Source organism: Parabacteroides sp. PFB2-10, from assembly GCF_029893085.1.
Lineage (GTDB): Bacteria > Bacteroidota > Bacteroidia > Bacteroidales > Tannerellaceae > QVMG01.
In genome coordinates, this window is record NZ_JARXWI010000003.1 from 1 (window position 1) to 57671 (window position 57671).

Here is a 57671-nt window from a genome sequence, read left to right on the forward strand (position 1 = left end):
GAATTCTATCGTCGATGCGCTTGGACAGTACTGTCCATGCCCTTCGACAGTTCTGTCCATGCGCTTCGACAGTACTGTCCAAGCGCATCGACGATAGAATTCTCCGTGGTTCATAACTTTTTTTCATTATTCTTTCGCAAACATACAGTCGTTCGAGAAGATAAATCGTAACATCTGTTACAGTCGTACGGTTTATTATAGCTACCTTTGTAGCATTATATGCATATATACATGAACCGTTATCTATTTATCGCATTATTTATTGCTTCGGCATTTTTCTCTCCCGCTATCGCCTTATTCACAGGCATTGTCTTTGCTCTATTCCTAAAGAACCCTTATCAGGCACTTAGCAAAAAGGTATCAAAATACCTGCTTCAGGTAGCAGTTGTGGGATTGGGTTTTGGTATGAACCTGCACGAATCGCTTAAAGCAGGCGGCGAGGGTATGTTGTTCACGATCGTTTCGGTAACAGGCGTGATGATTATTGGTTACTTCATAGGGCGCTGGCTGAAAATACCGCTCAAATTATCCTACCTGATATCGTCGGGCACAGCGATATGCGGAGGGAGTGCAATCGCAGCTGTTGCGCCGGTTGTCAATGCCGACGAAAACGAAACATCGATGTCGCTGGCTATTATCTTCACCTTAAACGCAATAGCGCTATTTATTTTTCCACCTATCGGCCATTGGCTCGAGCTGACCCAGCAACAGTTTGGGTTATGGGCTGCCATTGCCATCCACGACACCAGTTCGGTGGTGGGGGCAGGAGCCGAATATGGAGCGGAAGCCCTGGCGGTTGCCACTACCGTAAAGCTTACACGTGCCCTGTGGATTATTCCGTTGTCGCTTGTGTCGCTATTCTTTTTCTCGAAAAGCAAAAGTCGCGGAGTGTCTATTCCCTGGTTTATCTTTTTGTTTATAGGCGCTATGGTTATGAATACCTATATAGATATCCCGGCTGGGATACTCCGTTTTATTTCCGGTGCATCCCACTGCTTTCTTTCTATGACTTTATTGTTGATAGGTGCTACCTTATCGCCGGCAGCCATCCGGAAAGTGGGAGCAAAGCCGGTATTGGAGGGAGTTATTCTTTGGGTTGTCATTGCACTTGCTACATTGGTTGTTATACTCTGATGACCTAACGATCGGTTCTATTGTAAAAAGAATATATGAATGCAGATTTACTCTTCTTTTGCACGATATGTCGTGATAAATTTCCTCAGGAGATTTGAACAAAAAGAATTATTGGGGTAAACCCATAAGCAGGCGACAAGAAACGGTTTATAAAAAAAAGACAGATGACCGGTCGGCTACTTTGCCAACGATCATCTATCTTTTATTGGGGGGATATAAATCAGATAAACAAATTCACATTTGCATTATCCGCTCGTTCCATATAGGAAGCTACTCCGCCGATTGTGACACCGTCCAGCAACTCTTCCCGCTTCACGCCCATAACATCCATCGACATCTGGCAAGCGATAAATTCAACACCCTGATCGAGTGCCTGCTGGCGTAAGGATTCTAAGGAATCAACCCCTTTTTGCTTCATGATATGGCGCATCATGCGGCTGCCCATACCAAACATATTCATTTTCGATAGCTTTAGCTTCAAGGAATGGGAGGGCAACATAAAGCCAAACATTCGGCCAAAAAGATCTTTTTTCACTCGCTCTTTCTTGACTTTCTTAATGACGTTAAGTCCCCAGAAGGTAAAGAAGATGGATACTTTCCCACCGGTTGCCGCGGCTCCGTTGGCCAACACAAAGGTGGCCAAGGCTTTGTCCAGGTCATCGCTGAACATAATCAGTGTTTTGTCTTTGCCGTCACACGATGTAACAATGCGACACTCCTTTGACTGCCCCTTTTCAATCACGACTGTATATTTCCCTTTGTTTTCCGTATTGGATACCAGGGAGTTGCCGGTTGAGTTGCACCAGGCCTGTGCATCGCGGGCAAATCCCGCATCGGTAGCTGTCATTTCAAGTTGTTCTCCGGCCTGCATCGAATCAATTGTTTGTTTTAATTTCAACACCGGTCCCGGGCATTGCAATCCACAGGCATCTACTTTGATTGTTTTCACTTCTCGTTTTGTCGTTTGTAGGTCTAAATGATCGAAATCAGTTATCGATCCGATGATCTGGGGCTCAATATGCGTAACCGGAGCAACCGCCATCGAATAGGTCTTATAGCCACCCGATAGGTTCTTGACCTGCGTGTATCCATTCGCCATCAGAATCTTTGTAGCCAGATAACCCCGGAGCCCAACGGCACAATAGATATAGATTGCTTTATCGGTCGGAAGCTCTGCCAACCGGGAACGAAGTTCCTCGAGAGGGATGTTTATCGATCCGGGGATTATACCCATCGAATACTCATCGGCCGTGCGCACATCAAGTATTGTTACCGCATCGGGTTCAGCATCGCGCATCTCACGCCAGGTCACAGCCGGCATTGCGCCGCTGATTATATTGCCTGCCACGTACCCCGCAATCGCTATCGGATCTTTAGCCGAAGAGAAAGGAGGCGCATAGGCATGTTCAACCTCAATCAGATCATAAACCGTACCGCCATTTTTGATTAATAAGGCTATCTGATCGATGCGCTTATCCACGCCATCATAACCGACGCATTGCGCACCATAGAGTTTGCCGCTTTGCGGATCGAATGTTATTTTCAGGCTCAAGGGCAAGGCGTCGGGATAGTAACCCGCGTGTGATCCGGAATGTGTCCAGGAGCTGCGGTAAGGAATATCGAATAGTTTCAGCCGTTTGGCTGCCAACCCCGTAGAGGCTACCGTCATATCGAATACTTTGGCAATAGATGTACCAATCGCCCCTTCGTATTTCGTGGTATTGCCCGACACCATATTGTCGGCGACGATACGTCCCTGACGATTGGCAGGATTGGCCAGGTAGTTCAACCACGGCTTACCGGTCAGTGGATGCGGAAACTCAATCGCATCGCCTACGGCATAAATATCCGCAACCGATGTCTGCAAGTAGTCGTCCACCCAGATACCACCTGCTTCGCCAATCTTCAAACCGGCGTCTTTTGCCAGAGCCGTTGCCGGGCGGACACCGATCGATAGGATTACGATATCGGCTTCAATCACCTGTCCACTTTTAAAATGCACATCGATCTGTCGCCCCCGTTTGGAGAATTTCTCCACACTTTGCTCCAGATGTAATGCCACCCCTTTTTGCAGAAGATGTTGATGCACTTGTGCTGCCATTGAAAAATCAATCGGAGCCATCACCTGATTTGCCATTTCAACAATTGCCACCTCGGCTCCCGCCTGATGCAGGTTCTCCGCCATTTCCAAACCGATAAAGCCGGCTCCTACAACCACCGCACGGCGAATAGCATGACTTGTGATATAGGTTTTGATCCGGTCTGTATCTGTTACGTCGCGCAATGTGAAAATCCCTTCGGAATCGATCCCCGCCAAGGGAGGGCGTACAGGCGTAGCTCCCGGCGACAACAGCAGTTTGTCGTAGTTCTCTACATATTCACTCCCGTCGATACGGCGCACCGTTACTGTTTTTTTCTGCCCATCGATCTGTGTAACCTCATTCTCCACACGGACATCTACATTAAACCGCTCACCAAAAGATTCAGGAGTCTGCAGAAAAAGGCTCTCCCGATCGGGTATCGTACCACCGATATAATAGGGTAATCCGCAATTAGCATAGGAGATATACTTTCCTTTTTCGAACAAAACGATCTCAGCCGATTCGTCATTCCGGCGAATACGAGCAGCCGCCGTAGCACCACCTGCGACTCCTCCTACAATGATATGTTTCATTTTCTGCTTGTTATATGTTCTTTATCTTGGAAATCAATTCAAGCATACTATCCGATTCGCATTTGATCGATTGGATACATTCCCTACCCTTCTCGGTAAGCTCAAAAAGCATTTGGCGTTTGTCCTCTTTTCCGATGATACGCTCAACCAATCCTTTCTTTTCCGCCGACAAGATGACTTTGGAGGAATTGGAGAGGGTCAGGCCTAACAACTCCGCGATCCTGCCGGACGAACATTGTCCCATGGTATATAAGGAACACAGTAGCATTCCTTCGTTGAGTTTCACCCCATGAGCATTAGCAAACTCGACTTCAAAATCGCCGATCACCCTGTAGATATCACGTATCCGGCACAAAGGTTCAGTTTTGGCATCCATACTCTTTTCCATTGTATTTAATTCTGGCTGCATGATTACTTTAATAAAACGTTATCGATTGCCTCTTTGAGCGAGCTTTTCGGCATCGCACCCTGCGCCATCTGAGGAGCGCCTTCCATCGGCACAAACAAGAGTGTCGGGATGGAGCGAATGCCAAATACAGATGCTAATTCCTGTTCTTTCTCCGTATCAATCTTGTAGATGTAGATGCTGTCGCCATATTCGGCAGCAAGTTCCTCCAAGATCGGTGCAATCATTTTACATGGGCCACACCAGGAGGCATAGAAGTCGATTATCGCCGGTTTGTCACCTAAATATTTCCACTCGGAAGGGTTCGCCTCATAATTGGCTACCTTACTTAAAAAATCTGCTTTTGTTAACTGAATTGTTTTCATTGTATCTACTTTTTTTTGATTTGTATTCTTTTTATTCTCACTCGCTTGTGCGTTGCACGCTGTAAACCCAAAGCTTACAAATAATAGTGCGATTACTACTTTTTTCATGCTTATATAGTTATTCTTCTTTTTTCTTTTTAAACGAGCCGATCAATAAGCCACCCATTATTGCACCCCACAATGTACTCATCAACGGGGATGATGTTATCGGGCAACTACCACCGCTGCATCCGATCAATCGCCAATACAAAAATCCTCCGATGGCGCCCACAATCAGGCCAATCAGCATCAACTTATTCTCCTTTATCAAACCTGTTACTTTCTCCATATATCTACTTCTTTTGACGTTTAACTTAACAATAACACTGCAAAGATAGGCGTTATTTTCCGAACGAACAAATTTCCAATGGAAATAAATTGATTTTTTTGCAAGAATCGCATACCAAGTCCCAATTTGTTTGAGATCTGCTCAGTAAAAACGCCTATAAACTTCACCCGTATTGGGGCAGAAAGTTGATTATTTTCAAAATCGAAGTGTAAGCTAAAGGGGGTAGTTTTTAGTTAAAACAAGAGGGGTATGCTTACACTTCAAATGTTAACAAATGCAAACTCCCGGGAGTTTGTTCGCAAAGTCCCGGGAGTTTGGCAAAATTCTCCTGCCAAAATATCATTTTGTCATTTTGAGATTAATAAGAAAAATGATCTTTAATGTCCGCCTCTGTATCCTTTTCCTGCATCTCCTTTATTCGGATTGTTACCGGAAGAATTTCCATTGGCACACCCTGTACATACACCTAACTTATTTACGGAACCTTTTCTGCTTTGCTGGCGATTTCCTTTTTTGCTGTTGGTGTTTTGTCCCTGTTTGCCTTGCTGCTGGTATTTGTTGCCTTGCTCCGGTTGGGAGGATATAATTTCCTGATACGTGATATCGTCTAATAATACCGGCGTGTAGACTTCTCCTGATGCATTTATCTGACGAACAATTGATCGCAGGTGGTTTCTGGAACCTCTTAATAGATTGGAAACAATAAGTTTAATATTGGAATTTGATATATCTCCTAAAACATGCGTATACGCAATGATATTCTCTTCCTCCAACGAGGCAATCACTTTATAGGCGTTTACCAGGGTGTTGCCTTCAGCTACCAATTCGTTATAGCGGTTTTGCCTGTCTTCATCGGCAAACACCCCCGGAGAAGTTAAGGCCGGATAGTCTATTTCATAATAATCGAAAAGCTTTTCAATCGTTATTATATGCGTTGCTTCGGCACGGCTGATTTTGACAAACTGCATGGCAGCAGGATAAAGAGAAGAAAAGGCAATGTTTAAATCGTGCGTCATCTTTTCATCTTCCCGTACCGCATACAAAAATTCAATTTCGTCGGCCGTCAATGGCGATGTCGTATCTAAAACCCGATAAATATGGTCCACCATAAAAGAAGAGGTTCCTTCTGCCGACACATTCAGGATACTAATAGGTTCTAAATTGGCATATTCACTGTTATCATCGAAATCAGTATCACTGTTGCATGAAACCAATAGGAACGAGAATACCAGATATGCCCAGATAAATAATTTGTTGTTCGTATTCATACTTTTACAATTTAAATCGTTCGTTGTTTGATGTTTTTATTAATAAACCGCATGGAATTGGAGATACCCCACCGGCTGACATAACAAAAAATGCCACTTTATATCAAAGTGGCATTTCAATTAAAGAACAGATGATCTGTTATTTTCGACCTTTCTTTTGACCGGTACCGTCTTTCTTGGGAATACCGGTGCCGTCGCAATTCCCCGTACAAAGGCCTAATGCCACATTATCACAGATCCCGTCATTGTCAGCGTCAACAAAGTTAACACACGGTTTATCCGTTTTGGGCTGAATGCATACCCCGAGAAGCTTTTCGATAGTCGTTTTTTGCTTCAGGTTTTTTTCTTTTTTGTCACCGCTTTGCGCAGATGCAACTCCCACTGACAGAACAATGGCCAACGCCGCCATAAACAGTCTTGTTTTCATTTTTTTCTCATTTAAGATTAATAAATAGAATTATGTCTCTACATGCTGCATGCTTTACTTATCAACCGCACGAGCTACATTTTACCCTACTTGTTTTCAGAATAAAATTTCGATAAAGAGCATAGGAGTGAAGGGAGTTGCTTTGGTATAGATGTTTGTGACCTCTTTCCGGTCGGAAAAGAGATAATTGTATTTCATGTTTTCATTATTCAATACATTCAATATGGAGGCACCCGCCTGCAACCGGAAGGAACGAAATTGATGATTGTATCTAAGCCCGACGTCGAGCCTGTGATAATCGGTATCTGACTCCTGAATCGTATTGTTCCCCTGCCTGATGCCTTGTCCGCCTTTAAGGGCAGGAGAGAAGCCGGTGCCCCAAACATAATTGGCCGATAGCGTGAATTTTCTGATAGCGAATATGCCTCCCAGTTTGACTTCATGGCCGGTTTCCTTTTTTTGATCCGATATATGACACAGGGAGTAAGAGCCAAACAGCGATACCCGATCGAATTCTTTTTTCAAAAACAGATCCATGCCTGCGATGTCCACATTAGTTTTATAGGGTTCGTTCGATAAACGCATGATGTTTTTATTCTTTTTGTAATAGCCTTCGAGATTTACTAAGAATCCATTTTGGCTAAAGGCTAAGCCGGCGAGCGTATGCATGGAAGACATGATACTGTCCGGGTGTATCTTCCATACAATATCGGTATACTTGTCGGTTTGTATCGGAGTGCGGGAAATATATTGGCGATACAACCCCCAGGAGGCTGTGGCCGTTATTGCTTCAGAAAAAGCGTATCTACCGGAAAAGCGGGGTTGGATATAAAATGTATTATTTGCCAGGTCGGCTCGTACACTTCCGTTCAGGGAGAATTTCCCCCAGGCAAAGTTGTCTGACAGATATAGAGTCGGCACCGTTAAATTGTTTTTATTCTCGTCCACCAGATCCTTATAGAAAAGAATTTCCCCGCCCAGTTTTATCTTCTGATGTGTCCCCCAATGAAAGGAATGATTCAGGTCTATCCGCATTTCTTCGATGCGGTTTTTTGTCGAAATAGTTATTTCCGGTTCGGATTGGTTTCCCTGACGTTTGGTGACATGGTCGTTTTGCGTATCCAACCGGGAATAGCTTGCCGTGAAGCGAGAGGAGGAGGCATTTCGCCATACTTTGTTATACATCGCACTTCCGGCATATTGATGACTGTTTTGCGAAGCATTTAGATCATAGGCGTCCTCTTTTGCAACCGAATAGTCAAAGTCATCATTTGAGGTGTAAAGCGATATCTGGTAACTATCGTTGCCGGAAGTGCTGCCTGCGTATTTTATGTTAATGTCATGGAATTGATAATCCGGAGATAGATAAATATCACTTATAGTTTGTTGAGGTTTGTTATTACCCTGTCCATTCCCGTTTCCATTTCCATCCCCTTTTCCTTTGCCATTACCTTCCTCATTACTGTTTTTGCCATATGGATTTAATTCTTCCACATCATACAGGTTATAGAACGTTTGTCGGTAAGATGCCATTAAGACAGAGCGTTTAGACACAGGGACAGAGGCAAATACATTCGCCGTGAGATTACTTACGGTCGCTTTGACAGTCGGTTTATTCCGATTGCCATCGATCCCTATGATGTCGGCGATTCCGCCGATTCGGTTTCCGGACGAAGCGTCATATCCTCCTTTCAACAAGCGGATCTCTTTCACCATGTATGGATTGATAAAGCTGATGTGGTCGCTAAAACTCTTTAAGCCGAAAAGAGTGAAACCGTCGAATGTTATTTTGCTTTCGCCGTTATTGCTTCCCCACACAATCAAATCGTCGGACGGCTCCCCCGATGCTCTTACGCCCGGCATCATGCGCAAAAGGTTGAACACGGAGTTGTCGCCGCTTCCCGGCATTTGTCCGGCAACCGCATAGTTCAGTCGCATCTCTCCCGATGTTTTGCCCGATTGCATCATCATGGCAGTTGAAGAGGGCGACACGGTTATCTCCGGTATCATCATCAGGCGGGGAGTGGTATGCAGTGCGTGATGTCCCGTCGAAAGGATGGTATCTATACTGTTATATCCCAGATAGTAGGTTCGTATCCTGGTAGAACTATCATGGCTTTTTAAGGAGAAAAAGCCCTTCTCATCTGTGATGATTGTCCCGTTACCGGTTTGGATATGGGCATACGCCAGTTTTTCGCCATTTGTATCATCAGCTATGACGCCCGAAAGAATATATTCTTTGGGAGGAGGAGAGGGTTGTTTCTGTGTTTCTTCCGGATAAATAACATATACATTCCCTGTTTTCTTGTACACCAAAGGTTTATCTTTCAATAGATAAATCATGGCGTCGTCCATGGTTTCGAACACTTTCGTTTCTGTAATCCGGTATATCGAAACAGCTTTACTGTCGAACGAAATCTCTACACCCAGGTTCTGAAGAACCTTATCTAAAGACTCATCCGCGGCATTGATTTTTATCTCCTGCGCATACATCACAGGATACACACACAACAATACAAAAACAATATACAAAGATCTATTCAAGTCATTTTCTTATTTTAAGTTCTATGCCAAAAGGTTCTTGTATGATTTGTAAAGCCTCTTCCGGATGATCCGGTTTTGTGAAGTTTCCGCTATAAATATAATCCATATTTTCCGGAACGATGATTTTTATATCGTACTGCCGTTCGATTTCCTGAACAACGTGTATCAAGGGCTCTTCGCGGAAGATAAACCGATTGTTTGTCCAGCCTATCTTTTGCATGATTTCTTCATTATTGACCGCCTGCAACACACCTTCTTTAAAAACTGTTTGCATGCCCTCAGTCAACACCACCGATTGATTGTCAGAATCAACTTTTACTTTTCCCGACAGGCAAGCCACCTCGTATCGTGCCGAACGGGTAAAGACATTGAAGCTGGTGCCTAACACTGTCACGATTCCGTGCGAAGCATATACCTTGAATTCTTTTCCTTTTTCCACCTGAAAATAGGCTTCTCCATCTAAACGCACCTCTCTCGATAGGCGCCACCAAAGAGGTTTGTAGGTCAGTTTGCTTTCGGCATTTATGGTCGCTTGCGAACCATCGGGAAACGTCAGGGCAAAATGTTCCCCTTTCGGCACCGTTACCTCTTTCGAATAAAGGAAAGCAACCGAAGGGAGTAGGATCAAAAGAATGGCTGCAATGCTTGCATAGCGAAACAGCGAGCGTTTATAGAAAGGAACTCTATTATCCTTTTCGTCTTCCAATCCCGCAAATTTCTCCGCCCAAATCTCTTCTTTCGACCGGCTCCAGGTAGGTTGTATTTTTATCTCTTCTATATTCATAATTATAAAAGTTTCGTTTTTAAAAATTGCAAGGCACCTGTGATTCGCTTTTCCACAGCCTTTACGCTAATGCCTAACCTGTCGGATATTTCGTGGTATTTCAACTCCTCATTCCGGCTCATTAGAAAGGCTTCGCGTTGCAATTCGCCCATTTCACTTAAGGCAGATGAATACACCGCTTTCAATTCCTCAAACTGCAACATCTCCTGAGGCGACAAAGGCTCAATACCTGTTCCAACCATATCTTTGGCATAGTCGAGCCGGATAGCGCTTTTCCTATAATCGCTTATCACCATATCATTGGCAATCTTATAGAGAAGAGCCTTGATGTTCTTCGTGTCAAACACATCTCTCTTCTCCCAGACACGCATAAATACATCCTGTGCGATGTCGGATGCGACATCTTCATCGGCACACCTGTAATAGATATAAGTACGAACAGGGTCGAAATACTGATCAAAGATCTCTTTAAACTCTGGCTTTGTCAACGTATTCTTTAATTGCAATTTATATATATACCGAATAAACAAAAAGATTCCCTACTACGGAAGGAGAATTAGTCAGCAATAAAATAGGCCAAGACCTCCTCTATATCGGAAAAAGCTTTGGCCATCACCTCTTCCACCTTCCCCCCTACCATGGAGGCCATCGCTTCAGAATTCATTCGTGCGATATATGTTTTCCCGTCATTCTTTTCATAAACCGACAAGCGACAAGGCATCATCGGAGAATAAATGCGCAACATATCGGTGTCAAGCAACTGGCCGGAATAAACAGGATTACAGAGTTCGAAAATCTGAATAGGCAGAATCTCTTTTCCGCTTTTCTTCAATGTGGCTTGCAAATCGTGTATGGCGGAAATCTTCCAATTTATGTCTAAAATATGCTCTGAAAGCAATCTCACTGTTTCTTCATATGAAAATTTACTTTCGTTTTCAAGAAACATCTGGTTGTTGGATAATAGGTTCTCTTTCATAGTTTTATAATTTAAAAATCCATTATTCACAAAGGTATGACATTATCTGGTTTAATGACACTTTAGATTCCCCTTTTTGAGGGGGAGCAAAAGCCGCTTTTCCAAAAACACAAGTGTAAGCAAACACCCCCGATTTTAACTAAAACTCGGCCTATTTCGTGACACTTCAATTGTTAACAAATACTAACTCCCGGGAGTTTGTTTGCAAACCCCTGCCTTTTTGCGCGCAAACTCCTGCCGAAATATCATTTTGTCATTTTGGGCTTTTCACAAATAATGACTGTAAATTTCATCGGAGGGCGGGAATCCCTCTGTTTTACCGGTTCATCCATTTTCCGGATATCAATCAAGCCACAGTCGCGAAATTCTCGCTTTATGGAATCTTCGTCATAAAAGAATAGTTTAGCGCCCTTTATGCGTTCAAACCTGTCTTTACTAAGCTGTTTCCCTTTTCCATACAAGGCGTCTTCTTTGGAAATGGTAGAAAAAATCATATACCCGCCGGGGGCTAACTGATGATAACAGTCCATGATGAGTTTCCGCCTCTCCCGCATATTCAACAAATGAATAAGGGCATAACAGAAAACAGCATCAAACAACTCATCATCGAACGGCATATCGGTGACAGAGCCGTGATACACCTTGGCCGTTTCACCAAAATGCGTTTCAGCCAGTTCGATTGCCGTTTCGGATATCTCTATGCCGGTCACTTCAAAGCCATTGTCAAGAAACGGCTTTGCATTCCTGCCATATCCAAATCCGGGGATCAGTATCTTCTTTAATCCCTTCTCACGGAATAGATCCAGAGCCATATAGGCAGAATCAGCCGCTTCCAATCCCCACATAGCTTGCTTGTCCCTAAAACTTGATTCCCAAAATTCAATCATATCTTTATTGCTACTATTTAGTTCGTAAATATCTGAAAGTTTTTTGATTTGAAGACAAAAGCCGTATAGCGTTGACCTGTATACTCTGAGCCGAAGAAACGCCTTCTGACCTTGTATTAATGTAAATCGTTTGATTTGTAATGCACATTACTTATCATATTCGTATTGTCACGGAACAGAATCTTATCACCCGAACTGACATCCAGTGTCACGTTATCCAGCTTGAAGCGCTCGGTAAAAATGACTTTCCCGGCATTTACGCACGATATATCCAGGTTCGACAGTTCGAAATTTTCTAATCGGAGCGCTTCGTCCCAACCGGCAGCAGAGACAAACTCCTTTACGCCTGTAGCCTTTATGTTACAAAGGAATACATCTTTAAAGCGAGGATAACCCAACTCTTCGGGTTCTACCCGGGTAAGCATCACCTTCCAATGCGGAGGCAGCTCCTGTCCTTCGTATTCCGCCGGTAGTTCCGAATAGCTATAGCTGGGGTTCCAGTTGAGATCGGCCGATAATACGTGGCGCGTTCCTTCGGCTTCGACATCCATCATATAGATGTGTTCGACCGTTCCCCCGCGGGTCATAGCCGATTTCAGGCGGATCACCGACGAGGTGCCGTAGGCTTTCAGGTTATGTCCCAGGATATGGCGGATGCCTCCCGAGGTCTCACTGCCGCAAGTAATCAGACCCGCTCCCTTGCGGGCGATACAATTGCGCACCACCACATATTCGGTCGGACGGTTCACCCGCAATCCATCGGCGTCTCTCCCGGCTTTCAGGCAGATATTATCATCGTTACAATCGACATCGCAGTTCTCGATCAGGATATAAGAGGAGGAGTCGATATCGATCCCGTCCGTGCTCGGTCCATGTCCGCCAATATTATTATTGATTGCCAGGCCGTCTATTGTGCAATGATTGGAGAATAAGACCTGCACGCCCCAGAATCCGGTACGCATCAGGGTAAAGTCGCGCAAGGTGACATCCTTGCTGTTCGAGATGAGGATGCCCCGTACACGCTTGCAGTCATAGTCGACAATCCAGCGCAATTTGCGTTGTTCATACTCCTTGCGCATGGTCCAATACTTATCCCAGAACACCTCTCCACGGCAGTCGATCGATCCGCTTCCGGAGATTGCCGCGTTTTCCGCGTCCAGGATATTCAGTACCGCCGACGGCCATACCATCTCTATGCCGGCAATACGTGTCATAGATTCCGGGTAATGATCGATATTGGTACTGGCCAAGAGGGTGACCCCCTCTCCTATCTGCAGGTTGACACCGCTACGGACAAAAAGCGCGCCGGTCAGGTAGGCGCCTGGCTCGAAGGCAACCGTTCCCCCACCCTTTTGGTGGCAGGCGTCGATGGCGGCCTGAATAGCGGCGGTACTCAATATCGTACTGTCGTTCACCGCGCCGTAATCGTTGGCTTTAAACAGTTCATCGCCCGGATAGGCGTGAGCACCAACCTGATCAACCCAGGGCAAACTGGTATAATCACATTTCTTTTCAGAAGAACATCCACTGAATATAACGGCAGAGAGAAAGGATAACACAACTGCCTTACATACATGTTTCATATAACTTTTATTTTTATCATTTAGTTTTCCAATCAGTTCCCGTCGGGCTTCTGCACATCAATGAAAGGACTCAGATCCCACTGGAACAGTTCCACGGCATCCGGATGTGCCGGATCGAAAGGGGTATAATCAGCTGCAATATACTCTACCAACGGCAGACGAAGCGCTTTTATGCCTTCCACCACGCATTTGGCCACCTGGTAAGCCCCGTATGGATTAAAATGGGTGTTATCAGCCAAGGCCTTGGTCTGCCCCGGATAGGTATTAGCGGGGTAATGCACGAGCGCTTTTTTAGATTCTTCCACGCCCAGTGCTTCATAGAGGGTGCGGGTCATGGCATGCAGATCGACCAACGGAATGTTTTCTTTGATAGCCAGCCATTTCATAGCCTCGGGATAATTCTCGTGAGTATCCACGATTTTTCCCTCCTCATTAAAGTTTCTTCGCTGGGTGGGCGTGACTAATACCGGATGAGCCCCCTTCAACTTCGCTTCGTCAATAAAGGTTTTCAGGCTGGTCATATAGGAATAATAGGCTCCTTTGCCGGGACCTTTCTGCTTCTGATCGTTATGACCGAATTCAATAAAGATATAGTCGCCCGCTTTCATCTGCGTAAGCGCCTTTTTTAGTCTGCCTGCCCCTATAAAGGTATTGGCGGACTCGCCCGACTCGGCATAGTTAGCAAAGGCCACCCGATCGTTGAAAAAGGCGGGGATCATCTGCCCCCAACTGGCCCAAGGCTCCTCGTCCTGATCGACTACCGTCGAGTTTCCGCATAGGAAAACGGTGATCGCCTCATCGATCTTCTCGATACGGAGCGAAGCCAATTGCGGAGCACTTCCATTAAACTCCAACGTCAATTTATCATCCCAGTTCAGTTTGTATTCTTCCCGGGCTTTGATTCGCACAGATTCATTATCAGTGATCTGTTTGTTTCGTTTGTTTACAATAAAGGTATATTCTGTGATCTCCCCTTTTTTTGTTTGCTGTCGATTGATAAACAGACGACGCGACTCGGCACGTACCGTCGTGACTCCCGCCCTCTTTTTAGATCCCAGGGCAACAGTCACTTTATAATTACCATCCGGCACGTCGACGGAGAAGAAAAACGGCGCCAGGTTCTTTCCGTCGGGAGCCGGCCGAAAATCATATCCGTAGCCCGCTTCGGCGGAATAAAGGGATTCTTTTGTTACTTTAATGACACCTTCCCGGGCTTTTCCGTCGGTGAAGTCAAACTGATAACTTATTTGTTGTGCGTGACAGGCGACAGAGATCACTGCCGCCATGGTAAACAGGACTTTCTTCATGATAAATAAAATTGGTGTGCTAATGTAGCGATTCCACCATGCAGCCTGAATAGAAAGCCGTACAAATACATAGAATATCGTGTATTCTGTCCGTTTTTTACAGGATAATGTACAATTGTACCCTGTCGGAATCAGGGATGAAGCATATCGAAGAGTGATCAGTTCGTATCCTTGTTTTTCAGGTATACGGAAGGAGCCATACCGAATTGCGCTTTAAAACATTTACTAAAATAGAAAGGATCTTCGATGCCAACCATATAGGAGATCTCCGATACGGTCAGTTTGCCGGTAGCCAATAGCTCGGCCGCCTTTTTCATACGCATGACCCGCAAGTATTCATTGGGTGAATAGCCGGTCAGCCCCTTCACTTTCTTATAGAATACTGTTCGTCCGACATTCATCTGCGAAGCAAACTCATCGACCGAGAAACGCGAATTGCCCAGGTTCTTTACCAGTATCTCATGCAATTCATCTACAAACTCTTTATCCCGAATCGAAGCATACACCGCTGAGCGCACAATACCCGGCTCTTCAGAGAATTTCTCTTTCAGCTTCTCACGCTGCTCCATCAGTTTCACGATACGTGCCAATAGCAAGCGAATACTGAACGGTTTCGACAGGTAGGCATCCGCTCCGCTTTCGATCCCTTCCAGATGATTCTCTGGCAGACTGAGCGCGGTCAACAGGATCACCGGGATATGGCTGGTTTGGAAGTCACCCTTTAGTTTGCGGGTCACCTCGTAGCCATTCATTTCCGGCATAAGCACATCGCAAACAATCAGAGCCGGGTCACATTCCTGTGCCAGCTGGAAGCCGGCGGCTCCATTGTCGGCCACCTCTATATGGAAATAGGGACTCAGCTCCTCTTTCAGGTATTGGCGTACGTCGACATCGTCTTCTATAATCAGGATCTTCTGCTTATTCAACGGATTGGGCTTGATATAGGATTCGGTGGAGGCCGATTCGGATATACTGTCTGACACAAACGATTCCTTGCCCTGCTGTTGCATCAGGGCATTATCGGTATTCAGGAAATCCTTCTCTTCATAGACAGTAGGTTCCATAGGCAGTCTGACCGTAAACACAGATCCGCCGCCAGGGTTCTCATCGTAGGTGATTTCTCCTTTATGCACCTGCACCAGTTCGAGCGTAAGATGCAAGCCCACACCGACACTATCACCCGAGAAATTGCTTTGCATAAACCGCTTAAACAACTCGCTCCGCTTCTCTTTTGGGATACCCACCCCGGTGTCGGTCACCTGCAGCTCGAGTCGATTCTCCTTCACATCTTCATTCACCAGCAAACAGATCTTTCCACCCGGTGGTGTGTACTTGAAGGCATTGGAGAGTAGGTTATAAGCAATCTTGTCTAACTTACCTTTATCGACAAACATCTTAAGCGAGGTGGAAGAAGGCAAGAACTGGAAATCCATATTCTTCGACTCAGCCATATCGCCAAAACTGAGGAATATCTCGTAAAGCATCGCGATCACATCGGTCTTTTCCAACGACAAGGCCAGTTTATTGTTTTGCATCTTGCGGAATTCCAGTAGCTGATCAATCAAGCGGATCATCCGACGGGTGCTCTTTTCCATGATCTGCATCGGGTAAGAGATCTCTTTCAGCGGTATATGGGAGCGGTTAATACGATCGAGCGCCCCCTGTATCAGGGTCAGGGGCGTACGAAACTCATGAGAGATATTGGTAAAGAACACCAGTTTATACTCCGTCAGCTGCTTTTCAATTTCAATTTTATTATTCAACCGGTTGAAGTTACGGCTGATCCGGATCGCAAAAAAGAGAGCCAACCCGGCAAACAGCGCATACAACAGAAAGGCCCAAACCGTCAGATAGAAAGGGGGTGTGATGGTGATATACAACTGTGAGAGCGTTTCGTTCCATATTCCCAGGCTGTTTTCCGATTTCACCTGCAGCTCATACTTCCCGGGAGGCAGCATTTTATAGGCCGCAAAATTCAAAGCAGAGGGTACACTCCAGTCTTTATCATAATTGAGAAGCCGATAAGAATACTTGGTCATCTTGTCGTCCACATAGTTAAACGAGGAGAAATCGACCTGAATAGAGTTCTGGTTATGCTTCAGTCGGATGGCATCGGTAAAGGCCATGGAATGGGAAAGCGGAGAGTCTTTATCTCCGGGCAACACATTCATCCCGTTTATGTTCAGGTTGGTGAACACCACCGGGGAGGTAAACGACTGCTTGTTGATATCAGCCGGATGGAACGAGATAAAGCCATGGCTCGTTCCAAACAGGATACTACCATCATCCCTGCGAAAAACAGCGCTTTCGGTATACACATTGCCCTGCAGATAGGAAGAGAAATAGTAGTTCTCAAACACCATGGCAGGCAGAATCAGCTTCGATATGCCATATTCGGTAGCCAGCCATAAATTGCCTTGCGCATCTTCGGCCATCGAGTGTACCACATCATTGCACAAGCCGTTTTTCGTATCGTAGTGTTCGAATGTCAGAAAGCTGTAATCAGTCAGATCCTTGCAGACACTGACGCCGGCACCCGCCGCCGACACCCATACGTTTCCCTGGCTGTCTGAGAAGAGGTATTTGATCTCGTCGCTGTTGAGCTGACCACCGGCATAACTATAATGATAATACTGGTCGGGATCGCGGGTGATCGACTCCGGATGAAAGATATAGACCCCTTCGCTGGTGCCCACCCATATCATGCCGTTCTTGTCTTCACAGATAGAGCGAATCAGCCGCTGTCCGTAGGTACGATTCAGGAAACAATGAAAGATATATTTTCCATCCTCTTTGACCGCCAGCGACAAACCACCACCAAACGTACCGATCCACATACGGTCGTGGCTGTCTTTGAACATACAGAATACGTTGTTGTTGCTGATGGAGTTGGGATCGGCAGAGCTATTCCTATACCAGACCCCATCGATACATAGCCCGTCACCGCGGCTACCCATCCAGATCTTGCCTTCGCTGTCTTTCTCGACCGCGTATATATTAGCCTGCATATCTTTTCGGGAAACAAGCCGTAGCTGCGCGTCATAGACATAGAGCCCTCCTTTACGCGTACCGATCCATATCTCATTTTCATTGATTCCGGAGATCATCCGGATCGTATTCGAGCGATCGAGCAACTTCGGATCTTCGGGAAAATGACGATACGAACCTTCGTTGATCACACTGATATGCGAAACACCCGAATACTCCGCGCTCACCCATATCTCGCCCGAGCGATCTTCCATCACCCCCAACAGATAGTCCGAATTGATATGGCTCAGCCCGTCGATCCCCGCCTTGAAGTGGCTCAGTTCATCTTTCGATATATCATAGGCGAACAGGCCATTCCCGTAGGTCGATATCCAGATAATATTGCGTGAGTCGTGAACGATTTGGTAGCGTTCGTAATCGATATATCCCATTTTCTCTTCCGGGATCAGGGTAAACTTCTTTTTCTCTCCGGTATGAATATTAATATACCATATTTTCCCTGTATGGTTATAGACCCAATAGTTTCCTTTATTGTCTTCTAAGGGATGTCCCGAAGGAATATTCTCACCCCAGAAATCAGGGTCTTGCTTCAATCTCCCGGTGGTGAAGTCGTAGCAGTAAACGCCCGCCTGGGTGTATATCAACCAGGATTCCTTAAAAACGAAAGAGCCGAAAATGCGCTCTTGAGCAGGCAGTGATGCCACCCGTACCAATCGGGAGGAGGAAGCATCGTATTGCAGGATTTTCCCATCGATGGTGCAGAAATAGAGGCTACTCCCGTGGAGCATCATGTGATGGAAATTATGTTCCGTATCCACCACTGCCTCATTCTTATCTGTGACTTTCAATAATCCTTTGTTTGTCCCGATCCAAATGGTTGCCGTGAGGGGGTCTTCCGTAATAAAGGTCACCGTATTATCGGGTAGCGGACTTGTCTCCTTCTTGTAGGTGACCGACCGAAACCCGTTGCCTGTATTTATCACCCGCCTGGCACCATTCGCGTCATGCCATAACCACATATCCCCATTGGAGGCCAATAGGTTTTTGCCATATTTCTGTTCGCTCTCACCACAACCTGTAAAATCGACAAAAGCAGATCGCTTCAGATCGAAACAGCTATACTGTTCAGATGAAAAACAGATCCAGAGGAAGCCATTCCGGTCTTCTTGCAGGCTATATATTTTGCGGTCGGCCAGCGAAAGCTGCTGGTCGTGTGAAGGATAATAAGAAAGAAACGTGTTCCCATCGTAACGGTTAAGCCCGTTCAAGGTTCCCATCCAGATAAAGCCTTTACTGTCTTGAATGAGATGGCGTACGGTATTATTGGCCAAGCCGTCTGCTATCGTGATATGCCTCGAACGAATCTCAATAGAGGCTGAGAGCGGCCAGAGCAATACGAGCAAAAAAAGAGATACAATGATTGGTTTATTCATAGGTATTTTAAGATATAACGCATCATACAAAGGTATGTAAACTTTCGGAATGAGCATAAAACAAAAGAAGATAAAAAATGCAAATCGAGGTGTAAGCCAAAGGGGATGGTTTTTAGTTAAAATGAGGTAGTCTTGCTTACACTTCAAATGTTAACAAATACTAACTCCCGGGAGTTTGTGCGCAAAGTCCTACCTTTTTGGAAAAAAACTCCCGCCGAAATATCAAAATGTCAATACAGGGTGATTCTCGAAATCTCATCTCACACGATGATAAAATCAAAAAAAATACCCCGACCTGCCTATCGACAGTCGGGGTATTCACTATAGGAGACTATAAATAGCCGTTTATCTAACCATCACTTTCTTCACCGTTGTATTGCTTCTGACAATATAGAATCCGGCAGGCAGTGTGATGATCTCTTCGCCTTCTATTTCGCGCTGAGCCACCATACGTCCGGAAACTTCATAGATATAAACCGGCACCCGCTGGGGCGATCCGATCATCAGGCAACCTGTTCCGGGGGTTATCTGCAGTTGGTCGTTCAGTTTCTCGTTAGACACTCCATCTTCCAGGGTAACTTCAAAAGTCATATTAGCACGTACCTGAGAGATGACAACCGTATACACTCCGCCATCCAAGGTTGGTTTCAGGGTAATATCACCCGATTTCACGACCGGAGCAAGGTGTGTATAATCCGGGAAAAGCCGGAAGCTAAACGTACAGGACTTTCCATCCGCCACATCCATGCTATGGGAACCACTCAGCAGCTCAATGCCCAAGGGGAATACGATATTCACCTTAAACATATCTTCGCTGAACACCTCTTCTACCAGACTCACCTGGATGCTCAAGTTACCGGTGATCCGTGAGATAGTCACCGTATAAACGCCATCTTCCAATAAAGGATAATGTTGAGCTGATCCGGCTTTCACAAATACCGTCTTTCCACTCATGTAGCGTTCATCGACAGTAAATTGGAAAGAGAATGGTTTTCCTTCGATTGCCTGGCAGATCGGCAGTGTGCCTTGCAGTTTAATTCCCAGAGCCGCATTGATGGTGACCGTATGATAGACCGGATCTTTTACCTCCGGCTCCGGTTCACTCAAGAGCACATAAATGGCCAAATCCGTGTCTATAGCCGAAATCGTAACAGAATAGACACCTTCGCTGAGCTGGTGGATGAGACGATTGGTAAACGTACGCACCTCCACGCCATACGACTTAAAGGCCTCTGCTAAGGTAAACTGCAACACAAACTCTTCCCCTTTTACTACCTGGTTTGAATAGGCTATTCCTGTTTCCAACACAATACCATTCGCCTGATTCACCTCGATGGTGACGGTTTGGTAAATCGGATCCACCTGTTCTTCTTTGGGGATCATATTAATTGCCACATCCACATCCTCATTGACCTCACCCAAATCAACAAAATATTTTCCATCCTGCATGGAGAGGGTCAAGGGTGTTTCTTCGACAGTCGCCCTCATCGTATGATTCGAAAAGTCATAGCTATCATCCAAGATGACATAAAATGAAAAATGCTCTCCTTGCACCACTTCGTTTGTCCTCTTGACATTCTCCAGAATGACTCCTTCCTGCGCATTGATTGTGACGGTCACATAGTCAATAAATGTCAGAGAAATCGTGACGGTGGTATCCGACTCGACCTTATCCAGTGTAAAGGAATAAACTCCTTCATCCAGGTCGGGTTCCAATATGGTTTCACCCGTCGTCACGGCAAGCGCATGGGTTGAAGCCGAATAGCCCTCAGCATAAGCAAAACGGAAGGTGAAAGCACTATCGACCATAACAATATTGACCGTATCTCCGCTGATGAAGGTGATACCCTCTTCAGGCGCTTCAATGGTCACGGCATAGCCCGGGGTTAGCGCAAAGTTCAGAACAGAATCGCAGGTAACCGTAAAGGCGTAGGTGTGAAGCCCATCTTTTATGGAAACCGGTTCTAAAACATTCTTCGCCTCACCCGTTCCCGATGACACCTCTACAAAATATTTCTCATATCCTTCGGCAAGGCGGAAGGCAAAGGTAAAGGTATCGTCTTTGGCAATCACCGAATCTTGGCCGAAGGTGAGAGTGCCCGTCAACACAATAGCATCCAAATCGGGCTGCGTGAGTTGCACGGTGTATGTGGTCAGGTCGCGCACGATAGAGAGCGTATCGGGTCGTGTTATTCCACTCTGGGAGGTGCCCAGGAATACACCATAATAGGTTTTCCCCACCTCTGCCAGGGTCGGTGAAACGATGCGCTTTTGCACCCCTTCGGACGCTGTAGCCGAGAGGGTGATAGCTGTTGCTTTGCCATACACGGAAAGAGGCCTTTCATCGGGCACATCGTCTGAGCTTGCACCACCATAGCTGTATGTATAATTGGTTAATGCAAACACATCACTTAATTTATTTGCCACAGTTCCCTTCTGCCAGGAGAAATAGGGATAGACAGCTGTCGCATCCTCACCTTCACCATAACTGAACGTCCAATTAGTATTTTGGGTTTTCCAGGCATCAAAAGTGCTGGCTGTCAACAGATCGAGCGTCGTTTTAGTTCCTGAAGAATAGGCCGTCCCTTCACCCACAGCGAGGCTTTTGCCTGTTGTCCATGTATCGAAGAATGCATTCGAGATCGAACCATCCGAGCGTGTACCGACCAAACCGCCGGCATAGGTACCACTCACAGCACCTGTCGCGTAGGAATAGGTGATGGTTCCGCCATATTGTGCCCCGGCTAAGCCGCCGGTATAATTAGCCGCCACATCGCCCGTCGCGTAGGTATGCGACAGGGTTCCCGATGTAACCCCGACCAATCCGCCGGCGATACTGTTTACGCGCGTGGCTTCTACGGGAACAACAGAGAATGTTTCCTTGATTGTACCGGTATTATACCCGGCCACTCCACCAACATTGGCTGTTCCCGACACCAAACCGGTACCGATCACGCGGCATTTTTCGATCAATCCTTCGTTAGTACCGGCCAATGCTCCGAAATTATCTCCTCCAATGATGCCATTAGTATGAACCTGAACGGTTAGGCCTTTCACCTCACCCTCTGTGCCGATATAGCCAAACAATCCCTGGTTTGCAGCCGTATTATTGATCGATAATCCGGAAATGATATGACTGTTACCATCAAATTTCCCTTCAAAAGGAAGCAGCGTATGACCAATGGAGCTCCAGCTCTTCGTCAAAGGAATATCAGCGGTTACCTTAAAGTGCATATCGGCGTAGGATTCTCCTACAAAATAACCCACATTGGCTAACGCCGCTTCGGTTGGAATCAGGATCGGATCTGTTGCCGTTCCACCATCCATCAGGATCTCTTCATCCAATAAATAGGGGTAAGAGAAGCCTTCGATAATCTTCCAGACGGGAGGATCAGCAGAGAACCAACCGTCAAAGGTTTCTGCTGTTTTCATTTCCGCGGCTGATTTTCCACCATCTCCAAGTACATTTGTATTCCAATCTGTATCTTTTTTGAAGTAGGAAGAAGTTATTCCAGTGCCTTCGGCAATGCCATTATTAGTAGTTGCACCAGACACTTTTCCATAGGCATAGCTATTAGTAATCGAAGAACCCATAACTAAATATCCAGCTAACCCTCCGGCATGCGATCCATATGTCACATCCCCGGTAGCATAACAATACTCGATACTACCTTTCAGAGTACCCACTAAGCCACCGGCAGTTCCTGTACTGCCTATGACTGTTCCTTGGGCAAAACTTTGACTGATTATACAGCCTTCATCCGCCCGTCCTACCAAACCGCCAACGAAAGCATCACCTACAACATCCGTTTTAGCTACCGAAGAGGTGATAGAACCACCATTTTGCCAACCAATCAGACCTCCGACATAATTCCCCCCTTGAACTTTTCCTCCGGTTACCTTACAGTTTTTGATAGTAGCCTTAGAATAACCTATCAAAGCCCCAGTTCTACCCGATCCGATGATACCCACTTCAGCCAATTCCAATTGGATATTTTGAAAGACTGCGTTTGTATTTCCAGTTGTACCAAACAAACCTTGGTCTAAAAGCGTTGGTGCAGCAATCTTTAGTCCTGAGATTGTATAACCCGCTCCGTCAAAAGAGCCATTAAATGTATATTTAACATCATCTTTCCCGATAGCGATCCAGTTTCCACTAAGTTCAATATCATTCCCTAAGATAAAATGATAATCATTATAATCCGTTCCCAGGAATAACCGCAATGCCGCCAGGTCATCCGGTGAATAGATTTCATACGGAGAATCTTCGCTTCCATCACCTGCATAAAACACATAATTCTGCAAACGGGGGAAGGTAGCACCCTCTTCGATACACCAGGTGTCTTTGAAGTCCCAGGAATAGGTATCTTTCAATTTTAAAGCAGTTAACGTAGCCGCCTTTGTATGGGTAATATCATCCGCTGCATTTCCTACAGCGGTTGGCCCTTCGTCTGCGCTTAGATAATAAGAGGAGGTTATTGTTCCACCTCCAGCATTATACCCCACCAATACCCCGGCATCTTCGCTATCATCTTCTTCCGACCCTTGCACGGCAGCCGTCGAGATACAATAGGTGATCGTTCCGGTATTCATCCCGGCTATGCCTCCGGCAATGGTATCGGCAGTCACCGTACCGCCAACAACCAGACAGCTATCAATATTTCCGTCATTCCAACCGACTATACCACCTGAAATGGTATCGCCCAGGATGGGTTTATCTGATGACAACTCCACAGATAGATTCTTGATCGTTCCGTTCGAATAACCGAAAAGTCCGTTACAGACACTGACTTCCTCCCCATCGCCGATCCAAAGTCCTTTAATCGTTTTTCCTCCTCCATTGAAGGTGCCATTAAAGGAATAAATTGTATCAGACGACGATGTCAAGTCATTGGTTTCATTGTATCTCCCGATCGGTGCCCAGCCAGTTGAGGCAATATACCCCGTCAGATCAATATCAGAATAGAGTCGGAAATGATAATTCGAACGCAGAAAGTCACGGACGGCATCTAAGTCTTCCACTGTAGTAATAAGATAGGGATCGTCTGCAGTGCCCGTACCTCCGGAGAATTCATATTGCCCCTGTGCTCCCACCCGGAAAGCCAACAGGAGAATAACTATTGATACTATTATTTTTTTCATGTGAATACGTTTTTTGTTTCTGTTCATCTTGCTGATCACTTAACCCCTTTCAGATCCAATATCTTCGGATTGTCTAAGCTTCCCCAGTCACCATCCGGTTCAAATGTCAGTATCGCCTCCGTGGCATACATATTCGAGTTGCCACTATTATAGTATTTAAAGGCAATTTTGCCCTGTTCATCCGAGAATCCTTTGATCGTAATGAAGTAGAAACGCTGTTCGCCTACTTTCACCAGTTCGCCTTTTCCCCGGCATTCTTCTCCCATAAAGGCAGCCATTTGATCATTATCCTGCGCCTGCTTCAACAGGTTATCCGGCAAAACAACGATAGCGGTCATGGTGGTGTTAAAGCTTTCCGATTCGCTCACCTGCCAATTGGTCGGCGCGGGCTGCGTGAAATCTTCTTTATCGCATGCGCTAAAAAGGGAGAATCCCAATAGCACTATTAGTATGGATATACTCTTTTTCATATTTTTTTCAGTATTAAGAAGGGTACGAAGAGCAGGTTGCCGATAGCAACCTGCCTTCTTCCCCGAAGGTTCGTATTAGTTTGCCTTGATTACTTTATGTGAAGAGATTTCGCCATCCACAATCACTGTTACCAGATAGATACCGGCGATTTGCGCCTGGCTATGCCATTCGACAACATGGTTGCCTTCACCGTAAGTCATCTTATCCCATTTGCGGATCAGACGTCCCGTCATATCGTTTACAATAATCTCTACCGCACCCGGTTGTTCCAGTGTGAAATCAATATACAATACCGTTGTGAACGGATTCGGATAGAGAGAAATCGATTTACGCCCGGAGAAATCAAGCTCGAGAGGTTCGCTCAGAGAACCGGCCACGCGGTTCATACTGTAATCGAACTTCGTATTGGCCGTAGCAATTCGCTGCCCGTTGCGCTCTACCGCAAACCGTACAAGCCCCGGTTCATCGGATACGATATTGATAAAATGCAACTCATTGAGCTGACTGTGGGTCACTTCACTCATACCTCTCACCTCGTTATCTACCAAAGCAATCACACGGTCGCCACTACGCAGATCGAAGTCTTTATCGATAACCGCTGTCAGGGTCATGTTGTTAGCATGATCGTAGTTCTGATAGACAAAGTCGTTCGCAGCCAATCCGGCTTTGGTCGACAACGAACCGCTCACCGTTGGATAATGGAAGCTTACGTCATTGGAGGCCGTACGCAATAGCATATATCCCTTATAGGGCTCCAGGTAAGCGAGATTGCCAATCCAGGCATAGCCATCATACATAGCAAAGCCCTCCTGTGATTTGATCACATCTCCCGACTGAGCCGGATAATCAGCCAATGCTTCGTCGACACTCATATTGGCGGCAGGCAGGTAACTGATATAGTTCCATCGGTTACTACCCTTTACGGCAATAGGTGTTGTCTTCGGATCTACCAAACGACCGTTTACACTCAATACTTGTGCAGCCGACGACTTAAGCATATAGAGCGAGGTATTATTGAATCCTCCGTTCTGGCTAAGCGTTCCCGCCCAGGCCTTTGCCGTCGTGGAATAAGAGTCGAAGTTGTTTCCGTCTTTGACAATATCCGAACTGTTCCATGTCGCGTTCTGTAATACATAGGTCACGTCATCCAAACGGTTGTTATTCACCTGGAAGGATATCCAGTTCCAACCCTGATTCAGTTTCATATTCTGGAATACCAGATCACTTGTATCGAATATCAATGGGTTTTCAGACGTTCCGGCTATGGTTTCATTGCGGAAGCGTACGCTTTGCGTGGTTGTTGCCGCATATGTCTTTCCGATGCTTGAATCCCAGATTCGGAACTCTATCTCGGTATCCGCATGTTCCTTATTGCCATAGACAGTCAGGAAGGCATACCAGGTATTTGTTTTCGACTGATAGGTATTGTTTACGACACCGACACATTTCCCGTCAATAAAGGCAGCTATCATATCTTCCTTATCATTGGAGAAGACACCGTCGATGCGCAACTTACCGAATACCGACATATTTTGTTCGTAGTCGCCCGGGTTCACACGCCAGTCGGGCACGTCGCCACCCACAATCAGATTCAAGGCTAACTGCTCGGATACGTTCTTGCTGTTCTTCATGTAAATGATTTCGCTGTAGCGGCCTACATTTACCCCTTCGTTGATCACAAACTTGATCGTCTGCTTAGCCTTTGGCCCGACAGATCCGTTCATCGGCGAGGCAGTCAGCCATAACGGCAGATTCTCGATAGTGAAACGTTCGGTCATACCGCCTGTATTGACAATATCTACTTCGAATTCCAATGGAGCATATTCGTTTTTACGCAACGTAATCTCATCTTCATCCCATCTCAATAGATTCCTGTCGATATAAGCACTCCAGATGATTGGCGACAATATTTCGTTGCCAAACATATCCTGCACCGCCCTTACGGAGAAGGTAACGGTAGACTTTTCAATCACATCCATATCCTCTTCCAGATAGATGATCATTGATTTATCGCTTACCACATAACTATAAGCTATGTTTTCGATTGGTCCACGGTCTTTTATCGGAGCAGCCTGGGCAGTCTCTTTCGCATCGGTTGCGACACCCTGCTGGCCTTGCGCCTCGTCGTTAATTGCCTGGTTGGCTAAAGTGTATCTCAACGAGGTGATACCATCTACGGTTATATACTCCTCAAACGGGTAATAAGCAATCAATCCCATCTCGTCTCCGATAAGACGGACATTATTATTATTGACAAGAACATCTTCTGTCAACGCGCTATTCCAGAAACGCACCTCATCCAGGCGACCTTTAAAGCCCTTTAGGAGATTGGTTACCGTTGTATTATTCAATTCACGGATAGCCCCGATAGAGATTGCATCTGCGCTCATTCCTTCTATATCATTCGAACTGAATTGTGCGATCAATACACCATCAACAAAGGCTTCCATACGACGGGTAACGCGGTTGACGCTTATTGCTATATGGTGCCAGTTATTATCGCGGTAATCGGTCTTATCCTTGTTTTCAATGATAACTTCATGTGTATTACTTCGGAAGAGTAACTTTCCGTTTTCATTGAATCCGAGGAAGAAGCGTTGTTTATTGTTAAGACCCGGCAGGTTGGCAGTCTGCTGCACCTCGTTGCTGATCAACGTGGTATTGCTCTGTCTGGGTTCGGCATTAAACCAGAGTTCAATCGTATAATCCATTTCATCTCTCATCTCCACCGTAGGAATAGTGATGATTGCATTACCATCGAAAGAAGCGGCTCTGCTGTCCCGGGTACTCCACTCGGCATACAATGCACCGTTTGCTCCCATCGATTTGTCAAAGACCACATTGCCTTTACATTCCGACATCGGATAATAACCCAACAAATCACTTTCGCTTCCTGAATAGATTTTCAACCGGTTGACTTGCAGTTCACCTGCCGTAAGTTGCCTGTTCCATACACGCAATTCATGTATCTTTCCGGCAAAATAACCGCTACCCCGTACACTTCTTCCGAATTCAAAATGCCCAACAACATCGATCAGCCCGATAGGCCGGAAGGTAAGTACATTGGTTGAGTTATAGAAGAGAGCCACCGAGCCCGTTTTCGTTTCATAGACCATAGCGACATGAGCCCACTGTGTGCCCGGTTGGATCGGTAATGGATCACTGGTCACCGTCGTGCCGTTGTACTGTACTGTCAGACGATCATTGGCATCGAATCCGAAATCGAGCGCTTTGTTTTGCTTACCAAAGCTAAACAGCGTACCCGCGCCACTTCCGGTTGCCCGGTATACCCACATTTCTATCGTCAGGTCTTTATCCACCAGGTTACGTTCGACCTCCGTTGCCACATAATCATTGGTTCCGTCAAATACAACAGAAGCATTATGTGTGGTGTTCGAACCGTTCTTGATGCCTTTCACTTGGAAGTTATTGCGTGTGAGAGCGCCTTCTTTAATCGCTTCATTAAATGTCAGCTGGATATTGCCTTCCGCATCGAGTATGCCATTGGCCGGTTGCGCACTACCAAAGAGCTTCGGACGCTCCGTATCTTTTGTCCCGGTAATGATAGTGGAAGAGGTAGGTATCTCTTCACCCGCGTCATAACAATAGGTCACGGCACGCAATTGATAGCGTGAATCATAGCGTTCCATCGGCAGGCTATATTCAATTCTCGCTTTTGTCCGATCGAAGAACGACTCTGTTCTTTCGTTTAACACATTCGCTGAGTCGGCATGGAAGGAATGCATGATCTGCCATTGCGACTCGTCTTCCTGTTTCATCTGAAGCTCAATACGCAATAGAGACATATTGTTGGGGTCATACCCATCGAGGATCACCGGTAAACGATAAACGCCATCCAAGTATTCTGACTGTGTATTGACAACAAAGTTTTCCAGCGGAACGTGTATGTTTATATCCGAACATCCGGCGATGAAATAGGCCGATATAGTAATCGTATCCCCTATCGTTTCCTGGAATCCGGTCGGATCATACTGGCATTGGGAGCGCAGCACCAACTTGAGATCCTTATAGGCAACGGAGTCAGCCCCCGCACGTACTTCCAGTGTTTTCTGCACCGGTTCGCCATAAGGAACCAGGAAGGTACGCCCTGTATTTGTGAACGCCTGTCCGTCTATCGATAATTTCGCTCCATTGGGGTTGGTTCCGTCAACTACCTGCAGCGTATAATAGGAGTCCTCTTGCGCATAAGACTGATTTTCCAACGTCAGTCGGAATACAGCCGGGCGTGTCAGCGGCACATTGGCCACCGTGGTCGGTTCAACTTTCAGTATAGGTACTTCCAACTGTATGGTCGCCTCATCCAAAAGCGTTCCCGGTTGGTAGTATTTCGTCAAACGTGCCCCTTCATACGGACAGGAAGTTACACCTCCTCTTGTACGATACACAAAAGGTCCCTTAAGCATCTCATCCAGTCCTTCGCTTCCTGTACTTTCGTAATTCATCGTTTCACTGGCTTCATAGTAGACATCTACCGAGAGATAATCATCGTCACCCTCTTCCGAAAGAACGAAGCCCTCTAAGCGGGTGTTCTCTTCTGACTCGGAGGATTCTTCCATTTCCTGTTCATAGCCACCTTCCTGGAAAGTGGTTTTGAAGCCAAAACCGTTAAACAGGAAGCCCAATTCCACAACTGCAGCTGCCCCTACAAAATATTCATATTCATAGGTGGTTGCCGTTTCGTAAGCATATTCCTCGGAGTATTCGATCTGCGAACCGGCATGGAAGCTATAATTATTATGCAGCCTATTGGCATTCAGTTTAGCTTTTTCATTTTGTGCCAACAGACTATACCAGTTATTAATCGACTGGTTCAGCGCAAAAATGGTATCTGTTTTTTCTGATTCCGGCATATTCTCCGGGAAATAGATCTTATAGCTCGGTCCATCCGCACGGAATACAGCACCATTCGACTTCGCTCCAAACGCCGCGTCATCATTATTGCTGCAACCGAAATAAGGATCATCCAGGTCCAATTTAGAGACATAGACAGCCTCATTATTGGCATTCGCATACGCCTGCACAACGGCTGCATTTGTCCATTCCTCGCCATAATGCAGGAAATTGTTCTTCAAGTCTACCAAATCAGGTATCAACTTGTTTTCTATGTGAATCTGCGGATGAGCAAAAAGCGTATTGAACTGAACATCCGTATTGTACGACTTTCTTTTAACTAATTTATACTTATTATCGTAAGAGGTGGCAATTATTTCATCTCCATCCTTCGCGGCATCCGAGTTGACGTCCATTATCAGGAGTATCTCGCATACGCCATAGACGATATTCGTGGAATTACCAATCAATACATCCCCGTCACGTCCGACATACATCGGATCACTGCTTGTTTCAAAACGGGTCACCAGGGTAGATCGTTTGGTGGTCGAATTCCCATCGAAGTGTGATTTTTCATGAGAAACAATACCTCCTATCGAGTTATCCGTTTTAATTTCCGTCACCTGCATAAAGAAAGGAGTACCGACGGCCGCTTTATAGTCTGCTCCCATCACCGCCCTGATATCTTCTTCTCCGGACTGTTTCACTCCCTCTTTTTGGGTCGTAGTGGAGGTGATAACCGATCCCTTCTCCAGGTAAGCATAACTATTAGATCCCGGCGGGTCACGCAATACGGTAATCAACTGATTGGGTCCATTGGTCACAAAGTTATTCCCCATGGATTGCGAACCGATAATATAGGCGTTCATCGTTTCTGTTTTGCCTTCAAACGTCCATTTATCAATCTGGTTGTTAGAAAGCTTTATCTCTGCCGAGAAATCCTTGGTGCCATTTGCACCCGTATCCGGTTCTCCGGCATCGAATACATAAAGCGCGGAACCGGTTTTGTCCAACGGAATATTTATATTCACAGATCCGCTTATAGCCAGTTTATTGGTAATCTGCAGAGTTCCATCCACCGAGGGCACCTTATCCCACTCTTTCGGATCGGTCGATCCATTATAACGATAGGCTTCAAAAGCCTGCGCCATATAGGCATAGCGATTCCCTTGCAGATAAACCGGAATACCAATGCCATTTCTCTGGAAAGTGTAGTTCCCGTTGCTATAGGTCGGAATGGTATACGAATCACCCAGCGGGTTGGAGAACTCGACCTCCGCTTCACCCATATAGGCCACACGGCTGCCGGAAGCATCTATCTGGAAAAAGTCGATCTCGGTCGGTACCCGTTTGATAAAGGATTTCTTATGATGATAAAACACCGTATCATTGTAATTGGTATAGCTGACTCTGTTCTTATCGTCCGTCACGGAGTCGACATAGGCATAGGCTTCTGCCATTTCATTCACGCTGCTTTGCAAGTCGAGCACCTCTAATACCGAAGCACTATAATTCATCACATTTTCATGTCCGACAGCATAGACGGAATCGATATTGAAACGGTAAGGAATCAGGTCAACACAATATTCACCTGTCGTCTCATCCGGATAAATATGAATAGCCTTTTGAGAATAAACCACCTTCGTCCGGGCAGGCACGTACTTGCCATTTGCCTTCTCTTCCTGTTTGTTGGATGGAACAAGATGCTCCACATAGACGGTTTGCGGATCAGGGGGATTCTTCCCTCCAAAGCTGGCCAGTATATTATAATCTCTACTGCTTAGTTTGATAAACGGAGCATCCCCCAGGTTATTCTTCGACAACGAATGGCCTACAGGCAACGCTTCCTGCACAGCTCCTCCGGCCACACGCCCGATCAGACGTACCTTGGTCGAATCCCATAACTGTATAGTAGCCCGGTTCTCCTGGTAGTCAATATCCTCGTTAGTAGCCGGATCCAATATTCTACCGCCCGCCTTAAAGACATGTCCCGCTTTTTCTACAACAACGGTATGCACGCCTACCGGCACAGAGATAGAGAATTCACCCTTGGCATTTGATTTGGCCAAACCGCCTTTGCCATCATCGACTAAAAGACCATCGATCCTGAAGTTCACATCCGCTACAGGCACCTCGGTATTTTCATACTGAATGATACCCGATACAATAAAGGATGACTTATCGGTAAAGGTAGCTTCTGCCGAAGGATTCTGAGGACTCAGATTTCGGGTAATATCCGTCGGAGAGAAACGATGGTCTCCCATTTTCGGGATAATCCGATACTGTGTACCATTGGCGATATAGGGCACGCCATTTATAAAATAATAGCCACTATGATCGGTGATACCTTTCAATCCGAGGTCGGCAGGAAGAATTGTAGATCTCAGTCCATTATAGGTACCTCCTATCGTCCCATGGTTCTCATTGTACTTGGTCTTCACAAAAGAGAGATCATAGAAGGCATCTTCCATCTGCTCATCAAAGCGATAATAGGCAATCAGCTCTTTCTCATCGCCCACCAGCAGGCGCGAATAGTCACGCTTGATCTCACTGGTCGGCAACGCTCTGTTCCATAAACGCACCTCATCTATATAGCCGATAAAACGCTTCTTCTCGCCGCTACTTCCTATGAAGAAAGCGGAATCGGGCTTCGCCGTCAGTGAAGAGGTAATGGTTTTGGAGGCAACCGATTGCCCGTTGACATACAGATAAAGTAGCGATCCGCTTTTAACAGCCGATACATGATAGAATGTTTTCGCCACTAAGGATGTATTGCTGGCCGTTACTATATTTCCTTCACCGCTCCCAGCCTTGAAGAATAGATTTCCTGATCCGTTAAAACCCACCTCATATTGCGTGGAGTAGAACAGCGACTGGTTCAGCGGTTTATCTCCGTCATACCTGAACCAGGCTTGGAAGGTCAGACTGTCATTCGACATCTTTGTACGCAGATCTTTTACCGACAATAGGGTTTTATCGTTCAATTTCATACTATGCCCCAGGTCGATATTGTTTGCCTCGAGCATAATTTCAACCCCTTCCACAGGCTGATCGTTCTCGTAAGTCACCTTCCCGAATATTTCACCAGTGGGCGTCCGGAAACCGATATCCGACATCACACCTGTGGCTGTCGGTTTATTATCGCATTGGATAATTCCGGTAATGATATAGGTATAATACACCCCGGCAATCCCTTTCGAGTCGTCCCAGGAATAGGTGTCATATATGGTTGCCCCAACAACATCCACACGCGTCGTGTCTGTTGTTCCATATTCCACACGCCGAACCACAAATTCATCAAACGATCCTTCTGTTGTCCACTGAAGAACCACCCTGTCCGAAAAATAGCCTTTCGATGCGCTGAATTGCGTAATAATTCCTAAATCCTGGATTAACGCCGGTTTATCCCCTTTCACCGGACCCGCCGGCTTAAAGTCACTTACACCCGGAATAATCTCAAAGGTATAGGTATACGCATTACAGGAGGCCAACGGTTCATCGATATAGACACCGCTATTGATCTTATCCACATCCCTGACCAAGATAGTCTCCGGTGAGCTACTTGTGGTAGTATTCGTTTTCTTGATCTCTAAATAGGATCCCGAACTCCAATAGCCATCGGTCAGTTGATAAGATATTTTCGCACCGTTCCCCTGCAGAGCTACTTTTACACTACCCTCTTTTATCGCTTTATGAGCCACCTGTCCGCCAGTTAGATTCACCTTGACGGTTCGGTAGGCAGGCCAATAATCTTCCACCGTCGAGCTCGCACCCCAACCAGAGCGTGTTCGTAATACCCTGTAGTAGAAGGCAGAATTATGTGATATATCCGCTACATTATCAACAAGGGTATATTTCGTGGAATCTTTATGGAAATTAATTCTATATGTTTTATCGATTCCGTTGAACTCGGCATTAAGAGAACGTTCCAACACAAATTCCCCGCCATCTATAAAGATGCCACTGGGAAGTTCGGTTCTATCGACCGTCCATTCCAAAGCAATATTTCCGGTTGTACTACTATAAGTTCCTTTCAAACTACCTTGTTCTGCCTGATGGAAAGCAGGAACCGGTACGTTATGAGTCGCAGCCACACACTGTAACGGCCCGTATTGTGCTGAAATCCCCTGCACCCAGTAATAGGAAACAGCATGCGTAGACGACTTTGTAAAATTGCCGGCATTCAGCGTTTTCGTAATAGGCGTTTCTACTGTTGTAGAAGTATTCAGATCGGTTATTGTACTTCCTCCATCTACACTAACTCTCCCGATATAAGTTGGTTTGTTGGTCAACTTGGACATTAGTTGAACGGCCAAAGGTGTTGCGCCCGGGCTAAATGAAGAGGTTAGACTCAATGAGGCATTCGAAATACCGGTAATAGCCCGAGAACCGATCGATTGAGTATACGTATTACTTCTTGTACCTAATCCTCCTGCTGCTACTATCTGTGTACTTTCAATACTCATATGATAGCTCTGAGTATTGAATGTACTCGGGTAATACCGTACATAGAGATAGGCTACACTATGTGTCCCGTTCGAAACCCACTCTCCATCATTATCATGCCTTTCACTCTTCGCTTTATAAGAGGCTTTTGCCCATGTACCATCCGGTGTATTAACGAACTGCCAGCTTCCCGTCTCAGATGTGCTATTTCCAGTATAGGTTAGTATCTGAACTCTTCCGCTGTTTTTATTCATCGTTTTTATCTTGTATTCATAAAAATCATGACCATTTTCACCTCCATGCGGTCCTTCGTCCGCAGCGAAATAAAAAATAACTGTCCCACTTGTACTACCTAAGGAGATATAAGAATCATCATCCGCCTTATCATCCTCTCCATGAGATGAATAGATCGGAATCTTTAGGGTAATATACCCCAATTCGTTATTAACATTCTCAATAGAAGCTTCAAAATCTTTTCCTACTCTCGGTCCTATTGCCCACCCCTGGGGCATCCCCAGCAGCATAAGCAGCAATATCAATCCTAACAGCTTCCACCATTTTCGTTTTTGGTGGTAACCATCACACACTTTATGGAGGGTACGCATACATCCTCCACCCCTTCTTTTGAAAAAATGGTTAACTTGTTCCATACATTGATTAATTAATAGTTAGTATTCTATTTTTTGTAACAGTCAGTATTATATTAGGTCGTGTTCTTCGCTGAAAATCATTCTTCCAGTATGTGTGTTTTCTCATGCACTATCTTACACACAATTATTTTAGCCGAAATCTTACCAAATAAAAGAGAAAACAAAGAAATAAATGTTACAAATCACGATTTGTAACATAATTTTTTTGAAAAAACTACGAATTGATAGTTTTACCCCTGTTTTTGGTTTTAATCTATCACAAAACAGCAAACAATCGAGACATTGCTTTACATTTCATTTCGCTTACTAAACGAAGCGAAAAAAGGAATGATGTCTGGATGGTGTCTTTCTTGAAAAGGCATGAGGTAAGCAATGTCTATCACTTGGCTATTCTCACCTTTTTGCCTTTTAGGATACTGATAGTATAACAGATCAGCCCGGCCCACACAAAGGCAAAACAAATAACATATTCTACACCAAAGGTTTCACCGTAGACAAATATGCCAAGAAGCAGTTGAAGCGTCGGGTTCAGGTATTGAATAAAACCCATGGTCGATAAAGGGATTGCCTGTGCAGATTTCCCAAACCAAAAGAGCGGAATCGCCGTAACCAGGCCGCCTAATATTAACAAGATGCTTGTGACAGCAGACGTAGGAAAGAAAGATATGGCCATAGCACTCTCCGCCGTATAGAATAAAAAGGCCAAAGCAAACGGGAAAACCATCATTGTCTCTATCGTTAATGCAGGCATCGATTCGAGATTCGCTTTCTTTTTCAGCAATCCATACAAACCGAACGAAACAGCAAGCAAGAGCGATATCCAGGGAAACTGGCCATAGCTGACGGTGAAATAGACCACTCCGATAAGCGCCAGTACAACCGCTATTTTCTGCATCGTCGCCAGCCGTTCTTTCAGAAATACATATCCCAGAAACACATTCACCAACGGATTGATGTAATAGCCCAAACCTGCTTCAACAATATGATCGCTCGCCACCGCATAGATGTATATGCCCCAGTTGATACTGATCAGGCACCCTGCCAACCCTAATCGTAACAAAAGTCGCGGCTGCTTCACATAATCGATAAACGTTTGCCGGTTGGTGAGCAATACCCAGATAAGAAGAAAAACAAACGACCATACAATACGATGAGCTAATACATTGACCGCCGGTACACCCGTTATTGCTTTCCAAAAAACCGGAAAAAGACCCCAGGCAATATAAGCCCCCAAGGCATACACAATTCCCTGATTATAGCTTAACTTCTTGTGATTGGAACCGCCGTCGGCTTTATGTTTATATTTCATGCTCGCAATTTGTCTTTTAAAATCCTTCTCTGTTCGTAATAAACCGGAACAAAGATAGGGTAAATTCACACAACGGAAAGCAAATCTTCAAAATAGCATTTTGATAGCAAAACAGCCATTTTGCTTTACAAAATGATACGTTAAAAAATGTTTCTCCCGGGAGTTTGTCTCCAAACTCCCGGGTTTTCGGAAAAAAACTCCCGCGATTTTGACAATTTGATATTTCGCTTCTTCTTCCTAAGAGCAAAAGTTGTAGATAATAGATAATAGCTATTTGAGTAAAAATGTGTAATATTGTGCTGTGAAGCCATAGACGGATTGCCATGAGAAAACTACCTGTTCTCTTTTGCTCTTTATTTGCCTTGATTACCACTGTCTACGCGCAGTGGCAGCCTACTTTCACCCATTATTCATCGGAAGAAGGACTCTCGCAAAACTCGGTCATGAAGATCATGGAAGATCATAAAGGTTTTATGTGGTTTGCTACATGGGACGGGATCAATAAATTCGACGGATACACCTTCAAGACCTATAAAGCAAGCGGAGACAATTCGATTCGTCTGGTCAACAACCGGGTGGATCATATCGCCGAAGACCAGTATGGCTATATCTGGACACTGACTTACGACAAGAAAGTCTACCGCTTCGATCCGCACACAGAGATCTTTCAACAGGTGCCCACCTCAGGCAAAGAGAGTTACGCCTCGGTCGATTCGATCACCATCCTGGATCGCCATATCTGGTTTCTAACCGAGAAAGAGGGGGCTATCCGAGTAACCACCGATCCGGTGAGCCATGAACTGACCACCGAGGTTTATTCTCTTCAGTCGGGTCTTTTCCCTTCGATGGCGATCTATACGGTTCGTCAGGACAGCGAAGGTAACGAATGGTTGTTATCGGATAATGGGATAGGTGTCATTTATCCCGATTCCCTCTCGCCGGTACTCTACTTTGTTGACACCCAGTCTTCAAAGACCCGCCAAAAGCAAGCGTTCTATGCCTTTCTGGAAGGAGACAAACATATCTATTTCGGATCAGGCAAAGGTCGCGTATGGCTCTATCAGAAAGACAATCGAAGCTTCCGTTTGCTGGAGTTGGACACGGAGGCTGATATTATTTCTATCCATCCCTATTCGGAAAAAGACCTGTTAATTGCTACTCGAACAGACGGATTCTACACCTATGATACCCAGTCAGAATATACGGTTCATTATACAACAGCGACCCACCGCGACCTACCGAGCAACCAGATATTATCGGTCTATGTCGATCGAATGAAAGAGGTGTGGTTCGATCTGGCAGATGCCCGGGGAGTGACCCATTTCAATCCCTTCACTCGACAAATCAAGCAGGAGGTATTGGCAGTGGAAGACGGCAGTGCCTATCGTTCACAGCCTGCATTTTTCATCTTCGAAGACATTTACGATAACCTCTGGGTACATCCTTTCAATGGAGGCTTTTCTTTTTTCGACCGGGAAAAGAACCGGTTGATACCCTTCTACAACGAACCGGGTTCTTCCGATTGGCGTTTTTCGAACAAGGTGCATGCCGCCATGTCGGATCGCCAGGGCATCCTCTGGATGTGTACCCATTCCAAAGGGTTGGAGAAGGTTACGTTTACGACAGAGCGCTTCCACTTGCAATCACCAAGTTCGCTCACTTACGAATCTTTGAGCAATGATGTGCGCTCGCTTTTCGAAGACAAATATGAGCGTTTATGGATGGGATTACGCGATGGCAAGATCCGGGTATATGAGAAAGATGGCACCTTCCTGGGTTGCCTCACCCGGAACGGGACATTCTCGAAAAGCGGCAATCACTCTCTCGGCGTAGCTTATCACATCTACGAAGATTCGAAAGAAAACATCTGGATCGCTACCAAAGGCGACGGACTCTATAAGGCGCAAGAAGAAAACGGGCGTTACCGAATCACTCAATATCATTCTGACCCGAACAACCTGTATAGCCTGAGTGACGATAATATTTATTGCGTCCACGAAGACAGCCATGGGCGGATCTGGATTGCCACTTTCGGTGGTGGGCTGAACTATATGGAAGAGCGGGAGGACGGATCGGTTGTTTTCATCAACCACCAGAACAACCTCAAGGGTTATCCGATCGACGATTGCTACCGGGTTCGGTTCGTTACGAGCGACTCGAAAGGCTATATTTGGGTAGGGAGTACCTCCGGCGCTATTTCTTTCCGCGAAGACTTTACTCATCCTGAAGAGATCCGTTTCGATCATCATGTGCGGATTCCATCCGACACGCAAAGCTTGAGCCATAATGATGTCTACTGGATTACGGAAAATACAGACCAAAATCTATACCTGGCCACCTTTGGAGGCGGTTTAAATAAATTGATCACTGTCGACGAAAAGGGGAATGCTCATTTTGAAAGCTATGATATGGAAGATGGATTGCCGAGCAATGTCTTGCTCTCCATTCGCGAAGACGATGAAAAAAACCTGTGGATCAGTACGGAAAACGGATTGTGTAAGTTTAACCCGACGGATGAAAGTGCAGACAACTACAATGATAAAAGCCTCAATATACGAGCCGGATTCAACGAAGCTTCTTCTGTGAAGACAAGAGATGGAAGACTGATATTCGGTACTCGAAGTGGCTGGCTAACCTTCGATCCCGGTTCAATCGCCAAAAGTTCTTTTATTCCACCTATCTCATTTTCCCGTTTGCAAATCAACAATGAAGAGATCAGACCCGGACGATCGCACATACTGGAACAAATCCTCGACAATGTTCCGGAATTGGAATTGTCGCACAGAGAGAACATCCTGACCATCCAATACGCAGCATTGGACATGAAAGCCCCGGAGAACATCCGCTATGCCTACATTATGGAAGGATTCGACAACGAATGGTCGTTTGTGGACAAACAACGCATGGTGACTTATACCAATTTACCGAAAGGTGATTATGTGTTTAAAGTACGCTCGACAAATAGCGACGGAGTATGGGTCGATAACAGCCGGGGACTGCCAATCACCATCCTGCCCTCCTTTTGGGAAACACCCTGGGCATACGTCCTCTATGTGTTATTGATCCTGGGTATTATCTTTGTTGCCGTTTATATTCTCTTTACCATCTACCGCCTGAAACATGAGGTGTCGGTAGAGCAACAAGTATCAGATATCAAATTGCGCTTCTTCACCAATATATCCCACGAATTGCGCACACCACTGACACTGATCGCCGGGCCGGTCGAACATATCCTGCAAAACGATCCGTTGGCACCGGAGACCCGCGAACAGCTTCAATTAGTGGAAAAGAATACCGACCGCATGCTGCGTCTGGTGAATCAGATCCTCGACTTCCGTAAGATACAGAACAAGAAGATGAAAATGAAGGTCGAGCAGATCGAACTGGAGTCGTTTATCCGTACGATCATGGACAATTTCGAGGCGTTGGCCACCGAACATCAGATCGACTTCATCTTCGAATCGGAGAAAGAGGCACTCTATCTGTGGGCTGATGCCGATCACCTGGAGAAGATCATTTTCAATCTACTCTCGAATGCCTTCAAATATACGCCGGTCGGTAAGATGATCCGGGTCTATGTATTGGAGAATGAGAAACACATCTCCATCGGCGTGCAAGACCAGGGCATAGGTATTGCCGCCAGCAAAAAGGAATCCATCTTCGTGCGTTTCGAGAACTTAGTCGACCGCAACCTGTTCAACCAGTCGAGTTCGGGCATTGGTCTCTCCTTAGTGAAAGAGCTGGTGGAAATGCACGGGGCGACCATCTCCGTCGATTCGGTGCTCAACGAAGGCAGCACCTTCGAAGTCGCCTTCCTGAAAGGGAAAGATCATTACGACGAATCGGTCGAGTTTATATTGAAAGACTCGGTTTTGTCAGATATACATGAAGCAAAAGACCTCCCGGCAACGGGCGATACCGCCTTGACAAGCAGCGAAGAGGGCGACGCTTCGCGAGGCATAATGCTATTGGTCGAAGACAACAGCGAACTACGCGCCTTCCTACGCACCATCTTTGTCTCCTCGTTCCGCATCGCCGAAGCGAAAAATGGGAAAGAGGGTATCGAGAAGGCGGTCAATCTCCTGCCCGATATCATTATCAGCGATGTGATGATGCCCGATAAGGATGGTCTGGAATTGACCCGCGAACTGCGGGAGAACCTAACCACCAGCCATATCCCTATCATCCTATTAACAGCCAAGACCACCTTAGAGAGCAAGCTCGAAGGAATGGAATACGGGGCAAACGACTACATCACCAAGCCCTTCAGCTCTGCCTACCTGAAAGCGCGGGTAGAAAACCTGTTGGTGCAACATAAGAAACTGCAGGAACTCTACCGGACAAACCTCACGACGCCCGTCACCCGCGAGCAGGAAGAAAAGCCGGTAACCAACGAGGAAATATCGCCCAACGACCGGAAGTTTATCGACAAACTGGTGGAACTGATGGAAAAGAATATGGACAACGGCGAATTGGTAGTCGAAGACCTCGTGCAGGAACTGGCCGTGAGCCGTTCGGTCTTCTTCAAGAAATTGAAGGCATTGACCGGACTGGCGCCGATCGAATTCATCCGGGAGATGCGGGTGAAACGGGCAGCCGAACTGATCGAAACGGGCGAATACAGCATTTCTCAGGTCTCTTATATGGTGGGAATCAACGATCCGCGCTATTTCAGCAAGTGCTTTAAGCAGAAATACGGCATGACCCCGACCGAATATAAAGAAAACAAAAAATACACCTAAATAGTCAGAATATACACACGCAGGCGTGTTGATTCGGTTAATTTTGCATAGTTTCGCTAATTAGCATAATAATTCTATGAAAACACACCGATTCTTTTTGCGTTATCCGGCATTGGCATGGATCGCTCTCTTTATTTCTTCGATCTCTTTGCAAGCACAAGAGCATACTCTCCAAGTAGAGATTCGTAATGACTGGCAGGAGGACCGCACGGACGCGCCGGTGGTGATCGATCTGGCCGCATTGAACCTGTCATTCCCCGTGCAGTCGGCTCTCGTCAAAGATGGATACAATAAGATTCCTTCGCAGATAGACGACCTCGATCAGGATGGCATTGCAGATCAAATATGCGTCGTGACAGATATACCGGCACAGAGTACACGCCTTTTGTGGGTCAATCTCTCCGCTACAAAGAGCAAGAACCCCTACCCTTCCCGCGTATTTGCCGAAATGCTTATGCGGGGCGACAACGGAAAACACCAACCCATCCGCTCACTGACCATACCCGGCAGTAGCAACGTCTATAACCTCTTGCACCATCACGGGCCGGCCTTCGAGTCGGAGCTGGTGGCCTATCGCATCTATTTCGACCAGAAACAGACGGTAGATATCTACGGAAAATTCAATAAAGGATTGGAGATCGAAGCCTGTCAGTTCTATCCCAACGACGAACAGCTGGCAGAGGGATTCGGTGACGATGTGCTTCGGGTAAGCGGCAGCGGCGGTTTAGGTGCCCTGAAGGGTTGGAACGGAAAGAAAGCACTCCATATCGAACCGGTGGAATGGCGCACAGAATCGGTATTGGCCGGTGGACCGGTGCGCACGGTAGTCGACGTAGATGTGGACAACTGGCAATACCAGGGCTCGTTCCTTAATATGAAGATACGTTATATCCTCTATGCCGGACACCGCGACTGCGAGGTGCAGGTCTGTTTCGACCGTCCGTTGGGCGAAGAGATCTTCTGCGCAGGCGTGCAGAATATCAAGGGTTCGCAATCATTCTATGATGATAATGGCTTGGTTGCCTGCTGGGGTACCGACTGGCCGGTGAACGACACCATCAAATATGCCAAAGAAACGGTCGGGCTGGCCACCTGTCTGCCGCGAGAGATTGTGCAAGAGAAGGCGGCCGACGGAGCTAATTGGCTTTATACCCTTCAGGCAAAAGGCGAAAAATCGTTCACCTACCATATCAGTTTCACCTCTATGAAAGAGACCTTCGGCTATAAAACGCCCGAAGAATGGTTTGCCCATGTGCGCCGCTGGAAGGAGGAATTGCAACATCCTGTAGAAGTAACAATCAAATAAAGAATATATCATGAAAAGATTTTTTATCCGTTTCGGATTAAGCCTGTCGCTGATAGCGGGATGCTGGGCGGCACATGCCCAGTCAAACAACTATGTCTCATCGGTCTGGACGGCCGATCAGGGAGACGGCACCTACCGGAATCCTATCTTGTATGCCGATTATTCCGACCCCGACGTGATCCGGGTAGGCGATGATTATTATATGACCTCTTCCAGCTTTAACTGCATTCCCGGTTTGCAGATCCTGCATTCGAAAGACCTGGTGAACTGGACAATTATCCATGCCGCCATCCCATTCGCCTTGGAACCGGCGGAGATACCGGAGATACCTCAGCATGGCAACCGGATATGGGCACCCTGTATCCGCCACCACGAGGGTGTATTTTATATCTTCTGGGGCGATCCCGACCAGGGCGCCTTTATGACTTATGCAACTGATATCCGGGGTACCTGGAGCGAGCCGGTACTGGTAAAGGCCGGGAAAGGCATTATCGACACCTCGCCACTCTGGGACGACGACGGACGGGTCTATCTGGCACATGCATACGCCGGCAGCCGCGCAGGACTGAAAAGCGTACTGGCGGTCTGCGAACTCAACGCGTCTGCTACCCAAGCCATCACCGAAAGCCGCATTATCTTCGACGGACACGAGAAACATCCGACCATCGAAGGGGCTAAATTCCATAAGAAAGATGGTTATTACTATATCTTAGCACCGGCAGGAGGCGTGGCCACCGGATGGCAGGTAGCTCTTCGTTCGACCGATCCCTACGGACCTTACGAGATCAAAACCGTCATGGCACAAGGAAAAACGGTCGTAAACGGCCCACATCAGGGCGCCTGGGTGGATACCCCCAAAGGAGAGAACTGGTTTATCCACTTCCAGGACGTAGGCGCCTACGGACGTATCGTACACCTGCAACCGATGGCCTGGAAAAAGGGCTGGCCGGTTATTGGCGAAGATAAAGACGGTGACGGCTGCGGACAACCGGTCATGCGTCATAAGAAACCGGACGTCGGGGCAACCTATCCGATAGTCACCCCGCAAGAGAGCGACGAGTTCGACGCCAACTGCCTGGGACTCCAATGGCAATGGCAGGCCAATATGAATCCGAAATGGTATTTTACCGACGCGGCCAACAGCCAGATACGCCTCTACTCCTACCCGCTTACCGCCCCGGCGAAGAGCCTCTGGGACGCGCCCAACCTACTGTTGCAGAAAACACCGGCGCCCGCCTTTACGGCCACCATGCGCCTGCGCTTCCAACCCTCCGACAAATACAAGGGTGAGCGCACCGGCCTGATCGTGATGGGTCGCGACTACGCGGGCATCGTCCTGGAGAACACCAACGAGGGCATTATGCTCTCCCCCGTCGTATGCCGCAAGGCCGACGAAAGCCGCGAAGAGACGGCGGAGGCAGGCGTGAAGGTATCGGGCGACTGGATCAATCTGCGCGTTACCTTCGATGCCAACGCAAAGTGCCAATTCTCTTATAGCACCAACGGACGCCATTACACACCGCTGGGCGCTCCGTTCCAGGCACGCGAAGGAAAATGGATCGGTGCCAAGGTAGGTATGTTCTGTAGCCGTCCGAATATCGAGACCAACGATGGAGGATGGGCGGATGTCGACTGGTTCCGCATCACCCCGAACGAAGAAAAGGCTGCGGCTACCGACGCCCTGTCGTATGCTATCCGCATCGCCGACTCGGAGATGGCGCGTTATCCCGAATCATGGCAACTCGACTTCCAGCGCACGCTGAAATGGGACTACTGCCACGGGCTGGAACTGCAGGCTTTCCTGCAACTCTACGAACGTACAGGCGATAAGAAATACCTCGACTACACCAAGGCATACGCCGACACCATGATCCAGGCCGACGGTTCTATCAAGACCTATCGCCTGTCGGAATACAATATCGACCGGTTGAACAGCGGCAAGATGTTGTTCAAGCTCTACGACCTGACCGGCGACGAGAAGGTGAAGAAAGCACTCGACCTCTTGTATAGCCAGTTGGCCACCCATCCGCGCAACGACGACGGAGGATTCTGGCACAAAAAGATCTATCCGAACCAGGTATGGCTCGACGGTGTCTATATGGGTACCCCTTTTATGGTGGAATACGCCTCGCGCTATAACCGTCCCGACGACTACGCCGACGGGATCAACCAGATTCTGATGGCTGCCCGCCACACCTACGACCCGGCCAACGGCCTCTATCGCCATGCCTGCGATGTGAGCCGCCAGATGTTCTGGGCCGATCCGGTGACCGGACAATCCAAACATGTCTGGGGACGCGCCCTGGGATGGTATGCTATGGCCATTGTCGATGCACTCGACTTTATCCCTGCCGACCAAAAGGGACGCGATCAGGCCATCGCCATTATGCAAAACATAGCGCTTCAATTGAAAAAAATACAAGACTCCAAAACAGGACTCTGGTATCAGGTGTTAGACCGCAGCGGCGATCCCGGCAACTACCTCGAATCGACCTGTTCGGCTATGTTCATCTACGCCCTCTCGAAAGCAGTACGCCTGGGATATATCGACGAATCCTACCGTCAGGTGGCCGAAAAGGCTTTTGCCGGATTCCTCGATGAGTTTGTTGAGTTCGACGAAAAAGGGTTGATGAACATCACCAAAGCCTGCGGCGTAGCCGGCCTCGGTGGAAGCAACAACCGCTCAGGCGACTACGACTACTACATCAACGAACTGGTGCGCGCCAACGACCCGAAAGTGATCGGCCCCTTCATCATGGCCGTACTCGAAAGAGAAAAGGCGGGATTGAAATAACCCCGCCCCTTCGTATCGGATAAGAAGGAAAAATAATTAGAGGAGAGATATGTTTTATTTCTCCTCTATATCTTTTATCTTTGTAGAAAAGAAGGGAATCTTATGACAACAATCACCTTTGATGAAAATAGTGAAGCGGGTCGTACACTGATGAGTATGATACGCAACATGAAGCCTTCCGTTCGCAAAACCATTCACTTGACAAACGAAAAAACGGAAGTTACCGTTCAACATATCCCCGGTCTCCCCTACACACAGGAAGAAAAACTGGAATCTCTTCGCCGAGCGGAAGAAGACATTGCCGCCGGACGCATTTCTACACATGAAGAGGTTATGGAGCGCTTGAATGCGCGAATAGACTCATGGAAATAAGGTGGACGGACGAGGCTGAAAAACAAATGCAAGGTATTATTGATTACTACTTTGAAATTGCCAACGCACAGACAGCAAAAAGAATCACTGAAAAGATTAACAACTGCATCTTTCGCCTGAAAAGCTTTCCTAAAATGGGGCATATAGAACCCGGCATAGAAAAAGCTACTGAAACTTACTTCTCTTTTGTAGCCCATCGCCACTATAAAATAGTCTATCGCTTAGAAAAAGAAATCGTTTACATCACAGGTATTTGGGATTGTCGCCAAAACCCCGAACGTATGACCTCGGAAACAGGAAAGTAAAATAATTCTTATTCCCGCCCTCCTTTCCCTGCCAATTTGTCACACTCCTGCCTTTTCCTAAAATCAGAAACAACCTTTTTAAAAAAAACAGCAATTATCATTTTGATATTTCAGCAGGAGAATTTTTCCGAAATGGTAGGACTTTGCGAAAAAAGTCCCGGGAGAAACATTTTTTAACACATCGGATTGTAAGTAACAGAAGGTGATTTCATTAGAAAATCAGCCATACTACTTACACTTTGTTTTCTCGCTTTTCCTGGTTTCCAAATAATATAAACGTCTGCCATTTTTGCAGGTGTTATTCAAAGTAGGTAAAATGATACGTATGCAAACGGGGAATTATTATCTTTGTATATAGATAAAACAACTTATAGTCATAGTTCTACATGAAAAAATCATTGATTCTTACCTGTTTGTTGGGTGCCTCCATAGTGACCTCTGCCCAACAGAAAATCGAACTGGAGTTATGGCCCGGCGGTGCGCCGGAGAACTCCGGATTGACCGAAACGGTTCGCCCCGACGGCGCCGGCTTCAATAACGTAACGGATGCCCGGTTGTTTGTCTACCTGCCTGCGGCAAAGAAAGCCAATGGACAGGCGATCGTAATCTGCCCCGGGGGAGGCTATAGCGGCCTGGCCATGCAACACGAAGGATACCAGGTGGCTGCTTGGCTCAACGAGCGGGGCATTGCCGCCATTATCCTGAAATACCGTATGCCGGCGGGGCATTACACCATCCCGGCAAAAGATGTATTCAGAGCGATCGAAATCACCCGCGAACGGGCTGCCGAATGGCATATCGCAACCAATAAGGTAGGCGTCATGGGCTTCTCGGCCGGCGGACACCTCGCCTCGACGGCAGCGACCCACTTCACATCGCCCAAGAACCGTCCCGACTTCGCCGCGTTGATCTACCCGGTAATCACGATGGATCAACAATTCACCCACGGCGGTTCGCGTCGTAACCTGATCGGTGACACCCCGAGCGAGGGGCTTATCGCCGCCTATTCAAACGAGTTGCGCGTATCGGCCAACACCCCTCCTACCTTTATAGCCTATAGCGACGACGACACGGCCGTACCGGCCGAAAACGGTATCCGCTTCTACCAAGCGATGAAGACCCATAAACTACCCTGTGAGTTTCATATCTACCCGACAGGAGGACATGGATGGGGATGGCGCGATACCTTCAAATACAAGGATGAATTCAGAGCCTCCTTCGAGCGTTGGCTGAAAGAGATAGACAAAAAAACAGTTTCCCCGCAATAAGTAAAGAGTATGAGACAGAAAATAGTAGGCCTTCTCCTCGTATGCCTATTGCTCGGGGGCAATACTTCGTTCACTCAGGCACAAGAGATGGTCGTTTCGCCCGACGGCATGATAAAGCATCCCTGGGTGGGTATGCGGGTAGGCTATATCGGCGATTCGATCACCGACCCCAATCTATATAATGGATCCATCAAGAACTACTGGAAATGGCTGGATGAATGGCTGGGTATCACCTCCTATGTGTACGGCATCAGCGGACGCCAATGGAACGATGTGCCCAACCAAGGCGAACGGTTACTAAAAGAACATGGTCAGGAGGTCGACGCGATCTTAGTATTCCTGGGAACGAATGACTTTAATGCAAGTATACCTGTCGGCAGCTGGTACACCGAAACAAAAGAGATGGTGATGGCCGCCCGCGGCAAGCCCAAGCAGGAGGTGTTGCGCACCAAACGCAGCTTCCACTATACCGACAGCACCTACAAAGGAAGAATCAATATCGGATTGCGTTGGCTCAAACAACACTTCCCCGACAAACAGATCATCCTGTTGACACCGCTCCACCGCTCGACAGCTATCTTCGGCGATACCAACGTGCAACCCGACGAGAACTACCAGAACGCCTGCAGTGAATACATCGATGCCTACGTGGAAGCGATCCGCGAAGCCGGCAGTTTATGGGGTGTACCTGTGATCGATTTCAATGCGGTAAGCGGTATCAACCCCATGGTGGAAGAGCAGCTTATCTACCTCCGGGATACCGAAACAGACCGCCTGCACCCCAACAACAAAGGGCACGAACGCATGGCTCGTACCCTTCTGTATCAATTATTGGCCCATCCGGCGCGTTTTTAGCGCCGGACAGTCAATTTCATCATTTCAATGGCCGTATCGATAATCAATCCCAGGCCATGTTTTTCGTTATCGCCTACCGGGCGGCTGTAGTAGAAGGGCAGATCGTCCATGATTCCGGTACCCACACAGACATTCCGAAACTGTCCCTCTTCTGTGATCTGTGTCTCTTTCAACGCTCTCCAACCCGCCTCTGCAATGCGGCGATAGGCTGGGTCGATCCATCCGTTATTGATCGCCTTGGCAATGCCATACACATACATAGCCGTAATCGACGACTCGTCGTACGAATCGGGCTTGTCGAGCAATTGGTTCCACATACCGTTCGCGTTCTGGTAGCGCGAGGCTCCTACAATCTGCTTCTCTAAGAGAGCGATCAGTTCCGCCCGCCGGGGATGATCAGCCGGCATCACATCCAACACCAGGGTGATCGACACCGTGATCCATCCGTTGGCCCGTCCCCAGAAAGCAACCCCGTTGCGTTTCCTGTCCGTATAATAACCATGATAGAACAACTCTTTCTCCGGACACCAGAGGTAGTCGGTGATCTGAATGATCTGTTTGGCTGCTTCATCAATGTATTTCATATCCCCGGTCATTCCTCCCATCTGCGAAAGAAGCGAGACACTCATATAGACATCGTCAGCCCAGACGGTCATCTCGCGAGGCGTGGTGCGGCAAAGCGTACCATCTTCCAGTCGGTCTTGCCCGTACATCACATGGTTGGCAGCCTTCTCGATGTATTCGCGGTATTCGGGACGGGGATCCAGTTCGTACACATTCACCACGGCAGCTCCCATGGCACCGCAGTCATCAAGCTCTTTGAAGTTCCATAATTGCCCAAACGGCCAGTACCAATGGCGGCGGTCGTTGCGGAAGGTGTTCTGAAAGTATGTATAATTGGCAAAGGCAAAAGCCACATGCTGCTTCGCATACTCGATGTATTTCGGTTCGTTCAGGAACTGACCCAGCCGAATCATGCTCATATCCAACACTCCGTTGGAGTAATGCCACTCGGTCAGTGGGCTTTTGAATTTGACATCCTCGCCTTGAGGGATCTCTTTCGTACTGTTATACACCTCTTTCGTCGTTACACCCACAAACTGAGTAACCGGTTGTTTCAGAATATTATCGGCAACTGCCCGGATAACCTCTTCATCCGAACGCTGTTGTCCGAAGATGATAACCGGACAAACTAACGCGATAGCTGCTAAAAGCAATACTTTTCGTTTCATATCATACATATATATAAAGTGATCAATTTACTAAAACAGAGTTACTCTTTCCATACCGACACACCGGCTGTAGGGATTTCCATGCCACCAATCAAAAACTTCGTTCCGGCGGGAAGCGGCAGGGTGTAGGCTTTGTCGGCATAGTTGACAGCAATGCCGAATCCGTCACGGTATTCGATATGCAGGCCGGCCGGCAGATCCATCACCGGGATATCAAGGCGTCCATATAGTTTTGCCAATACATTCTTCTCCAATTGCCCATCCTGCGAGTCGACACCGACGTAGGTCACCGTTCCTTTGCCCAGGCGATGGAAGGTGATAGCCGGCCGCCCTTCGTAGAAGTCGCCCAGGAAGGTTCCCCAGGTCTCGGTCTCTTTGTCGGGGATCAACACCTCTCCCCAGCTCACCCAGGGGTATTGATTGCCCTCAAAGAGAATATGATCGGGTGTTGAGGGCTGCAAAAGATCATAAAAGTCGATCTTGGCACCAATCAATGGATAGACAGGTGCGGCAAAAGGTGCCTCGAACAGTTGCCCGTTGCGGGTCTTATGTCCTGTGCGGCAGGTCAACACCAGGTTGCCTCCCCGGCGCACATAGTCGGTCCATCGCGCCACCAGCTTTTCGTCGATCAACTGGTAAGCCGGAGCAATCATCACATTGTATTTTCCAAAATCATCGCCTTCGTCAATAAAATCGACAGGAGTACCCATATACTTCAGGGCATCGTAGTATTTATCGATATGCTTTTCCGTATCCCAGGCAATGGTTTGTTTGTTGCGTTGCATCTCCCAGGTGTTCTCGTGGTTATAGAGAATCGCCGTACGCCGTTTCTCGTAAGCCGCTGGATTCCCGGCTTTCGGATCATACACCTTACGCAGTTGAGCGATTTCTTTGATAAATTGCGCGTATTCCAAACCGCTTGCCGTCGGAGTAACGCCGTCAGGCCCTACGATGCCGTAGTGATAAAGTTCCGTTCCATAGATAGGCTGGCGGTAGCGATAGGTACAGGCAAATTGGCTGCCCCCGGCAAACACATGCCACAGCCAGAGGCGCACGGCACCGGGCAGCGGCTGGGAGTTGACCTGTCCCCAGTTGACCTGTCCGGGTTGCAGTTCCATCACCCCATAGAGACGGTCGATCGGGCGGAAGAAATCGTTTGCCTTGGCAATACGCTCCACCGGTCCCAGGCGATAGCCTTTGCGTCCGATCCCATAGTTTTCGCCAAACACCATATAACGCGTATAGGAATGAAAATCCAACTCATCGCTTTTGCGGAGATGTCCGTCCGAGTATTCGGGGATATAGTTGGTTGTGATCCATTGTGATGGATTCACTTGTCGACGGATTGTCGTCGCCTGCTCATCTAAGAAACTGACAATCTCTTCGGTATAGAAACGCATATAGTCGAGCGTCTGGTGGTTGTTCATAAACTGCTGGGAGACACGCGGGATATTGATTTCCGCGAAGTCGCTATAGAGCTGGCTCCAGAAGGCCGTGCCCCAGGCTTTGTTAAGCGCCTCAATCGTACCGTATTTCTTCTCTACAAAATCGCGAAACCGCTGCTGAGCATCCTTGCCATAATCCTGAAAAGGACGCGGCTCGTTATCGAGCTGCCACCCCATGACACGCTTATCGTTTGCATAATGCGCCGCCAGCTTCTCGATCATCTTAAGCGAATACTGCCGGTAGTAGTTATTGGATGCCGACGGATGCTGGCGCGAACCATGGTCTTTACGCGTACCGTCTTCGTTTTCTATCAGGATATCGGGATGTTTCCGCACCAGCCATACCGGCGGCGTAGCCGTAGAGGTGCAGAGGATCACCTTCAAACCATGCCGATCCGCCAGGTCGACTGCCCGATCGAGCCAGGCAAAGTCGTAGACACCTTCGGAAGGTTCCAGTTGTGCCCAGGCAAACTCAGCATAATGCACAAAATCGAATCCCAGCGCTTTGATCTGCTTCAAGTCGCGCTCCCATTGCGATTCATCCCAGTGTTCGGGATAATAATAGGTACCAACCGTGGTCAGATCCGCCGGATTGAAATAACTCTTCTGAGCCATTAGAAAGGGAAGGCTCAACCCCAGGCAGAGACCTATCAATGTGATTTTTCGTATCATGGTTCAAATTGTTTAATCTCTTGAATAGTGACCGGTCCCAACAGCCCGGAAGGCACCACGCCCCATATATCGAATTGGGTCGGTTGATAAGTGATGCTTACAAAATTAATCTCATGGAAGATACGCCATTCCACGCCCCGGCGGTCGTAGTCAGCAATCCGGTTCGCCGGCAGATTGGTCACTTCCAGTTCGATCCTATTCTCGCCGTCCCGAAGCAGGGCACCTATATTTGTCCGGAAAGGAACGGCATACAGGGTACCGGCATCCTGTCCGTTCACCCGCACCCGCGCACTCTCCCGCACATCACCCAGGTCGAGGCGGTAATCGCTCTCGGGATTTTTCTCCATCATAAAGGTGTTCGTGTACAAAGCGGTTCCTTTGTTCCGTTTCAGATCCTCACCCGGCAGGTCTGTCCAGCTGCCTAAGGTTTCCAAGGTATAGCTTTCCGGAATAACGGGATCGCTCTCCGGGAAGCGGAGTATCCAGCCTTTTTCCAGGTGAAGAGGGGCATTAGCTGCTGGTTTATAATAATCCCACATTTCCGTATCGACAGTTGATTTCGCAAATGTTTTCAATAATACAGACTCACCCGGTTGCAATTGCATATAGACCTCCGTCCGACCATTGTGCCGGCGCAGGGCGGCGCGTCCCTTCTTACCCGTCATCGGATCGAAGAACATCGCGCTCCGGGCATCGACACCTAAGGGAACCCAGCCATCGACCGGGCGGTTCTGCAACAATGTCATAAAGTAATGATGTCCATCCGTATGGCGACGACGAATCAGTTGCCCGCCAATCTCCGAAACGAATGCCTCCTGTTGCACAGCGCAATGCGACAACACATCGGCATAGTCGCTACCGGTCAGGATTTTTCCACGACCGAACGACTGCATAGTCACCTGATCGAAAGAGTTCACCGTCGGAAAATCCTTCATCAATTCTGCGAAACGACTCTCACGCTCCTCAAGGCGTGCCAATCCGGGAACGCCCGAAGGATACTGATCCATAAACACCACAGTAGCCCCCTCTTTGGCCAGTTGACGAATATGTTCGATCGTTTCCAGCGGGATATATTGAACGGAAGGCAGGATCAACGCCTTATAGGTCGTTCCCCCGACCGTCTTCAACAAACCATTCTCTACAGTCGTGTTTTGAATATACTGGTCGGATATATAATCCAGGTCGTATCCCTGCCGCATGATCTCCTCTACTCCACCACAGAATTTAGGCAATCGCTCGCGCATCCCGTGGATCGTGAAGGAGATGAAATAGTTGCCTCGTTGCTCGCTCCATATATCGTAAACCGGGAAATAGAGTAGGAAATCGTTATCGGGCGTGCCATGTTGCAGGAACGACTGCACCCGGGTGATATAATCGAAGAACGACGGTGCGTCGCGCCATATCGTATTGGTAGGCGACATATCGACCGAAGCGTAAAACTTCCAACCGGGCCAGGCCGCCTCTTGCGGCGAATAGGTAGAGCCATGGAAGTAGACATGGTTGACACCCGAGGTAAACATCTGATCGATCTCCGGCTTGCATTGTGAGAGCGAAGTGCGGAAATGCTCCGTCAGCCAGGTGAATGTTTCGGAAGAGGTATAGGGCTTGCCCGTGACATGCGCCGCCGAAGAGGCATATTTTAATACCGTCGGATCGCCATCGTTGACCTTCCGGATAGAGTCTTTCCGTAGCAGTGGGATGTCGAAGTCTGAGTTACCAAAGGTTTCACATTCGGGAATATCCACTGCCGCGTAGAGATCGAGCAGGTTAGCCGGCGAGCCATGTGCCTGGTTCTTCACCGTTGCACCCAGGGCATGCGCCCATTCCACCCACGGCTCGGTGAAATTCTCTTTCAACATCCGCCCTACCGTTTCGCGGTAATCGGTCACAACGCGTACGGAGATATCATTTTCTCCATTGGCCAATAGTTCCGGAAAATAGTCTTGCAGGCGATAACCATGATGTTTTTCAAACTCGTCGAGCAGCGAATCGCTCCAATCGGCTCCAAACACCTCATAAGAGTCATTGAAAAAACTATGGGGAATCGGTGTGTTATGTTGCTTAAACGCCCGCTCGAACTTGCCAAAATAGCGCATCACCGCCTCTTTGTCGAAGTGATTCAACACATAGCCTTCGCCACCCGGCGCCGCCCGCTTGACCATCTGGCGGGTTTTTCCGATAAACAAAGCGACTAATTGATAGGACTCTCCTTCTGGCGCCGTCCAGTCGAGAAGGCCATCGGCTGCAACCTGCTCTGTCAGATCCAGCTTTTCGCCACCGGCCGAATAGGCCATCAATTTGTGTAGTTGTGCATGAGCCGCCTGACGGCGGTCGTTCACCGCAAGAGGCTCCTTCAGGCGTTCGCCCCCTGCCAATGCATATCGTTGAAATATAGCCCGGGTAGCCGCATCTTCAATCGACACATCCGGGCCGCCAAATGGCCATCCCGTACCAGTATTCATATCCACGCCCATGCCCAGACGTTCGGCTTCCGTTTCGGTAAAAGCCAACATACGCATCCATTCCGGCGATAAGTATTGGAGATAATGAGCCTCGCGTCCTTTCACCCCATAGATCGGAGTCACCTCGACACCACCCATGCCAGCCTTGGCCATCGCTTCAAGGTTATAGGTGAGACCCAGCGAATCCACATCGCTACCCAGCCACCACCAACGTGTCCATGGTTTCATCTCCCGGGTAATCTCCGGCCAGTCGGTTTCTACCGGACGATCAGCACAGCCAGCTAACACACCGCCCAATAACAACAGGGCACAAACAACTCTTTTCATATCTCTGTTTTATTTTTAGTTTATCTCTTTCAGGCAAGTCAAACAAAAGTACACTTCTTCTCCACTCCGTCTCCTGTATATTTGTACATTTCCGTGTAAATTCGTTCAAAAGAGGGTTCTTCTGCTTCAAAACGAACATAAACAATCTTAACAAATGTTAATCCGCCTGTTTTCAGCGAAACCCTCAATTTACGATTTGTAATTTCGGAAGGGTTTTGCGCGCAAAAAGGCAGGAGTATTTTTGCAAACTCCCGGGAGAAACACTTTTTAACGTATGGGATTGTAAGCAAAACGGCCGTTTTGCTTACAATCGCTATTTTAACATTTCGCGATTTGTCGCACGAAACACGACATCACATCGTCTGGTCGGATGAGATAAAAAACGGATATAGCAGGGAAGATCCAATGGAAAGGTCAGAGAAGAACCGGTTCGCAAGGGATGATAAACCAGAACTCGGAACCTTTGCCTAATTCGGAGCTGACACCGATCTCACCGCCGAGGTGTTCGACGATCGACTGGCAGATGGAAAGCCCCAGTCCGTTGCCCTGGATAAAGGAGTCAAATTTTGAGAAGCGATCGAACACCCGTTCGCGGTGTTCACTGTCGATTCCCTTTCCGGTATCCCGCACAAAGAAACGCAGACCGCCTTCGACATAATCAAAACCCATGGTGATAGAACCCTGAGTAGTAAACTTTATGGCGTTGCTAATGAAGTTAGAGACGACTTGTGTGAGCCGGTTCTTATCGGAATAGATAAGGCAAAGGCGCTCAGGAAGCGTCGTAATCAGGCTGACACCCTCTTTGACCTTGTCGACATAGACCTTTTCCAAGGTATGAAAAAGGGAAGCCACCTCGAAGCCGGAGTAGATGAAGTCGAGCTCATTGGCTTCGATCTTGGAGATATCGAGGATGTCGCTGATAAGTTGCAATAGAAGTTCGTTGTTTGCTTCGATAATCTCATAGTAGTTTTCCTGTTCCTGACGGTCTTCAGCCTGCATCATAAGCTGCGAGAAGCCTACGATGGCATTGAGCGGCGTGCGTATCTCGTGGCTCATATTGGCCAGGAAGGCGCTTTTCATACGATTGGAACGTTCGGCTTTATCGCGCAGTTCAATGAGTTCGTCGGTCATCTTCACATTCGTAACATCGCGACGAACACCCGTAATAGCCGATACATGGCCGTTGACATCACGTCCGGTAACAGAAGCGGTGTAAGCAAACCAGCGTAGTTCCTCTTCCTTTTCACCAACTAAACGCATTTCGAAATGAACGATCTTTTCTTTACCATTGATCAACCGCTCGACAGCCTCGTCCAGGGCTCCCCAGTCGTCGGGATGTATAAACTGACGAATACCGTCGAAAGTGTAGCCCGGGAATTCGAAAGCTTGGGGATTAACCGAAGTAATATAGTCAGCCTGAAGATCATACTCCCAGGGGATAATACGCGAAGAGCTAAGGGCGAGCTCCAGTTTCGATTTGGCGTCGATCAGCTCTTTCTGCTTGAGTATCTCTTCGGTGATATTCTTTTCGGTTCCGATCACACGGGGAGGCAGTCCCTCTTTTTCGGCTTTCTGGCTGATAATATAGGTTTCGTACCATTCCCAATTGCCTTCTTCCGTTCTAAAGCGGTAGATATATTTGCCTTTCTCCGACTCTCCGGATGAAAAACGTTCCATCATCCGGCGGTATTGAGGCACATCGTCGGGATGAAGCATAGCAAGAATCTCGTCGAAGCTCTTACCCTCCTGCGAGAGGGTTTGGCCGTAGAGTGTCATAAACTGGCGGAGACCAAAATCATAATACCAGGCTGATACGTTGCCGGCCTCGAGAGCCAGACTGAGGGCATCTTTGGTTTTTCCCAGTTCAAACTCTCTCTTTTGTATATCAGTCGTCTCAACCGTGACGGCCATGAGGTACTCTTTCCCATCAGCATTGGTAAAACAACTCTTGGTCGTCACCTCCCAACGCTCCGGCAATCCGGTGTCGGGATTCAGCGAGACACGTTCGAAAGAGACCGGTTCACCACCGGCGACAACTTTCTCGTCTTCGGCGTAATAGATGGGAGCACGTGGATCGTCGCTCTCTAATTCGTTTTTCCCCAACTCGAAGACCACTTTGTCACCAAAGAAGTCGAGCAGATGGTGATTGAAGAAGACAAAACGGAATTCATTGGTTATCTCTTTTACCAATAGTCCCACCGGGAGGTTGTCGACAATCGACTGAAAGAAATCTTTCAGACGGTTGACCTCTTTGCGGGCAATGATGTGTTGGGTCTCATCGTGTGTAAAACAAATCACGTAATCGTTGACGAAGGGAACCGTCGTTGCTTCGAAATAGAAGGTTTCATCGCCCCGGACAATCGCATATTCAAACACGAACGATTCGCCGGTACCGGCAGTCTTCACAACATATTCCGAGATTACCTCGGCGGCATTCTGCAGGGAAAGATTGATCCGTGCCATATCGAAGACCGACAAACCGATATACTGCTCTATGTCAGCCTGAAAGAGAAAATTCTTCTGTGGGTTGATAATATTGACAATCCGTAGGTCGGAATCGTAGATAATGGCCGTATCTGGAATGGAACCAAGCAACTGACTCATCCAACTGTTGGCCGTTTGCATATCTTCCCTTTGCCGGCGTCGGTACCTATGAAAGGTATAACCCACATAGCCCAGCGTCAGGATTAGGAGCAAACAAAACAGGGAAAAGAACGGATGTTCCTGTATAAAAGTTATCATAGTATGCGATATGTCGTAGTGATGCCTCTTTTTCTTACTCTGCCTCAACAAGCTAATGCGCCGGCAAAATTACCAAAAAAACGCAAGGAATCTGCGCATTCATAACAAATAAGTCAAATAATTGTTTGGATAAACTATATATGTTCGGGCAATCAACTTATCCAATAACAAACGAAATATCAAATCAGAAGAAGAAAAGAAAGTTATACCATCCTGATTGATCACCGCGAATCATTTGATATTTTAAAAAATACTTATATTTGTTTCGTTCGAAACTCCGTATAGGATATATATATATTAAAACATAATACAATATGAAAAATCTAACATCAATCATCTATTTATCGCTCTTTTTAGGGATGACAATGTCGCTCAACGCTCAACAAAAAGACTGGGCTAAATTCAGTCGTTACGCGGAAGCAAATAAAGAGGTGACCGTTTCTCCGAAAGTTGTCTTTATGGGCAACTCCATTACCGAATGATGGGTACGCGAAGATCCGACCTTCTTTACCGAAAACCAGTACGTAGGTCGAGGCATCAGCGGGCAGACAACTTCGGAGATGCTGGTGCGTTTCCGTCCGGATGTGATTGATTTGCATCCACAGGTGGTGGTTATCCTGGCCGGCACAAACGATATTGCACAAAACAATGGCTACATAGCTCCGGAATATATCCTGGGGAATATCATCTCTATGGTTGAACTGGCCAAGGCGAACCGGATCACTCCGGTGTTGTGTTCAGTTCTGCCGGCTACCCGTTTCGGATGGCGCCCGGAGATAGAGCCGGCGAAAAAAATCGCTGAGTTAAATGTAATGATCAAGAAGTATGCCGAACAAAACAGCCTGGCGTATATCGATTATTACTCCTCCTTAACCGATGACGAGGGTGGATTGCCTGTGAAGTATGCAGCCGATGGCGTACATCCCAATATAGACGCCTATCGAATCATGGAACATCTCGTGCAGGAGGCACTGAAAAAAGTGATTCGGTAAGGACTCCTACGCGCTGCCTCGCGCCCTATTTTTCGACATGTAATATCGTACAAAAGGAGGCAGGTGTACAAATTTACACAAGTATGGATAGTTTTCATATAGAAAAGTGGGGGTAATACCTTTCTTTTGCATGGTAAAGTTTATATAGCATTGTTACCACATGAATCAAACTATCATGAAACAC

The 57671-nt window shown here is 47.1% G+C and carries 30 protein-coding genes and 3 pseudogenes (1 of these 33 running past the window's edge); 11 read left to right on the top strand and 22 right to left on the bottom strand.

Going from position 1 to position 57671, the window contains the following annotated elements:
- The first annotated feature begins 231 nt into the window (after window positions 1–231).
- Window positions 232–1134, top strand: a complete 903-nt coding sequence (locus tag M2137_RS03370; RefSeq protein ID WP_280765056.1) for a putative sulfate exporter family transporter — start codon at window positions 232–234, stop codon at window positions 1132–1134.
- Window positions 1135–1354: 220 nt separating this feature from the next.
- Here M2137_RS03370 and M2137_RS03375 read toward each other — a convergent pair whose 3' ends face one another.
- The 18 genes from M2137_RS03375 to rarD form a co-directional block, all read right to left on the bottom strand.
- Window positions 1355–3808 (bottom strand): FAD-dependent oxidoreductase, encoded by a 2454-nt coding sequence (locus M2137_RS03375; protein WP_280765057.1) that lies wholly within the window; start codon window positions 3806–3808, stop codon window positions 1355–1357.
- Window positions 3809–3818: 10 nt separating this feature from the next.
- Window positions 3819–4196, bottom strand: coding sequence for a MarR family transcriptional regulator (locus M2137_RS03380; protein ID WP_280765058.1), 378 nt, complete (start codon window positions 4194–4196; stop codon window positions 3819–3821).
- A 23-nt stretch (window positions 4197–4219) separates the two neighbouring features.
- Complete coding sequence (gene trxA / locus M2137_RS03385) at window positions 4220–4687, bottom strand: thioredoxin (protein ID WP_280765059.1); 468 nt, start codon at window positions 4685–4687, stop codon at window positions 4220–4222.
- A 10-nt stretch (window positions 4688–4697) separates the two neighbouring features.
- A complete protein-coding gene (locus tag M2137_RS03390) occupies window positions 4698–4907 on the bottom strand; it encodes a hypothetical protein (protein ID WP_280765060.1) in 210 nt (69 codons plus the stop codon).
- Window positions 4908–5284: 377 nt separating this feature from the next.
- Window positions 5285–6175 (bottom strand): DUF2202 domain-containing protein, encoded by an 891-nt coding sequence (locus M2137_RS03395; RefSeq protein WP_280765061.1) that lies wholly within the window; start codon window positions 6173–6175, stop codon window positions 5285–5287.
- 139 nt (window positions 6176–6314) lie between these two features.
- Window positions 6315–6602 carry a hypothetical protein gene (locus tag M2137_RS03400; protein ID WP_280765062.1) on the bottom strand — a complete coding sequence of 96 codons (288 nt, stop codon included), beginning with the start codon at window positions 6600–6602 and terminating at the stop codon, window positions 6315–6317.
- 96 nt (window positions 6603–6698) lie between these two features.
- Window positions 6699–9146 carry a TonB-dependent receptor gene (locus tag M2137_RS03405; protein ID WP_280765063.1) on the bottom strand — a complete coding sequence of 816 codons (2448 nt, stop codon included), beginning with the start codon at window positions 9144–9146 and terminating at the stop codon, window positions 6699–6701.
- Window position 9147: 1 nt separating this feature from the next.
- Entirely contained in the window at window positions 9148–9930 is a 783-nt protein-coding gene (locus M2137_RS03410) for a FecR domain-containing protein (protein WP_280765064.1), read from the bottom strand.
- 2 nt (window positions 9931–9932) lie between these two features.
- The gene (locus tag M2137_RS03415; RefSeq protein WP_280765065.1) at window positions 9933–10418 is read right to left on the bottom strand and encodes a sigma-70 family RNA polymerase sigma factor; all 486 of its coding nucleotides are present in this window, start codon (window positions 10416–10418) and stop codon (window positions 9933–9935) included.
- 68 nt (window positions 10419–10486) lie between these two features.
- Window positions 10487–10906 carry a DUF302 domain-containing protein gene (locus M2137_RS03420; RefSeq protein ID WP_280765066.1) on the bottom strand — a complete coding sequence of 140 codons (420 nt, stop codon included), beginning with the start codon at window positions 10904–10906 and terminating at the stop codon, window positions 10487–10489.
- 245 nt (window positions 10907–11151) lie between these two features.
- The gene (locus M2137_RS03425; protein ID WP_280765067.1) at window positions 11152–11793 is read right to left on the bottom strand and encodes a class I SAM-dependent methyltransferase; all 642 of its coding nucleotides are present in this window, start codon (window positions 11791–11793) and stop codon (window positions 11152–11154) included.
- A 116-nt stretch (window positions 11794–11909) separates the two neighbouring features.
- The gene (locus tag M2137_RS03430; RefSeq protein ID WP_280765068.1) at window positions 11910–13376 is read right to left on the bottom strand and encodes a glycoside hydrolase family 28 protein; all 1467 of its coding nucleotides are present in this window, start codon (window positions 13374–13376) and stop codon (window positions 11910–11912) included.
- Window positions 13377–13408: 32 nt separating this feature from the next.
- Window positions 13409–14683 (bottom strand): rhamnogalacturonan acetylesterase, encoded by a 1275-nt coding sequence (locus M2137_RS03435; RefSeq protein WP_280765069.1) that lies wholly within the window; start codon window positions 14681–14683, stop codon window positions 13409–13411.
- Between the two features lie 158 nt (window positions 14684–14841).
- The gene (locus M2137_RS03440; RefSeq protein WP_280765070.1) at window positions 14842–19104 is read right to left on the bottom strand and encodes a two-component regulator propeller domain-containing protein; all 4263 of its coding nucleotides are present in this window, start codon (window positions 19102–19104) and stop codon (window positions 14842–14844) included.
- 345 nt (window positions 19105–19449) lie between these two features.
- Entirely contained in the window at window positions 19450–24246 is a 4797-nt protein-coding gene (locus M2137_RS03445) for a T9SS type A sorting domain-containing protein (protein WP_280765071.1), read from the bottom strand.
- Between the two features lie 35 nt (window positions 24247–24281).
- Complete coding sequence (locus M2137_RS03450) at window positions 24282–24716, bottom strand: hypothetical protein (RefSeq protein WP_280765072.1); 435 nt, start codon at window positions 24714–24716, stop codon at window positions 24282–24284.
- Between the two features lie 75 nt (window positions 24717–24791).
- Window positions 24792–34664: a LamG-like jellyroll fold domain-containing protein gene (locus tag M2137_RS03455; RefSeq protein ID WP_280765073.1), complete on the bottom strand. Its 9873-nt coding sequence runs from the start codon at window positions 34662–34664 to the stop codon at window positions 24792–24794.
- A 379-nt stretch (window positions 34665–35043) separates the two neighbouring features.
- Complete coding sequence (gene rarD / locus M2137_RS03460; RefSeq protein ID WP_280765074.1) at window positions 35044–35973, bottom strand: EamA family transporter RarD; 930 nt, start codon at window positions 35971–35973, stop codon at window positions 35044–35046.
- A 323-nt stretch (window positions 35974–36296) separates the two neighbouring features.
- On the opposite strand from rarD, the gene M2137_RS03465 reads away from it, so the two are divergent.
- The 8 genes and pseudogenes from M2137_RS03465 (at window position 36297) to M2137_RS03500 (ending at window position 47615) form a co-directional block, all read left to right on the top strand.
- Window positions 36297–40715: a two-component regulator propeller domain-containing protein gene (locus M2137_RS03465; protein ID WP_280765075.1), complete on the top strand. Its 4419-nt coding sequence runs from the start codon at window positions 36297–36299 to the stop codon at window positions 40713–40715.
- 76 nt (window positions 40716–40791) lie between these two features.
- Window positions 40792–42021, top strand: a complete 1230-nt coding sequence (locus M2137_RS03470) for a DUF4861 domain-containing protein (RefSeq protein WP_280765076.1) — start codon at window positions 40792–40794, stop codon at window positions 42019–42021.
- A 10-nt stretch (window positions 42022–42031) separates the two neighbouring features.
- Window positions 42032–43669 (top strand): annotated as a pseudogene (locus M2137_RS03475) (glycoside hydrolase 43 family protein); the annotation flags it as partial.
- Window positions 43670–43729: 60 nt separating this feature from the next.
- Window positions 43730–44815 (top strand): annotated as a pseudogene (locus M2137_RS03480) (glycoside hydrolase family 88 protein); the annotation flags it as partial.
- Between the two features lie 102 nt (window positions 44816–44917).
- Window positions 44918–45187: a hypothetical protein gene (locus tag M2137_RS03485; RefSeq protein WP_280765077.1), complete on the top strand. Its 270-nt coding sequence runs from the start codon at window positions 44918–44920 to the stop codon at window positions 45185–45187.
- Window positions 45178–45492 (top strand): type II toxin-antitoxin system RelE/ParE family toxin, encoded by a 315-nt coding sequence (locus tag M2137_RS03490; RefSeq protein ID WP_280765078.1) that lies wholly within the window; start codon window positions 45178–45180, stop codon window positions 45490–45492. Before M2137_RS03485 ends, M2137_RS03490 begins: the two co-directional genes overlap by 10 nt.
- Before the next feature lie 386 nt (window positions 45493–45878).
- The gene (locus tag M2137_RS03495) at window positions 45879–46760 is read left to right on the top strand and encodes an alpha/beta hydrolase (protein WP_280765079.1); all 882 of its coding nucleotides are present in this window, start codon (window positions 45879–45881) and stop codon (window positions 46758–46760) included.
- A 9-nt stretch (window positions 46761–46769) separates the two neighbouring features.
- A complete protein-coding gene (locus M2137_RS03500) occupies window positions 46770–47615 on the top strand; it encodes an SGNH/GDSL hydrolase family protein (protein ID WP_280765080.1) in 846 nt (281 codons plus the stop codon).
- Here M2137_RS03500 and M2137_RS03505 read toward each other — a convergent pair.
- From M2137_RS03505 to M2137_RS03520, 4 genes are all read right to left on the bottom strand, one after another.
- On the bottom strand, window positions 47612–48847 hold the full coding sequence (locus M2137_RS03505; RefSeq protein WP_280765081.1) for a glycoside hydrolase family 88 protein: 1236 nt from the start codon (window positions 48845–48847) through the stop codon (window positions 47612–47614). The genes M2137_RS03500 and M2137_RS03505 overlap by 4 nt on opposite strands.
- A gap of 41 nt (window positions 48848–48888) precedes the next feature.
- Complete coding sequence (locus tag M2137_RS03510; RefSeq protein WP_280765082.1) at window positions 48889–50964, bottom strand: beta-galactosidase; 2076 nt, start codon at window positions 50962–50964, stop codon at window positions 48889–48891.
- On the bottom strand, window positions 50961–53753 hold the full coding sequence (locus M2137_RS03515; RefSeq protein WP_280765083.1) for a glycosyl hydrolase: 2793 nt from the start codon (window positions 53751–53753) through the stop codon (window positions 50961–50963). Before M2137_RS03515 ends, M2137_RS03510 begins: the two co-directional genes overlap by 4 nt.
- 414 nt (window positions 53754–54167) lie before the next feature.
- On the bottom strand, window positions 54168–56495 hold the full coding sequence (locus M2137_RS03520) for an ATP-binding protein (RefSeq protein ID WP_280765084.1): 2328 nt from the start codon (window positions 56493–56495) through the stop codon (window positions 54168–54170).
- Window positions 56496–56809: 314 nt separating this feature from the next.
- On the opposite strand from M2137_RS03520, the pseudogene M2137_RS03525 reads away from it, so the two are divergent.
- Together M2137_RS03525 and M2137_RS03530 are read left to right on the top strand one after the other, a co-directional pair.
- Window positions 56810–57487: pseudogene (locus tag M2137_RS03525) on the top strand (SGNH/GDSL hydrolase family protein).
- 175 nt (window positions 57488–57662) lie between these two features.
- Window positions 57663–57671: the beginning of a DUF4450 domain-containing protein gene (locus tag M2137_RS03530; protein ID WP_280765085.1), read on the top strand. Its footprint extends 3609 nt past the window's final position; the window shows 9 of its 3618 coding nt (coding positions 1–9); the start codon lies at window positions 57663–57665; its stop codon lies beyond the right edge, outside the window.

Excerpts from the sequence above, each read along its gene's own strand:
- M2137_RS03370 (WP_280765056.1), top strand. The coding sequence starts at position 232 with ATGAACCGTTATCTATTTATCGCATTATTTATTGCTTCGGCATTTTTC.
- M2137_RS03375 (WP_280765057.1), bottom strand. The coding sequence starts at position 3,808 with ATGAAACATATCATTGTAGGAGGAGTCGCAGGTGGTGCTACGGCGGCT.
- M2137_RS03380 (WP_280765058.1), bottom strand. The coding sequence starts at position 4,196 with ATGGAAAAGAGTATGGATGCCAAAACTGAACCTTTGTGCCGGATACGT.
- trxA (WP_280765059.1), bottom strand. The coding sequence starts at position 4,687 with ATGAAAAAAGTAGTAATCGCACTATTATTTGTAAGCTTTGGGTTTACA.
- M2137_RS03390 (WP_280765060.1), bottom strand. The coding sequence starts at position 4,907 with ATGGAGAAAGTAACAGGTTTGATAAAGGAGAATAAGTTGATGCTGATT.
- M2137_RS03395 (WP_280765061.1), bottom strand. The coding sequence starts at position 6,175 with ATGAATACGAACAACAAATTATTTATCTGGGCATATCTGGTATTCTCG.
- M2137_RS03400 (WP_280765062.1), bottom strand. The coding sequence starts at position 6,602 with ATGAAAACAAGACTGTTTATGGCGGCGTTGGCCATTGTTCTGTCAGTG.
- M2137_RS03410 (WP_280765064.1), bottom strand. The coding sequence starts at position 9,930 with ATGAATATAGAAGAGATAAAAATACAACCTACCTGGAGCCGGTCGAAA.
- M2137_RS03420 (WP_280765066.1), bottom strand. The coding sequence starts at position 10,906 with ATGAAAGAGAACCTATTATCCAACAACCAGATGTTTCTTGAAAACGAA.
- M2137_RS03425 (WP_280765067.1), bottom strand. The coding sequence starts at position 11,793 with ATGATTGAATTTTGGGAATCAAGTTTTAGGGACAAGCAAGCTATGTGG.
- M2137_RS03430 (WP_280765068.1), bottom strand. The coding sequence starts at position 13,376 with ATGAAACATGTATGTAAGGCAGTTGTGTTATCCTTTCTCTCTGCCGTT.
- M2137_RS03435 (WP_280765069.1), bottom strand. The coding sequence starts at position 14,683 with ATGAAGAAAGTCCTGTTTACCATGGCGGCAGTGATCTCTGTCGCCTGT.
- M2137_RS03440 (WP_280765070.1), bottom strand. The coding sequence starts at position 19,104 with ATGAATAAACCAATCATTGTATCTCTTTTTTTGCTCGTATTGCTCTGG.
- M2137_RS03445 (WP_280765071.1), bottom strand. The coding sequence starts at position 24,246 with ATGAAAAAAATAATAGTATCAATAGTTATTCTCCTGTTGGCTTTCCGG.
- M2137_RS03450 (WP_280765072.1), bottom strand. The coding sequence starts at position 24,716 with ATGAAAAAGAGTATATCCATACTAATAGTGCTATTGGGATTCTCCCTT.
- M2137_RS03455 (WP_280765073.1), bottom strand. The coding sequence starts at position 34,664 with ATGGAACAAGTTAACCATTTTTTCAAAAGAAGGGGTGGAGGATGTATG.
- rarD (WP_280765074.1), bottom strand. The coding sequence starts at position 35,973 with ATGAAATATAAACATAAAGCCGACGGCGGTTCCAATCACAAGAAGTTA.
- M2137_RS03465 (WP_280765075.1), top strand. The coding sequence starts at position 36,297 with ATGAGAAAACTACCTGTTCTCTTTTGCTCTTTATTTGCCTTGATTACC.
- M2137_RS03470 (WP_280765076.1), top strand. The coding sequence starts at position 40,792 with ATGAAAACACACCGATTCTTTTTGCGTTATCCGGCATTGGCATGGATC.
- M2137_RS03485 (WP_280765077.1), top strand. The coding sequence starts at position 44,918 with ATGACAACAATCACCTTTGATGAAAATAGTGAAGCGGGTCGTACACTG.
- M2137_RS03490 (WP_280765078.1), top strand. The coding sequence starts at position 45,178 with ATGGAAATAAGGTGGACGGACGAGGCTGAAAAACAAATGCAAGGTATT.
- M2137_RS03495 (WP_280765079.1), top strand. The coding sequence starts at position 45,879 with ATGAAAAAATCATTGATTCTTACCTGTTTGTTGGGTGCCTCCATAGTG.
- M2137_RS03500 (WP_280765080.1), top strand. The coding sequence starts at position 46,770 with ATGAGACAGAAAATAGTAGGCCTTCTCCTCGTATGCCTATTGCTCGGG.
- M2137_RS03505 (WP_280765081.1), bottom strand. The coding sequence starts at position 48,847 with ATGAAACGAAAAGTATTGCTTTTAGCAGCTATCGCGTTAGTTTGTCCG.
- M2137_RS03510 (WP_280765082.1), bottom strand. The coding sequence starts at position 50,964 with ATGATACGAAAAATCACATTGATAGGTCTCTGCCTGGGGTTGAGCCTT.
- M2137_RS03515 (WP_280765083.1), bottom strand. The coding sequence starts at position 53,753 with ATGAAAAGAGTTGTTTGTGCCCTGTTGTTATTGGGCGGTGTGTTAGCT.
- M2137_RS03520 (WP_280765084.1), bottom strand. The coding sequence starts at position 56,495 with ATGATAACTTTTATACAGGAACATCCGTTCTTTTCCCTGTTTTGTTTG.